This is a genomic window from Oceanobacillus polygoni (genome assembly GCF_008304605.1).
Taxonomy (GTDB): domain Bacteria; phylum Bacillota; class Bacilli; order Bacillales; family Amphibacillaceae; genus Oceanobacillus; species Oceanobacillus polygoni.
In genome coordinates this window covers 1-57671 of the sequence record NZ_PIJY01000001.1, presented here as the reverse complement: position 1 = coordinate 57671, position 57671 = coordinate 1, and the positions used below count along the sequence as shown (strand labels likewise).

59 protein-coding genes are annotated in these 57671 nt (G+C 38.1%); 35 read left to right on the top strand and 24 right to left on the bottom strand.

The features are described from left to right. The first annotated feature begins 129 nt into the window (after window positions 1-129). Entirely contained in the window at window positions 130-801 is a 672-nt protein-coding gene (locus tag F1560_RS00295; RefSeq protein ID WP_149472681.1) for a hypothetical protein, read from the top strand. Window positions 802-831: 30 nt separating this feature from the next. On the opposite strand, the gene F1560_RS00290 is transcribed toward F1560_RS00295, so the two are convergent. The 5 genes from F1560_RS00290 to kynU all read right to left on the bottom strand — a co-directional run bounded on the left by F1560_RS00290 (window position 832) and on the right by kynU (window position 6395). After that, window positions 832-2178 (bottom strand): CoA-disulfide reductase, encoded by a 1347-nt coding sequence (locus F1560_RS00290; RefSeq protein ID WP_149472680.1) that lies wholly within the window; start codon window positions 2176-2178, stop codon window positions 832-834. A gap of 42 nt (window positions 2179-2220) precedes the next feature. Continuing rightward, on the bottom strand, window positions 2221-3564 hold the full coding sequence (locus F1560_RS00285) for a sodium-dependent transporter (protein WP_149472679.1): 1344 nt from the start codon (window positions 3562-3564) through the stop codon (window positions 2221-2223). A gap of 82 nt (window positions 3565-3646) precedes the next feature. Then, complete coding sequence (gene kynA / locus F1560_RS00280; RefSeq protein WP_149472765.1) at window positions 3647-4492, bottom strand: tryptophan 2,3-dioxygenase; 846 nt, start codon at window positions 4490-4492, stop codon at window positions 3647-3649. Then, window positions 4492-5127, bottom strand: coding sequence for an arylformamidase (gene kynB / locus F1560_RS00275; RefSeq protein ID WP_149472678.1), 636 nt, complete (start codon window positions 5125-5127; stop codon window positions 4492-4494). The genes kynA and kynB overlap by 1 nt, the downstream gene beginning before the upstream one ends. Beyond that, entirely contained in the window at window positions 5124-6395 is a 1272-nt protein-coding gene (kynU, locus tag F1560_RS00270) for a kynureninase (protein WP_149472677.1), read from the bottom strand. The genes kynB and kynU overlap by 4 nt, the downstream gene beginning before the upstream one ends. 202 nt (window positions 6396-6597) lie before the next feature. Between kynU and F1560_RS00265 the strand changes: the two genes are divergently transcribed. The 4 genes from F1560_RS00265 to F1560_RS00250 all read left to right on the top strand — a co-directional run bounded on the left by F1560_RS00265 (window position 6598) and on the right by F1560_RS00250 (window position 10270). Next, on the top strand, window positions 6598-8097 hold the full coding sequence (locus F1560_RS00265; protein ID WP_149472676.1) for an aldehyde dehydrogenase family protein: 1500 nt from the start codon (window positions 6598-6600) through the stop codon (window positions 8095-8097). Window positions 8098-8175: 78 nt separating this feature from the next. Next, window positions 8176-9354 carry a saccharopine dehydrogenase family protein gene (locus tag F1560_RS00260; RefSeq protein ID WP_149472675.1) on the top strand — a complete coding sequence of 393 codons (1179 nt, stop codon included), beginning with the start codon at window positions 8176-8178 and terminating at the stop codon, window positions 9352-9354. Window positions 9355-9386: 32 nt separating this feature from the next. Continuing rightward, complete coding sequence (locus tag F1560_RS00255; RefSeq protein WP_149472674.1) at window positions 9387-9701, top strand: DUF3870 domain-containing protein; 315 nt, start codon at window positions 9387-9389, stop codon at window positions 9699-9701. Between the two features lie 248 nt (window positions 9702-9949). Next, the gene (locus tag F1560_RS00250) at window positions 9950-10270 is read left to right on the top strand and encodes a DUF4183 domain-containing protein (protein WP_149472673.1); all 321 of its coding nucleotides are present in this window, start codon (window positions 9950-9952) and stop codon (window positions 10268-10270) included. 48 nt (window positions 10271-10318) lie between these two features. Here F1560_RS00250 and F1560_RS00245 read toward each other — a convergent pair whose 3' ends face one another. From F1560_RS00245 to mreBH, 4 genes are all read right to left on the bottom strand, one after another. Then, a complete protein-coding gene (locus tag F1560_RS00245; RefSeq protein ID WP_149472672.1) occupies window positions 10319-10702 on the bottom strand; it encodes a DUF4183 domain-containing protein in 384 nt (127 codons plus the stop codon). Between the two features lie 172 nt (window positions 10703-10874). Further along, entirely contained in the window at window positions 10875-12080 is a 1206-nt protein-coding gene (locus F1560_RS00240) for an acyl-CoA dehydrogenase family protein (RefSeq protein ID WP_149472671.1), read from the bottom strand. Window positions 12081-12096: 16 nt separating this feature from the next. After that, window positions 12097-13254 carry a CaiB/BaiF CoA transferase family protein gene (locus F1560_RS00235; RefSeq protein ID WP_149472670.1) on the bottom strand — a complete coding sequence of 386 codons (1158 nt, stop codon included), beginning with the start codon at window positions 13252-13254 and terminating at the stop codon, window positions 12097-12099. 307 nt (window positions 13255-13561) lie between these two features. Then, the gene (mreBH, locus tag F1560_RS00230; RefSeq protein ID WP_149472669.1) at window positions 13562-14569 is read right to left on the bottom strand and encodes a rod-share determining protein MreBH; all 1008 of its coding nucleotides are present in this window, start codon (window positions 14567-14569) and stop codon (window positions 13562-13564) included. A gap of 724 nt (window positions 14570-15293) precedes the next feature. On the opposite strand from mreBH, the gene F1560_RS00225 reads away from it, so the two are divergent. Continuing rightward, complete coding sequence (locus F1560_RS00225) at window positions 15294-16106, top strand: CAP domain-containing protein (protein ID WP_149472668.1); 813 nt, start codon at window positions 15294-15296, stop codon at window positions 16104-16106. A gap of 248 nt (window positions 16107-16354) precedes the next feature. Next, complete coding sequence (locus tag F1560_RS00220) at window positions 16355-17350, top strand: glutaminase (RefSeq protein WP_149472667.1); 996 nt, start codon at window positions 16355-16357, stop codon at window positions 17348-17350. A gap of 379 nt (window positions 17351-17729) precedes the next feature. On the opposite strand, the gene F1560_RS00215 is transcribed toward F1560_RS00220, so the two are convergent. After that, a complete protein-coding gene (locus F1560_RS00215) occupies window positions 17730-19091 on the bottom strand; it encodes an alanine/glycine:cation symporter family protein (protein ID WP_149472666.1) in 1362 nt (453 codons plus the stop codon). 266 nt (window positions 19092-19357) lie between these two features. Here F1560_RS00215 and F1560_RS00210 point away from each other — a divergent pair, with 266 nt between their 5' ends. The 3 genes from F1560_RS00210 to F1560_RS00200 all read left to right on the top strand — a co-directional run bounded on the left by F1560_RS00210 (window position 19358) and on the right by F1560_RS00200 (window position 21045). Then, window positions 19358-19837, top strand: a complete 480-nt coding sequence (locus F1560_RS00210) for a low molecular weight protein-tyrosine-phosphatase (RefSeq protein ID WP_149472665.1) — start codon at window positions 19358-19360, stop codon at window positions 19835-19837. A 14-nt stretch (window positions 19838-19851) separates the two neighbouring features. Continuing rightward, window positions 19852-20139 (top strand): YtxH domain-containing protein, encoded by a 288-nt coding sequence (locus F1560_RS00205; protein WP_149472664.1) that lies wholly within the window; start codon window positions 19852-19854, stop codon window positions 20137-20139. A gap of 84 nt (window positions 20140-20223) precedes the next feature. Continuing rightward, window positions 20224-21045: a YihY/virulence factor BrkB family protein gene (locus F1560_RS00200; RefSeq protein WP_149472663.1), complete on the top strand. Its 822-nt coding sequence runs from the start codon at window positions 20224-20226 to the stop codon at window positions 21043-21045. Window positions 21046-21084: 39 nt separating this feature from the next. On the opposite strand, the gene F1560_RS00195 is transcribed toward F1560_RS00200, so the two are convergent. Then, entirely contained in the window at window positions 21085-23013 is a 1929-nt protein-coding gene (locus F1560_RS00195) for a heavy metal translocating P-type ATPase (protein WP_149472662.1), read from the bottom strand. Window positions 23014-23251: 238 nt separating this feature from the next. On the opposite strand from F1560_RS00195, the gene F1560_RS00190 reads away from it, so the two are divergent. The 13 genes from F1560_RS00190 (at window position 23252) to F1560_RS00130 (ending at window position 36358) form a co-directional block, all read left to right on the top strand. After that, window positions 23252-24097, top strand: a complete 846-nt coding sequence (locus F1560_RS00190) for a transporter substrate-binding domain-containing protein (protein WP_245347787.1) — start codon at window positions 23252-23254, stop codon at window positions 24095-24097. Window positions 24098-24118: 21 nt separating this feature from the next. Then, window positions 24119-24802, top strand: a complete 684-nt coding sequence (locus F1560_RS00185) for an amino acid ABC transporter permease (protein ID WP_149472661.1) — start codon at window positions 24119-24121, stop codon at window positions 24800-24802. Window positions 24803-24905: 103 nt separating this feature from the next. Beyond that, window positions 24906-25706 carry a YfkD famly protein gene (locus F1560_RS00180; RefSeq protein ID WP_149472660.1) on the top strand — a complete coding sequence of 267 codons (801 nt, stop codon included), beginning with the start codon at window positions 24906-24908 and terminating at the stop codon, window positions 25704-25706. Between the two features lie 143 nt (window positions 25707-25849). Further along, window positions 25850-27160, top strand: a complete 1311-nt coding sequence (locus tag F1560_RS00175; RefSeq protein WP_149472659.1) for a Na+/H+ antiporter family protein — start codon at window positions 25850-25852, stop codon at window positions 27158-27160. 97 nt (window positions 27161-27257) lie between these two features. Then, window positions 27258-28049: a delta-lactam-biosynthetic de-N-acetylase gene (pdaA, locus tag F1560_RS00170; RefSeq protein ID WP_149472658.1), complete on the top strand. Its 792-nt coding sequence runs from the start codon at window positions 27258-27260 to the stop codon at window positions 28047-28049. 116 nt (window positions 28050-28165) lie between these two features. Next, window positions 28166-29740 (top strand): acyl-CoA synthetase MbcS, encoded by a 1575-nt coding sequence (mbcS, locus tag F1560_RS00165; protein WP_149472763.1) that lies wholly within the window; start codon window positions 28166-28168, stop codon window positions 29738-29740. A 173-nt stretch (window positions 29741-29913) separates the two neighbouring features. Further along, window positions 29914-32052 (top strand): ATP-dependent Clp protease ATP-binding subunit, encoded by a 2139-nt coding sequence (locus F1560_RS00160; RefSeq protein ID WP_149472657.1) that lies wholly within the window; start codon window positions 29914-29916, stop codon window positions 32050-32052. A gap of 224 nt (window positions 32053-32276) precedes the next feature. Beyond that, complete coding sequence (locus tag F1560_RS00155; protein ID WP_149472656.1) at window positions 32277-33146, top strand: ComEC/Rec2 family competence protein; 870 nt, start codon at window positions 32277-32279, stop codon at window positions 33144-33146. 90 nt (window positions 33147-33236) lie between these two features. Then, complete coding sequence (locus F1560_RS00150) at window positions 33237-34082, top strand: SPFH domain-containing protein (protein WP_210095936.1); 846 nt, start codon at window positions 33237-33239, stop codon at window positions 34080-34082. Window positions 34083-34096: 14 nt separating this feature from the next. Then, window positions 34097-34276: a type II toxin-antitoxin system antitoxin gene (locus F1560_RS00145; protein WP_095313660.1), complete on the top strand. Its 180-nt coding sequence runs from the start codon at window positions 34097-34099 to the stop codon at window positions 34274-34276. A gap of 157 nt (window positions 34277-34433) precedes the next feature. Beyond that, window positions 34434-34811, top strand: coding sequence for a GntR family transcriptional regulator (locus F1560_RS00140; protein WP_149472654.1), 378 nt, complete (start codon window positions 34434-34436; stop codon window positions 34809-34811). Then, the gene (locus F1560_RS00135; RefSeq protein ID WP_149472653.1) at window positions 34801-35658 is read left to right on the top strand and encodes an ABC transporter ATP-binding protein; all 858 of its coding nucleotides are present in this window, start codon (window positions 34801-34803) and stop codon (window positions 35656-35658) included. The genes F1560_RS00140 and F1560_RS00135 overlap by 11 nt, the downstream gene beginning before the upstream one ends. 1 nt (window position 35659) lies before the next feature. Continuing rightward, a complete protein-coding gene (locus F1560_RS00130; protein WP_149472652.1) occupies window positions 35660-36358 on the top strand; it encodes a hypothetical protein in 699 nt (232 codons plus the stop codon). A 251-nt stretch (window positions 36359-36609) separates the two neighbouring features. Here the strand turns inward: F1560_RS00130 and F1560_RS00125 are convergent, their stop codons facing one another. The 8 genes from F1560_RS00125 to F1560_RS00090 form a co-directional block, all read right to left on the bottom strand. Continuing rightward, entirely contained in the window at window positions 36610-37386 is a 777-nt protein-coding gene (locus F1560_RS00125) for an ABC transporter permease (RefSeq protein WP_149472651.1), read from the bottom strand. Next, window positions 37386-38294 carry an ABC transporter ATP-binding protein gene (locus F1560_RS00120; protein WP_149472650.1) on the bottom strand — a complete coding sequence of 303 codons (909 nt, stop codon included), beginning with the start codon at window positions 38292-38294 and terminating at the stop codon, window positions 37386-37388. The genes F1560_RS00125 and F1560_RS00120 overlap by 1 nt, the downstream gene beginning before the upstream one ends. A 3-nt stretch (window positions 38295-38297) precedes the next feature. Beyond that, window positions 38298-38498: a PLD nuclease N-terminal domain-containing protein gene (locus F1560_RS00115; RefSeq protein ID WP_149472649.1), complete on the bottom strand. Its 201-nt coding sequence runs from the start codon at window positions 38496-38498 to the stop codon at window positions 38298-38300. Between the two features lie 25 nt (window positions 38499-38523). Beyond that, window positions 38524-39639: a DUF1648 domain-containing protein gene (locus F1560_RS00110; RefSeq protein WP_245347786.1), complete on the bottom strand. Its 1116-nt coding sequence runs from the start codon at window positions 39637-39639 to the stop codon at window positions 38524-38526. After that, window positions 39636-40034 (bottom strand): GntR family transcriptional regulator, encoded by a 399-nt coding sequence (locus tag F1560_RS00105; RefSeq protein WP_149472761.1) that lies wholly within the window; start codon window positions 40032-40034, stop codon window positions 39636-39638. The genes F1560_RS00110 and F1560_RS00105 overlap by 4 nt, the downstream gene beginning before the upstream one ends. 291 nt (window positions 40035-40325) lie before the next feature. Beyond that, complete coding sequence (locus F1560_RS00100) at window positions 40326-40454, bottom strand: YfhE family protein (protein WP_149472648.1); 129 nt, start codon at window positions 40452-40454, stop codon at window positions 40326-40328. 54 nt (window positions 40455-40508) lie between these two features. Then, window positions 40509-41066: a GNAT family N-acetyltransferase gene (locus tag F1560_RS00095; RefSeq protein WP_149472647.1), complete on the bottom strand. Its 558-nt coding sequence runs from the start codon at window positions 41064-41066 to the stop codon at window positions 40509-40511. 287 nt (window positions 41067-41353) lie between these two features. Further along, on the bottom strand, window positions 41354-42247 hold the full coding sequence (locus F1560_RS00090) for a TIGR01777 family oxidoreductase (RefSeq protein ID WP_149472646.1): 894 nt from the start codon (window positions 42245-42247) through the stop codon (window positions 41354-41356). A 153-nt stretch (window positions 42248-42400) separates the two neighbouring features. On the opposite strand from F1560_RS00090, the gene recX reads away from it, so the two are divergent. Together recX and F1560_RS00080 are read left to right on the top strand one after the other, a co-directional pair. Further along, window positions 42401-43213, top strand: coding sequence for a recombination regulator RecX (gene recX / locus F1560_RS00085; protein ID WP_149472645.1), 813 nt, complete (start codon window positions 42401-42403; stop codon window positions 43211-43213). A gap of 114 nt (window positions 43214-43327) precedes the next feature. Beyond that, window positions 43328-43663 carry a YfhH family protein gene (locus tag F1560_RS00080; RefSeq protein ID WP_149472644.1) on the top strand — a complete coding sequence of 112 codons (336 nt, stop codon included), beginning with the start codon at window positions 43328-43330 and terminating at the stop codon, window positions 43661-43663. A 28-nt stretch (window positions 43664-43691) separates the two neighbouring features. Here F1560_RS00080 and F1560_RS00075 read toward each other — a convergent pair whose 3' ends face one another. After that, a complete protein-coding gene (locus F1560_RS00075) occupies window positions 43692-44678 on the bottom strand; it encodes a metal-dependent hydrolase (RefSeq protein WP_149472643.1) in 987 nt (328 codons plus the stop codon). Between the two features lie 128 nt (window positions 44679-44806). On the opposite strand from F1560_RS00075, the gene mutY reads away from it, so the two are divergent. After that, window positions 44807-45874 (top strand): A/G-specific adenine glycosylase, encoded by a 1068-nt coding sequence (gene mutY, locus F1560_RS00070; protein ID WP_149472642.1) that lies wholly within the window; start codon window positions 44807-44809, stop codon window positions 45872-45874. A 15-nt stretch (window positions 45875-45889) separates the two neighbouring features. Here mutY and F1560_RS00065 read toward each other — a convergent pair whose 3' ends face one another. Beyond that, complete coding sequence (locus F1560_RS00065) at window positions 45890-46084, bottom strand: hypothetical protein (RefSeq protein ID WP_149472641.1); 195 nt, start codon at window positions 46082-46084, stop codon at window positions 45890-45892. A gap of 152 nt (window positions 46085-46236) precedes the next feature. Here F1560_RS00065 and F1560_RS00060 point away from each other — a divergent pair, with 152 nt between their 5' ends. The 3 genes from F1560_RS00060 (at window position 46237) to F1560_RS00050 (ending at window position 49075) form a co-directional block, all read left to right on the top strand. After that, window positions 46237-46413, top strand: a complete 177-nt coding sequence (locus F1560_RS00060; protein ID WP_149472640.1) for a gamma-type small acid-soluble spore protein — start codon at window positions 46237-46239, stop codon at window positions 46411-46413. 238 nt (window positions 46414-46651) lie between these two features. Further along, window positions 46652-47179, top strand: a complete 528-nt coding sequence (gene ntdP / locus F1560_RS00055; protein WP_149472639.1) for a nucleoside tri-diphosphate phosphatase — start codon at window positions 46652-46654, stop codon at window positions 47177-47179. A 135-nt stretch (window positions 47180-47314) separates the two neighbouring features. Then, window positions 47315-49075: an ABC transporter ATP-binding protein gene (locus F1560_RS00050; protein WP_149472638.1), complete on the top strand. Its 1761-nt coding sequence runs from the start codon at window positions 47315-47317 to the stop codon at window positions 49073-49075. 100 nt (window positions 49076-49175) lie between these two features. On the opposite strand, the gene F1560_RS00045 is transcribed toward F1560_RS00050, so the two are convergent. Then, window positions 49176-50471 (bottom strand): glutamate-1-semialdehyde 2,1-aminomutase, encoded by a 1296-nt coding sequence (locus tag F1560_RS00045; RefSeq protein ID WP_149472637.1) that lies wholly within the window; start codon window positions 50469-50471, stop codon window positions 49176-49178. 201 nt (window positions 50472-50672) lie between these two features. Here F1560_RS00045 and F1560_RS00040 point away from each other — a divergent pair, with 201 nt between their 5' ends. The 5 genes from F1560_RS00040 (at window position 50673) to perR (ending at window position 53826) form a co-directional block, all read left to right on the top strand. Next, complete coding sequence (locus F1560_RS00040; RefSeq protein WP_149472636.1) at window positions 50673-51107, top strand: ion channel; 435 nt, start codon at window positions 50673-50675, stop codon at window positions 51105-51107. Window positions 51108-51167: 60 nt separating this feature from the next. Beyond that, the gene (gene bcp / locus F1560_RS00035) at window positions 51168-51635 is read left to right on the top strand and encodes a thioredoxin-dependent thiol peroxidase (protein ID WP_149472635.1); all 468 of its coding nucleotides are present in this window, start codon (window positions 51168-51170) and stop codon (window positions 51633-51635) included. Between the two features lie 110 nt (window positions 51636-51745). Beyond that, the gene (locus tag F1560_RS00030) at window positions 51746-52693 is read left to right on the top strand and encodes a D-2-hydroxyacid dehydrogenase (RefSeq protein WP_149472634.1); all 948 of its coding nucleotides are present in this window, start codon (window positions 51746-51748) and stop codon (window positions 52691-52693) included. 2 nt (window positions 52694-52695) lie between these two features. Further along, window positions 52696-53253, top strand: coding sequence for a cob(I)yrinic acid a,c-diamide adenosyltransferase (locus tag F1560_RS00025; protein WP_149472633.1), 558 nt, complete (start codon window positions 52696-52698; stop codon window positions 53251-53253). Window positions 53254-53382: 129 nt separating this feature from the next. Continuing rightward, window positions 53383-53826 carry a peroxide-responsive transcriptional repressor PerR gene (gene perR, locus F1560_RS00020; protein WP_149472632.1) on the top strand — a complete coding sequence of 148 codons (444 nt, stop codon included), beginning with the start codon at window positions 53383-53385 and terminating at the stop codon, window positions 53824-53826. Between the two features lie 157 nt (window positions 53827-53983). Here perR and pabB read toward each other — a convergent pair whose 3' ends face one another. Continuing rightward, the gene (gene pabB, locus F1560_RS00015) at window positions 53984-55717 is read right to left on the bottom strand and encodes an aminodeoxychorismate synthase component I (protein ID WP_149472631.1); all 1734 of its coding nucleotides are present in this window, start codon (window positions 55715-55717) and stop codon (window positions 53984-53986) included. 144 nt (window positions 55718-55861) lie between these two features. Next, window positions 55862-56239: a YgzB family protein gene (locus tag F1560_RS00010; protein ID WP_149472630.1), complete on the bottom strand. Its 378-nt coding sequence runs from the start codon at window positions 56237-56239 to the stop codon at window positions 55862-55864. Between the two features lie 126 nt (window positions 56240-56365). Here F1560_RS00010 and F1560_RS00005 point away from each other — a divergent pair, with 126 nt between their 5' ends. After that, window positions 56366-57241 (top strand): nucleotidyltransferase-like protein, encoded by an 876-nt coding sequence (locus F1560_RS00005; RefSeq protein WP_149472629.1) that lies wholly within the window; start codon window positions 56366-56368, stop codon window positions 57239-57241. Window positions 57242-57671 lie beyond the last annotated feature (430 nt).

Genomic DNA, 57671 nt, shown 5'->3' with positions numbered 1-57671 from the left:
GGCTATGTTATCTATGCTAGTGAAAATAAGCTCGGTAAACGACTTCATGTGAAATACATAGAATGAAGATTCACTTTATGATAGAAACTAGTTATAATGGAAATAATGTTTTAATTAGGAGGGATCGGAATGAAGCTTTATCAAGTAAGAAAAGGCCAGTTTGTGTTTTATCAAAACGAGCTCCATAAAGTGTATTCAGTAAAGCCCATGTTTAAACAATCCGTACACTTGTATCGTTTAAAGGATATGAAACAGATTTTAACGAAGGCAAGTGAGATTGATTATTATAAACCAAAGCATAATGATACATTTATATTTTATGGAAAACGTTACACGATTGATCAATATGCGAAGCCAGAGCCAGGCGACTATATTCTAATCGTTAAACCTGCACCAGACTTTTTAGATCACTATTCCTTGAATGAGATTGAAAAAGTGGAAAGTATTGAGAACGGAAACGTGAATACAACACGTGATAATGGTGTAAAGCATCATGAATATGTTGTGATGGTTCCTGGCCGTCAGGATGCTAGTCAAGAAATCGCGTATTATGATAAAAACCTTGTACCTGAAGAGCAACAGCTAAAAGATGAGTCGATTAGCTATCTTGCTGAAAATGATGATACTTTGAAGCCTGCTGTCGGAGATATTTATATTGATACTCGCAATAATACGAAAGCAATGATTGTTGCAATGACAGAGGATGAGGTTATTTTCGGCCATGGCTTGCGCGTCCACGTTGCAGAGTTATTGGATGAAACGAGCTTTGAACTTATTTACCAATTTGAAGATAATATGTAAAAAGAGTAAATCCCGGTCGTTAGCCGGGATTTACTCTTTTAGCATATCAATTGCTTGATACCCAATAATATTGATTGGATCCTTTGAGCTGGAATAAGGCGGTGCATATCCGAGCTCGAGCTCTGGGAGATCATGCACAGTTAAATTTCCTTTGATAGCAGTAGCGAGTACAGCCATCCGCTTATCAACACCATCATATCCGACAACATTACCACCAAAAATCAGCCCTGTTTCTGGATGGAAAAACAGTTTTAACCAGAGTTTCTTGGAACATGGATAATAGTTAGCGTGAGAAGTAGATGCAAGGACTACATTCTTGAATTGTTTGCCTTCCTGCTGCAAGCTCTGTCGGTTATGTCCGGTTGCAGCCACTGTTAAATCAAATACCTTCAAAATGGAAGAACCTATATTGCCGCGATAAGGAATGTATTCTCCATCCAAGTGTGCAGCAATAATAGCTGCCTGTCGATGCGCAAGCCAAGCAAGCGCGATATGTCTTGGTGATCCAGTTAGCAAGTCTCTCGTTTCAACGACATCTCCTAATGCGTAAATATCAGGATCTGTTGTTTGCATGTATTCATTTACTGAAACAGCACCAGTGCTACCTAACTCAAGGGCTGCATGGATAGCTAAATCGGTATTGGGCTTTACTCCAATCGCTAAAATCGTCATATCTGCTTCCAATTGTTTCCCGCTGTTTAAAAATAATGTCTTGCCATCATTCTTAAATCCCTTCAAGCCATCATTTAAAATGAGCTCAATTCCTTTATCTTTCAAGTGATCTTCGACTATTGCCGCCATATCATCATCAACGATTTTACTTACTTGAGAAGAACGATCGATAATGGTGCAGTTTAATCCTAGTACATGCAAGTTTTCAATCATCTCTAACCCGATAAATCCAGCACCAACGACAGCAACTGACTTCGGTATATTTTGTTGGATGAATGCATGGACAGCATCCATATCCTCAATCGTTTTCACCGTAAAGGTTCGATCATTATGAATGCCCTCTATATCTGGAACAATTGCAGATGCACCAGGAGAGAGAATTAGTTTGTCATAGGTTTCCTCCTGCACTTGGCTTCCGTTCCGATATTTTATATTTTTATCAGAGCGTGATATTGAAATGACTTCCGTATTTGTATGAACAGAAACATCGTATTTTTTCGCGAATTTTTCAGGAGGGTACAGGAGATCCTCTCTGTTTTGAACCACATCACCAAGATAATAGGGGATACCGCAGTTTGCGTAAGAAATGTATCCCCCTTTATCAAAGATGATGATTTCGGAATCTTTATCGTTTCTGCGGATTTGGGCGGCGACCGTAGCCCCGCCACCAACACCGCCTACAATTACAATTTTACGTCGTGGCATGTCTGTCACTCCTCAAGTGAAATCTTTCCATTTCTTTTAGCACTATAAAATCCCTACAGATCTTAAGAAAACGATGATAATTGTGGTAGGAACTAACCAACGCATCAGCTGGAACCATACATGGAATAGTCCATTGGGTAATTGATTTCCATAAGAAAATTCTTGCTTTAATAAAGATTTATCCAATTTAAAGCCGATAAATAATGAAATAAATAGGCAGCCACCCGGAAGCATAATATTACTTACAAGGAAATCACTTGCATCGAATACAGTTAAACCGAATATAGTGAAGTCCGTAAGCAGGTTGGTAGATAATGCAGACGGAATGCCTGCCAAAAATACGAGTAAACCAGCAATTAATGCAACTTTTTTTCTTGAGCGCTGCTTATTTTCTGTAAAAGCTGCTGTAATAATTTCCAGCATACTAAAGGACGAGGTCAATACTGCGAATAAAAACAACAGTAAAAATAAGCTTAAAAACAATTCGCCGAACGGCATTTGTGCAAATACTTCAGGCAGTACGATAAACAGGAGTCCAGGTCCTTCTGTAGGCTTTAGGCCAAAGGCAAATACAACCGGAAAGATTGCTAACCCTGCAAGCAAGGAAACAAATATGTTCATGATGCTTACTGATGCTGCTGATGCTGGTAAACTGACATCCTTTTTCAAGTAAGAGCTGTATGTCACCATCACTGAGATTCCTACCGCTAAGGAAAAGAATGCTTGTCCGAGTGCATATAGGACATTTTCCGCATTTAATTTGGAGAAATCTGGCTGCAGGAAGAAGCGAATCCCTTCCATTGCCCCCTCAAATGTAACGGACCGGATGACAAGTATAATAAAGAAGATAAATAGTAATGGCATTAGTATTTTATTTGATTTCTCAATCCCATTTGTAATACCGAGAGATACAACAATAATGTTAATGAGAACAAATAATCCAAGACCGAGAATTGTAACAAGTGGGCTACCAGTAAGGCTTGCAAATAGCTCAGGATAATTCGCATTTTCTTTAATAATTTGTCCTGGTAGAGACATGAAACTGTATAGAAGGACCCAGCCTCCTACAACACTATAAAATGCCATTAGGATAAATGCACCAACCACTCCCCAGACCCCGATGAATGACCAAGGTGTTTTCGGTGCGAGTGATTTGTAAGCTGTGACTGCTTCCTTTTGGGAGCTTCTTCCGATGATAAATTCACCAATTAAAAGAGGAAGACCGAGAATGATGGTAAAGCCGATAAATAATAGGAAAAAGGCGCCCCCACCATTCATTCCTGTCATATAAGGGAATTTCCATATTGCTCCAAGGCCGACTGCCGCTCCTGCAGATGATAAGATGAAGCCGAGCTTTGTCGACCATTGTTCTTTGTTATTGTTCATGCTGTAATTCCTTTCATGTTTGAAAAAGTTATCTTATTAGTATAGCATAATCCTCACTATTTTGAAGAACGTTCTATCGTTGTTAAAGCTTTGTTCGAATTTCCCAAAGCTCAGGAAAGAAATAATGATCCAGCACCTTTTTTAGATAGCTGACACCAGATGATCCTCCAGTACCAGTTTTGTGACCAATGATGCGTTCAACTGTTTTCATATGTCTGAAACGCCATTGCTGGAACCAATCTTCGATATCGACGAGCTTTTCAGCTAATTGATAAAGATCCCAATAGCGATCGACGTTCTGATAGACCTGAAGCCATGCCTGTTCAACACTTGCATTTTTCTGATATGTTTCCGAAATATCTCGTTCTAAAACTGCTTTATCAATGGGGAGACCTGCTTTGTCTAACGCTTGAATAGCGACATCATATAGGCCAGGTGCATGATAGGCATCGGTTAGAATTTGATGGAGCTCCTTGTCTTTTTGATATATTTTCAAAATAAATGGTGTTTTATAGCCTAAGACAAACTCAACTAGCCGGTATTGGTAGGATTGAAATCCAGAAGCATTTCCTAGTTTATCCCGAAATTCCATATACTCTGCAGGTGTTAACGTTGAAAGTACATCCCAGGCTTGGATAATTTGGGATTGTATTTTGCTGACACGGGCAAGCATTTTATAGGACGCTTGCAGTTCGTTTGCTTGAATCTTTTCGATTGCTGCTTGCATTTCATGAATAATGAGCTTTAGCCATAGCTCGCTTACCTGGTGGATAATTATAAATAGCATTTCATCATGGTGGCTGGATAATCGTCTTTGACTCGATAATAAGGGCTCAAGCTGAAGGTAATCTCCATATGTCATTTTCTCCCTAAAATCCGTATGAATTCCTTTTTCTGATTGAAATGTTTTGTTGGAAGAATCCGTCATCATTCATTCCCCTCCAGTGGACGTAATACGGCGCGAACTGGACTGCCATCTGCGCCGTGAATAGCTAGCGGCAAAGCGATTAAATCATAAAATCCTGGATTGACATGGTCTAGCATAATATTTTCGAGAATATGGATACCGTGTTGATGGAGAGCGTGATGTGTGTGAAGTTCTTTGCTGTCCGGTGCATCAACAGAGGGGATATCAATGCCGAGTAATTGGATGCCTTTTTCACTTAAGAACTGGGCAATTTCTGGGTCAAGATATGGGAATTTGCTTGGGAATCGCTTTGGATTGTTCGGCAGTGATGTTCGCAACAGCAGTCTTGTTGTCTGATCAAATGGGTACTTTTTTAATACTGCTGTTGTAATTGTTTCTGTATGACTGACATCAATGACGGCAGCTTTTCCGATATAAAGATCAAGGTCAAGCTGATCAACGGTTTTACCATTGGAATCAAAATGAAAGGCAGCATCAATATGTGTCCCGATGTGCAGACTTGTTGTGATTTCTCCAATATTTGCAGAGCCAATCTGCTCCTTTGTGGCAGAAAGCGTATAATGGAATGGTGTATCTCCTGGCCAATGTGCCATATCATTCGTTAAGGGTTGTGAAATATCAATCCATTTACTCATGCGATTACACCTCGTTTATTTTCGTAGTTTTTATAGCTTTCTTTCTCCATAATGGTTTTCAGGATTTGAACCATTTGCCATACTTCTTCAAAAGTATTGTATAAGGCGACAGGAGCAATCCGTATTCCATTTGGGTTGCGGAAATCCGGAATCACTCCGTTTGCTTTCAATGCTTTGCAAATCCGTGCTGCTTCTGGATGCAGTAGTAATACATGCCCACCACGCTCATGATCTTGCTTCGGATTAGCGATGGAAAAGGAATATGCTGCTAATTCGCTTTCAATCAAGTTCATCAAGTACGCTGTTAGTCGTAATGATTTTTTGCGGATATTTTCAATACCAGCTTCCTCAAATATCTGTAGTGCCCCAAGTAGTGGTGCCATACTTAATACATGTGGCGTTCCGATTTGGTAGGCACCTGCATGATTAGCTGGAGTTAATTCGTGCTCCATATCAAATTGTGTTTCCTTGGAAGAGCTAAACCATCCGGCAAGTCCGGGTGTTTTGCCGAAATGCTTTTGATTCACATAGAGTCCTCCAACACTTCCAGGACCTCCATTTAAATGTTTATACGTACACCAGAAAGCAAAGTCAACACCCCATTCTGATAGACTGTGAGGGATGGAACCAATCGAATGGCAAAGATCAAAGCCAATAAAAATTCCTCGTTTATGAGCTTCTTTTGTTAATCTTTGCATATCTAGAATTTGGCCACTGCGATACAGGACACTAGGCAGGACAATTAATGCGATTTCCTCTGTCATGTGATTGATGATATCTTCTGTTTTCAGCGTATTCCCATCAGTACTCGGCACTTGAATAAGATGTGTTTGGGGATCATATCCTTTTCGTGCTAATTGGCTTTTTAATGCATAAATATCAGAAGGGAAATTCAATACATCCGCAAGAATCTTCTTTTTTGTACCTTTTGGGTGGTAGAAGCTTGCTGTTAGCTGATGGAGATTGGTTGTCGTTGAACCGCTAATGATTACTTCCTCTTGCTTTGCGCCAACAAGATTGGTGGACATTTTCCCAAGCTTCTCAGCTAGATAAAACCAAGGATGATCACCATCGGTCCAACCATCAATGGCATGATTTTTCCAATCATTCATCACTTCCATTACATATTGCTCTGCACGTTTGGATAACAATCCAAGGGAATTACCATCGAAATAAATTGTATCGTTTGGTCTGTAGAATTCGGTTCGGAAATTCTTCAAACGATCTTCGCTATCCAATTGCTGTGCGTGTTTAAGTGTATGAGTCATAGGAACAGCACCTCTTTCTCTTTGATCTGATGTACGTACAATCTAACATAATCCTTTAAGGAATATCCAATAAATTTAGTATTTTAATAACAATTGTACAATTAACTTGTACTCATTTATACTAAAGATAGAAAATAAATATATATAGAAATAGGGTAAAGGTACTCCATTTACTGCTTTAATTTATTTGGGAGGGATAATTATGACAACGCTATCATTGGAAGTTGAAAAACTTAATAACTTTATTAATGGAGAATGGGTGGACGTAAGTGAAGCCCAAGCAGTGATTAATCCAGCAACTGGTGAAGAGATTGTGCAAGTACCTTTATCAACGAAAGAGATGGTTGACGAAGCGGTAGCTGCAGCGAAGGCGGCACAAAAAGAATGGGCGCTTGTTCCTGCACCACAACGTGCAGAAGTGCTTTACCGTGTCGGCTATATCATGAAAGAGCGTAAAGAAAGACTATCCCAGCTACTTACGATGGAAAATGGCAAGGTAATTGAAGAGGCGCGTGGAGAGGTTCAAGAGGGCATCGATATGGCATTTTATATGGCTGGGGAAGGTCGACGTTTATTTGGTCAGACGACACCTGCTGAATTAAAGGATAAATTTGCGATGAGTCAGCGGGCGCCAGTCGGAGTTGTCGGCATTATTACCCCGTGGAATTTCCCGATTGCAATTGCAACGTGGAAATCGTTTCCTGCAATTGTTGCAGGAAATGCGGTTGTTTGGAAACCAGCTACGGAAACGCCAATCATGGCATATGAGCTTGCCAAAATTTTTGAAGAAGCAGGTTTGCCTAAAGGGATTATCAATGTTGTATTTGGTGCCGGATCTGTCGTCGGTGAAGCAATGGTACATCATGAAGCTATCCGTGTTATTTCATTTACGGGTTCCAATGATACGGGAAGAAACATTGCAAGCGAATGTGGAAAGCAGTTGAAGAAAGTCTCCTTAGAAATGGGTGGGAAGAATGCAGTTATCGTTATGGATGATGCTGATTTAGACCTTGCTGTGGAAGGAATTCTTTGGAGTGCCTTTGGAACGAGTGGGCAGCGTTGCACAGCGTGCAGTCGGGTCATTGTTCATGAAAAGGTCAAACGGACGTTGGAAGAGAGACTGCTTGCTGCTATGGATAAGCTAAGTATCGGGAATGGACTTGATGAATCGATCAAAGTCGGCCCGATTATTAATCAGTCGGGCATTGCTAAAATTAAGCAATATATTGAAATTGGTAAAGCAGAGGGAGCGGACCTGCTGGCGGGTGGTTATGAGCTGACAGAGGATGCTCATGAAAACGGTTATTATTTTGCGCCTACCTTGTTTACCAATGCAAAAGCAGATATGCGAATTGCGCAGGAAGAAATTTTCGGGCCAGTTGTCTCGATTATTCCTGTTGCGAGTTTTGAAGAAGCAATTGAAGTAAATAACGGTGTAACATATGGACTGTCTAGCTCGATATTTACGAATGATGTTAACCGTGTTTTTAAAGCACAGCGTGATTTGGATACGGGAATTGTCTATGTAAATGCTGGAACAACAGGTGCAGAAATTCATTTGCCGTTTGGAGGAACGAAAGGAACTGGAAATGGTCATCGAGATTCTGGGATTCAAGCATTGGATGTGTTTACAGAATGGAAAGCAATTTACGTGGACTATAGCGGGAAATTACAACGCGCACAAATTGATGTTGAATCATAAGTTATAAATGTGTGGGTTTTTAAAATTACGAAACAGATAGACCATGCTTTTACCAATCTAAGCAGGGAGTGAATCGGGATGAAGATAGGTGTATTAGGTTCAGGCTTGATGGGAAAAGAAGCAGTTCGGGATTTAGTTTTGAGTCCAGGCGTAACAAATGTTGGGCTTGCCGATATTGACATTGAACGGGCGAAGCAAGTATGTAATCAGTTGAATTCTAAGAAATTAAAGGCGTATCAAGTAAATGCAGGCAATCGAGAGGAGCTTGCAGCCTTTATTCGACAATTTGATGTGGTGATTAATGCGCTTTTTTATTCATTTAATGAAATTGTTGCTAAAACTGCAATTGAGGTAGGGGTTAGTGCCGTAGATTTAGGTGGACATATCGGACATATGACCGATAAAGTGCTGCAGATGGCGGATGACGCGAAGACAGCTCAAGTTACCCTCATTCCAGATCTTGGAGTGGCACCTGGGATGATTAATATTTTATCAGGCTATGGTGCAAGCAAGCTTGATCAAGTAAAGTCGATTAAATTATATGTTGGTGGCATTCCTGTAAAGCCAGATCCTCCAATTGAATATAATCATGTATTTTCAATGGAAGGGGTCTTCGATCATTATACAGATCCATCCTTAATTATTCGTAAGGGAGTCAAGCAAGAAATTCCATCACTAACAGAGATAGAACCGATTTATTTTGAACGATTTGGCCCGTTGGAAGCATTTCATACATCTGGTGGAACATCGACACTCTCTTTATCCTTTCCAGATATTGAAACACTTGAATATAAGACAATTCGTTATCCAGGCCATGCGGAGAAATTTAAGCTGCTTGTTGATTTAAATTTAACGAAACTCGATTATGAGGTAGAAGTCAATGGTCAGATGATTCGTCCACGTGATGTTTTTTTGAAGGTACTTGACCCAATCGTTGAATTAGGCGAGAAAGATGATGCTGTTTTATTAAGAGTGATTGTTTCTGGAGACAAGGATGGGGCAGAAGCTGCTTATGCTTACGAAATGACTACGTATAAGGATCGAAAAACAAATATAACAGCGATGGCTCGAGCTACCGCAAATACGATTTCGATTGTAGCGCAAATGATTGGTGATGGAACAATTACGAAAAAGGGTGTATACCCACCAGAACAGATTGTCCCTGGTCAGAAGTATATTGAAGCGCTAATGAAACGCGGCGTGAATATTATAGAAACAGAGACAATCGTGGAAAAGAAATCTGTAAAGGTAAAGTAAGAGTTACAGATGATGAAGGGGTTTGAAAAACAGTGAATACCGTTTTTATTGCAGGACACGCGAGACTTCCGGCAGGGATGGCAGCTAAAAGTATTTATGATACATTAACAATTACAGCAGAAATTGATAAAAAATATGGTGTGATTGTAGCCGCAAATTGTACATTAGCAACGAAACATGGAAGAGAATTTGTTCAACAATTGCTAAGAGGCTATAGTTTGCAGGATGGGATAGAAAAACCAATTGAAACGGTAAAACAGCACTACTTAGGGAAAGCGGGCAATGCCCTTGCCTCCGCCTTAAATGATTTGTATAAGCAATATATGAATTATATAGAGACAAAATAAGAATAGGTAAGAGGGGATGGTACTGATTGTGTGCCATCTTCTTTATGTTGCGCAAATTTAGTGAAACTCGATTTTTTCCGCTTTTACACAAGTTGTTTTCTGGATTGTAATTAGGTGTCTTTTTTTGAACGATTCACTTAGTTGAATCATAGAATGTAGGAGTAATATTTCTAGTTTATCAACAGAGGCAGGTGGCCGAAATAGAACATTATAAAAAGCATATTGTCTCCGCTCAACGTGTATATGATATGGTCAATACAAGTTCTGAGTTTCGTATTAAAATTCCGATAAAGTCTGCTAAAAAAATCAATAAAGTTGATACTTATCAGTATAATGCATTGTCTGATGGGAAAAGTCTTCTATATACGAATAAAGATGAATTAACACAATATGGTAATCGTGGGATATTAGATCCGAAGTCGGTTTCCTATGTAAATCTCTTTATTAATGGCGTATTACAGCCGCCAGTTACCTATGAGATTCAGGAAGGGATATTGCAATTAAAAACAAGTGATGTACCTCCAGAAGGAGCTCCAATCATTCTACAATTTATTACAATCCATCAATAGTAATCAAGTAATGAAGGGGTGGCTTAGACCACCCCATTTCAGGTGAAGTTATGTTGTAATATCTGTCGTAGAACTCGTATCGAAGTTGACTACTTCTAGTACGATTGGTGTTCCTGCTAATATGGAGTCTGGACCAGCAGGTACTTCAATACTAAGTGATCCAACCCCCGTTGCACCAGGCGTATAAGTTGAGATATCCTGCATTTGTAGTACCCCATTAATATATAGGTGATAGTAACTATTGTTCTCTGCTAACTCTGGGAGTTCAACGACTTCAGCACCTAGATCATCAAAGAAATCAGCGGCATCAATCGTTAAGGTGTCCCCTGGTTCAGTATCAGCTACTGCTACATAAAAAAACTTTTCAACCGTTGGCGTAACCTCTGTGTCCGTTGATGCAGAAACAAATAATTTCATAAGCTGTAATGCCATTCGTGTCTCTCCTTTCTATCTGAAATTTGTTTCATAATAGTATATGAATAAGAAATCGTTATGCATAGATATGTTCATCATTTCTATGTTGAATGATGTATTTGTACACATTTTAGAAGCATGTAAAAACCCCAGCATTTAAGATGCTAGGGGAAATAGATTATTATTCTTTTCAAACGCGCTCTGTCTCTCCCTCCCAAGCAGGAAGCATTTTATTCAACTGCTTATCTTCCCGATAGCCTAATACATACTCCGCCTGCATAATCGTGTGAATTTCACGCGTTCCTTCATAAATGACTGGAGCTTTCGAATTTCGTAAATAGCGTTCTACTGGATATTCATCGGAATAGCCGTAAGCACCGTGAATTTGCACGGCATCATCTGCTGCTTGATTAGCGAAGTCACAGGCTTGCCATTTAGCAAGAGAGGTTTCTCTTGTGTTGCGTTTTCCTTGGTTTTTAAGTTCACCTGCCCGATAGACGAGCAAACGGCTCATTTGATAGCCGGCCTCCATCTTCGCAATCATTTGTTGGACGAGTTGGTGTTTCCCAATTTCTTTGCCGAATGTTTCCCGTTCATGACAGTATTTCACGGAAGCCTCTAAACAAGCCATAATTTGTCCGACAGCACCAGCAGCAACTGTAAAACGACCGTTATCCAATGCTGACATGGCAATTTTAAATCCTTCTCCTTCTTCGCCCAACAGATTTTCTTTCGGTACCTTAATATTTTCGAAAAATATTTCGCCAGTATTGCCGGAGCGAATACCATGTTTGCCTTTTATCGCCTTTGAAGAGAAGCCCTCCCGTGAACGTTCCACGATGAAAGCAGAAATAGCTTTATGTTTTTGGGAGCGATCTCCAGTGTAAGCAAAAACAATGAAATGATCGGCAATATCACAAAGTGATATCCATGTTTTCTGACCGTTTAAAATATAGTTGTCACCATCTCGTACAGCTGTTGTTTGTAAAGCTGCAACATCCGAACCAGCTCCAGGCTCGGTCAGACCAAATGCACCAATTTTTTCACCTTTTGCCTGCGGAGTAAGGTATTTCTGCTTTTGTTGCTCTGTTCCCCATTGAAGTAATGTCATGCTATTTAAGCCTGTATGCACGGAGACAGCAGTACGAAAGGCAGTATCGCCTCGCTCTAGTTCCTCACAAACGATAGCTAATGCGTTGTAATCCATTCCGCTGCCACCATATGCTTCAGGGATGCAGACACCCATTAGCCCAAGATCTGCGAGTCTCGTCAATATGCTTAAGTCAAACTTTCCTTCTCGGTCCCACCCGTCAATGTATGGCATAATTTCCTTGTCTGTAAAGCTTCTTACCGTGTCACGCAGCATCTTTTGTTCTTCATTAAATTCAAAATTCATAAGCTCATCTCCTCGTTTAGTTGTTTTTCATTTCATTTAGGTCTGTGCGAAACGCTTCATTATGTTCACCTGCATCAGGAGGGTGAAGGGAATAAGTGACAGGTGTTCGAGATAGTTTTAATGGACTTCCAACCATTTTTATAGAACCTGCTGTAGGATGTTCGTAATCAACGAACATTTCGCGATCATGCAGTTGCTGATCATTACTCATTTCTTCCAAATTTTGAATTGGTCCGCATGGAATGTTATTTGTATGGCATTTTTCAAGCCAGTATGCGGTCGGCTTTGTTGAAAACACTTCCTGTAACCGTGGCACAAGTAAATCTCTATGCTTTACACGATCTGCATTTTTTTCAAAACGCTTATCGCTACTAAGATCGGGGACATTTAATAGACAACATAGATTTTTAAATTGATTGTCGTTACCAACTGCAATCACCATCTCCCCATCAGCTGTGCTGAAGGTTTGATATGGAACGATATTGGCATGATGATTGCCAAGAGCTGTCGGGATGTTCCCAGACATCAAGTAATTACTGCCGATATTGACTAAAGCGCTTACGGCTGAATCATACAAGGAAAGGTCTAGATTTTGACCTTTACCTGAATTGGTCCGTTCAATCAGTGCGGCTTGGATTCCGATGCAGGCATAGAGTCCAGTTAAGATATCGGTAATGGCAACTCCCATTTTCTGTGGACCAGATGCTTCCGTGCCAGTAATACTCATTAATCCACTCATCGCTTGGATAATGAAGTCATATCCTGGCATATGCTTATATGGTCCTGTTTCCCCGAAGCCAGTGATGGAGCAGTAGACAATGGCAGGATTCAGTTCTCGGACGGTGTCGTAATCGAGTCCGAATCGGTCCATCGTTCCAACTTTAAAGTTATTGACAATAACATCTGACTCTGTAATTAATTGTTTGATCTGGGCAATTCCTTCTTCTGTTTTTAAATTGACGGTAATGCTTTTCTTGTTTCGATTCGCACAAAGGTAATAGGCGCTTACTCCGTTTTGGAAAGGCGGTCCCCACCCTCGAGTCTCATCACTTCCACCAGGTGCCTCGACTTTTATTATTTCTGCACCAAGATCGCCGAGAATCATCGTACAGTAGGGTCCTGCAAGCACTCGTGATAGGTCTAGAATTTTAATGTTGTTTAATGCACCAGACATGTAATTCCTCCTTTCTAAAGTAAAAAAGCCAGCTCAAACAAATGCAGGGTTGCTGCAATTTTGTTCGAACTGGCTTTTATTTGTTGGAACATACCTGGTTAATGGGATGTGAACAAATTAGGCAGTTATGGAAATTCACTTTATTGTACCGTGTACGATTACGTGGCATACGTATTTCACAGTATTATAATTCAGTATACTTTATTCTGAATAATTTGTAAATGTATTTTTGATGACTGTTTAAAAATAATATTGGGGCAAAAAAGCTAGCTTCAAAGATAATCTCTCTGAAGCTAGCTTTTACTTATTATTTCGCTGCTTTTTGTAGTTTGGTAATCATTTTTATAGCGCGTCCAGTACCGATCGCTACCGATTCAAGTGGATTTGGTGCCATATGGACTGGGACACTAATTTCATTAGCAAGCCATTCCTGCATTCCATTTAAAAGGGCGCCTCCACCTGTTAAAACAATTCCATGGTCAACAATATCTCCACTTAACTCTGGAGGGCAGTCCTCTAATGTAGCGCGAATTGCCTCTAGGATTTGTTCAAGTGATTCTTTAATCGCATTATAAATTTCTGTCGACGTTATTTCGATGGTTTTAGGTAAACCAGTTACCATATCACGACCGCGAATATCCATCGTCACTTCTTTATGATTCGGGTGAGCATAACCGATTTCCATTTTTATATTTTCAGCAGTGCGTTCCCCAATTAGAATATTATACGTTTTGCGGATATGTTGAATGATTTCATCATCCATTTTGTCTCCAGCAGTGCGTACTGAATTACAAGAGACAACTCCTCCGAAGGAAATAATACCTACCTCAGAAGTTCCTCCACCAATATCAACGACTACATTAGCAATTGGTTCATCGACTGGTAAATCTGCACCAATCGCAGCTGCAACTGGTTCTTCAATTAAATGTACATGCTTTGCACCGTAGCTTGTTACCGCATTATGGATTGCACGTCTTTCTACTGTCGTACTGCCTGAAGGGGTACAAACAACAACAGTTGGCTTACGCATAGACATCCCAAGCGTTTTACTTACTTTTTTCAATAGCTCCCTCAGCATTTGGGCCGTAACATCATAGTCCGCGATAACGCCATCTCTTAAAGGGCGAATAGGTACAATATTTTTGGGTGTTTTACCGACCATTTCTTTTGCTTCCGCACCAACTGCTACAACTTTTTTTGTTTCAATATCAATCGCTACAACAGATGGCTCATTTAAAACGATTCCTTTTGTTTTTGAATAGACAAGTATATTTGCTGTTCCAAGATCAATTCCAATTTCCGCGTTTGAAAACATAATAGGTTCCTCCAATGATGGCAATTTATTTTATCGTAGATTAAGGGGCAGTAATCCCGTTTATTATAAGGTCAAAATATAGTAGGGGTTCTGCCCCTAAAAGCTGATTAGTTCTCTCAGAAGTGTTCTGAGAGAAATGTCACATTTGTTTCGTACTAGAGAAGTTTAAAAAGCTATGTAGGAATAACAGTATAAACTTCCTACGTCATTGTAAAGTACTCTTTAAAAGTGTATATAAATAGGAAATTACTTTTTTAGGTTATATACCCGAATGTAGTTTAAATATTGCTCCCATATTTATATTAGGAAAAAATGCACTTGAGCATATGCCATTTGATGCATCTTCAAGTAGATAAAAATTTTTCTTTCCTATCTACTATTCTACTATAATAAAGAACGTTACTCTTAAAATTAAAACATTTAGTGGGGGAAATGCAAGTGACAGTTTGTTTACAAATCATTGCAATCTGTAATATAAACCCTTGATCTAAAAGGTGTCAACCGTAATTTCGTACTAATTTTTTCCTTTATGTTGAACTTTTACCTATTTAGCCGAATTTAGGGTTTAGGGCTTTACTATGAAATACAAGGTTTCGAGTTTACTAGGTAAAATTATCGATACCTATTTTTCTAGTTTGGAAAACCCTTCCTCAAATATTACAAAAATCCCGTGCTATGATGATTTTGCAAGAAACAACAAAACCAAAAGGAGAGTGTAACAAAGATGTTTAAGAAAGTAGGAATCGCTACTGCATTATCAACTGCGCTATTACTTGGCGGAGCATTTACATCTACTGCTGATGCGTCAGCAAATCAAGATCAAGCAACTAACCCTTCATATAAAGTCTATTATTCAGTAAATGGACAAACTGGAACTGTATCAGAGGGAGATATCCAAGGCCTTATTAATAAGGTATTGAATGGCGAGCTTGATTGGAAAAATATAGACTGGAAATCTGTTCCAGCAAAAGAACAAAATCAAGAGCAAGCTGAAACTCCAGCAAAACAAGAAGCACCAGAGCAAGCTGAAACTCCAGCAAAACAAGAAGCACCAGAGCAAGCTGAAGCTCCAGCTAAAGAACAAGAAGCTGCAACACCTGTACAGCAACCAGCTCAAAAAGAAGAGCAATCAAATCAAAATCAAGAAACTTCACAGGAATTAAGTCAGTTTGAACAAGAAGTAGTAGAGTTAACAAACCAAGAAAGAGCAAAAAATGGTTTAGCTGCATTAGAAATTGACACAGAATTAAGTAAAGTAGCTCGCGAAAAATCCCGCGATATGGCAACAAGCAACTACTTTGATCACAACAGCCCGAACCATGGTTCACCGTTTGACATGATGAAGAGCTACGGTATCTCATACCGTACAGCTGGAGAGAACATTGCTAAAGGTCAACAAACTCCAGAAGAAGTTGTGAATGCGTGGATGAATAGTGAAGGTCACCGTGCAAACATCTTAAATGGTGAGTATACTCATATCGGAGTAGGATATGTAGAACAAGGTAACCATTGGACACAACAATTCATCGGTAAATAATATATTGTTAGAGACTAGCTTTTAGCTGGTCTCTTTTTTTTATGCTTAAAAGCTGATGTTCACAATTTTTCACGCATAAAAACAATAGGACTCATGCCCCGCATTCAATCGTGTAACTAATTCTTCCTGCCGTATAGTAGCAACTACATGAAAAGCTGTTATTATAAAAGCTATATAGTAGCACATTTTAGGGTATACATAGATACAAACTTGTTTCGATGCACATACTGTTAATGAGGTGGGTAATGATGGTACAAGGATCTGTTAACTTAAACACAGAATTGACGAAAGAATGGCTTCAGGATTATGTTGACAGTTGGATTAACTTCTATAAAAAGCAAACGGTGGATGGTGAGGTTGCCACGTATATACCGATTTTGGCAGAGGCTGATCAACACGCACTAGGTATATCGATTATTGGGAAAAATGGTGTAACGATAAAGTCAGGTGATACAGAAGAAAAATTTACAATCCAAAGTATTTCTAAGGTATTGACCTTTATTGCTGCCTGTATGGATAGGGGGCTTTCCTATGTATTAAATAGAGTGGATGTGGAACCTACTGGAGAAGCGTTTAATTCTATTATGCATCTCGAAATGAAGCAGCCGAAGAAGCCATTTAATCCACTAGTTAATTCCGGAGCAATCACTGTATCTTCTTTATTAAGTGGAAAAACATCCGATCAGAAGCTAGAGTCACTTTTTATTTTAATGGAAAAAATGATTGGTTATCGGCCGGAAGTAAATGTAGATGCATATGAATCAGAACGTGATACATCGATGAGGAATCGATCAATCGGTTACTATTTATTAGAGGGCGGCTATTTGGAATCTGACCTTGGAATTACGTTGGAGACATATTTTAAACAATGTTCGATAGAGATAACAATAGATGATTTAGCTAAAATTGGGTTAGTACTCTCCAATGATGGACTTGATCCAAATACAGAAGAAGAGATTATACCACGATCTGTTGCGCGTCTAGTAAAAGCATTGATGCTCACGTGTGGAATGTATGATGCTTCAGGGAAATTCGCTGCATATGTTGGTATTCCTGCCAAGAGTGGTGTATCCGGTGGAATTGTAGCAGTCGTCCCACCAAGAGTAAGAGACGAGGAACTTCCATTCTTAGATGGGTGTGGAATCGGCGTTTTTGGACCTGCTCTTGATCTGCAGGGGAATAGTATTGGTGGTATTAAATTGTTGAGACATATCGCGAATCAGTGGGATTTAAGCTTGTTTTAAGAAAGGTGCAAGTACCCAGTCAGAGATGCGGAGATGTACAGTTTTAACGCTTCGTGGACATGTGAGAACCGGGGATATTCGAATGAACGAATATCCCCGGTTCACGTCCAGCTCCAGCGCCCAGCAACTAGCGAGACTCCCTCACCTCTCGACACGATAAAGAAGACTTGCCGACTGGCTGTGCCAGAGGCTTAGTCGCACTCATACCCTTGCGGTGAAATCGGGCATTGACTCTAGGTAAAAGGATGGCTGATTAAAATCAGGCTACTCCTAACATCGTAAAGGGGCATGTTTCCTTTATCTCCTCCATAAGAATGTCCCCCCCACAGTACGGGGCGCAGTCCGTACGTCTCTAACCGGGCGCTTCCGCTTTTGTGCTTTAAGCAGATTTCGATTTCGCAGCTCTTTCTTGCTCTCTTTCTTCTTTAGCTACTTTCAAGAATCGCTTCGTTTCATAAGCTACGACGCCAGATAGTCCGAGGAGTCCGATTAAGTTAGGTATCGCCATTAATGCATTAAAAATGTCGGAAAATAGCCACACGATATCAATAACTGTAGTTGCGCCAAAGAAAACAGCAACAACCCACACGACGCGATAGATTGTAACCGCTTTTGGACTCTTGAATAAATAGTTAAGGCACTTTTCTCCGTAATAGGACCAGGCAATAACCGTAGAATAAGCAAATAGGATTGTCGTGATACTTACAATTAAGACTCCAGGCGTTCCTAAGAATACACCAAAGGACTCACCAGTTAAGGCACCACCTGCTACACCAGTTTGATGCAGATCTGCCATAACAATCGTAATTCCAGTGATACTACAAACAATGATTGTATCGATAAATACCTGGGTCATTGAAACGAGACCTTGTCTTCCTGGGTAGTCTGTTTTTGCGGCAGCAGCTGCAATTGGAGCAGAGCCAAGACCTGCTTCGTTTGAGAAAATCCCACGTGCAACTCCGTATCGGATAACCGTACCTAGGATACCACCACCGACAGCGCTCGCAGTAAATGCATCTGTTAGGATGAGATTAATAGCAGCTGGAACAATATCAAAGTTAAGCGTCATGATAATTAAGCCACCGATAATATAAAATACAGCCATGATTGGTACAAAGAAAGCAGTTACACGTCCAATACTTTTAATTCCACCGAGAATAACCAATGCAGTAACAATAGCAAGAATAATTCCAGTAACCCATGTCGGGATGTTAAATGAATTCTCGGCAGCAGCGGACACGGCGTTTGTTTGTACCATGTTACCAATTCCGAATGCTGCAATTGATCCAAAAATCGCAAATGCAACAGCTAGCCATTTTAATTTTAAGCCTCTTTCAAGGTAGTACATCGGTCCCCCGGACATTTGTCCATCCTCACCTTTGACCCTGTACTTTACAGCGAGCACGGCTTCCGCGTATTTTGTTGCCATACCAAAAATTGCCATGACCCACATCCAAAATACGGCTCCTGGTCCCCCTGCAATAACAGCTGTAGCTACCCCTACAATGTTACCGGTTCCGATTGTTGCCGCCATTTGAGTGGTTAAGGCTTGGTAATGGGAAATATCTCCATCTGACAACTTATCTTGCTTTTTGCGACTAAATGCGTTTAATAACGCTGTTGGTAACAGAATTTGTACGAAGCCAAGTCTTAAAGTTAAGTAGATCCCTGTTCCAACAATAAGAATTAATAATGGCGGTCCCCAAACAAATGCACTTACTTGTTCTAAAAACCCTATCATTCAATCATCCCCCTTTATTATTTATACTTACTAATATTTCGAAAATTGGATGAGTTGTCAAGAGGAAATAAAAGTTATTTTAGGTTATAAAACCTTTCTGAACTACTTAAATGCTACAAAATCAATCGACAAAAGCCTTAGCTAATAACGATTTCTCAAAAGGTTTCGACATAATAAAACAAAAAACCATCCATTCCTATTTATAATTTTTTGCTTATGAACCATTAAATTGCTTATAATAGAAAATGGAGAAGGGAGTTATCATCATGGACATTCGTGTACTATTTGTTTGTTTAGGTAATATTTGCAGGTCGCCAATGGCAGAAGCTATTTTTCGTGATTTAGTGGAAAAGGAAGGACTTTCTGATAGAATTAAAGTGGATTCAGGAGGTACTGGTGATTGGCATGTTGGAAATATACCACATGAAGGAACAAGAAAATTATTAGACCGTGAAGCCATTTCGTATGAGGGCATGTTCGCACGACAAGTGAAGGAACAGGATTGGGATGACTTTGATTACATTATTGCAATGGATGATCAGAACATAGCCAATCTGAACAACATCCGAAAGGTGCTTGATAATTCAGTGACAGTCGCGAAATTAATGGATTTTGTCGAAAATCCAGAAGATGTGAATGTTCCAGATCCATATTATACGGGGAATTTTGAGTACACCTACCAGTTAGTTTTAAACGGGTGTGTTCATTTACTAAAATCTATCAGGCATACATATCATATTGCTTAAAGGAGAGAATGGAAATGGGTAAACGTAGAATCATTTTAAGTATGACAATTGGAGCTGTGGCAGGTGGAGTTGTCGCATTATTAGACAGAGATACGAGAAGCTATGCGAGAGGAAGATTTGACGCAGCAAAATCATGCTCATCTCACTTTATTAGCAACCCTTCTGAAGCAATTCATAGCTTGCGTAATACGTTTGACGAATTAAATCAAACGATTGCAAGTGGTGCAGAGAATGCAATCAATGCTCTAGAGCAAGTAGAATCAACATTAGAAAAGGTTACGAATAAAAAAGAGGTAAACTAAATATAGTAATGTAGAGGATGTCCTGAAAGTTTCTTTAAAACGGAACGGATCATTACTATATTGAATTTATGGGAGCGAGTGAACGTGAAAAAAATACTAATTCTTGGGAAGCAGTTCTATCAGCGCGTCGAAAAGGTTGATGTGTTTGGTCTTGCTGCACAGTTAGCATATTTTTTTCTGTTGTCACTGTTCCCATTTTTATTATTTCTATTAAATTTAATTGGATATTTACCGCTTGATGCTCAAGTGATTTTAGATACGATTGCAACCTATGCGCCTCCGCAAGTAATGGAATTGATCAATAATAATATTGGTCAAATGCTAAACCAACAAAATGGCGGGCTGCTCTCTATCGGGATTATTGGTACACTCTGGGCTGCCTCGAATGGAGTTAATGCCATTACAAAAGCATTTAATCGAGCGTATGAAATTGAGAATAATCGCTCGTTCTTTTTTGGACGACTTATTGCGATATTACTTACCATTGCCATCGTAATCGTCATTATCATCGCATTAATTTTACCAGTGTTTGGAAGGATGATTGGTTTGTATTTGTTTTCCATATTTGGTTTGTCAGAAGACTTTTTGCAAACCTGGGAAACGTTCCGCTGGGGAATTTCCTCTGCGATCTTCTTTATTGTACTCCTCTTTCTCTATAAACTAGCTCCACATAAACGAATTTACTTTAAAAATGTTATTGTAGGTACTGCATTTGCCACGATAAGCTGGCAGTTTGTGTCATGGGTGTTTTCCTTCTACGTCAATACGATTGGTGATTATTCCGCTACTTATGGAAGTCTTGGGGTCGTCATCATTCTCATGTTCTGGTTTTATTTATTTGGCATCATTATTATCCTTGGCGGTGTATTAAATGCGTTTATAGAAAAAGTATATAGACGTACATGATCTATGGTGGGAAAAAATAGCTGTCTCCTATGAGATCAGCTATTTAAGCAGTCGCAAACTATTTAAAATAACGAGGATAGTGCTTCCTTCATGACCAATAACACCGAGTGGTAAATCAATCATTTGGAAGTAATTTGTAAGAACAAGCAATAAAATGATGCTTAATGAAAAGATGATATTCTGCTTGATAATACGGTTCATTCGTTTGGATACATGAATTGCATTTGTAATTTTTGTTAAGTCATTTTTCATCAATACCATATCTGCTGTATCGAGAGCGATGTCTGTTCCTTCTCCCATAGCGATACTTACATTCGCATTGGCTAAAGCAGGGGCGTCATTAATGCCATCTCCGACCATTGCCATCGTTTTGTATTTCTTCCTGAACGATTTGACGTATTCAACCTTATCCTGTGGAAGGCAATTGGCCTTGTATTGATTTATGCCAACTTCCTCGGCTACTGTTTTAGCCGTCAATTCATTGTCACCAGTAAGCATAATTGTTTCAATGCCATTCGTCTTTAATTTATGAATAGCTTCTTTTGCTGATTCTCTGATTGTGTCTTTTAGGATAAACATACCGATAATTTGCTCATTTATTTGAATGAAGGTAGATGTTTTTCCAGTGACAGACTGTTTGTCTGCGTATTGATGTTGAAAGGCCTCTGCTAGCTCTTTTCCTACGAAATCTCCCTTACCGATTTTCCACACATTATTACCTACTGTTGCAATGATTCCTTTTCCGCTAATGTTCTTTAAATGTGTAATCTCAGTAGGTGTTAAGCTTCCAGTCTTATCTAAACAATAAGCAGTTATTGCTTTGGCAATTGGGTGTGTCGATTCTTTTTCAATAGCCCCAATAATGGACATGATTTCTTTTTCATCAACAGTTTTATCCATATATACATTTGTTACGGCTGGCTTCCCTTTTGTAAGTGTCCCGGTTTTATCCAATGCAATAGCTTGGATGTTGCTTAAATTCTCAAGATGTACACCACCTTTAAATAGAATCCCTTTCCTTGCAGCATTCGATATAGCGGATAAGGTTGCAGGTGAGATGGAAGCAACGAGTGCACAAGGAGAAGCTACAACTAGTAACACCATTGCCCGGTAAATACTATCAGAAAGTGTCCAGTTAAATAAAAGGTATGGGAGAAACATCATGACAGCTACAATTGCTAATACTACATATACGTAGGTGCTCTCGAACTTTTCAATAAACAGCTGTGAGGTTGATTTCTCTTCTTGTGCAGATTGGACAAGTTCGATAATTTTTTGGAACAATGTTTCATTTGGTTTTGTTGTAATTTTTATTGTTAATGTACCATCTAGGGCTACAGTTCCTGCGTACACATCATATTGGTTATGTTTGTACATTGGCATGGACTCTCCGGTAATCGTACTTTCATCGATAGTAGATGCGCCCTTAACAATAACCCCATCGGCTGGAATGCGCTCGCCGGCTCTTACAAGAATGAAATCACCAATTTTTAGCTGGGAAACAGGTATAGTCGTTTCTTGATTTCCCTGCAGTAGTAAAGCCTGTTCTGGTTGTAATTCCATTAAGGATGAGATTGCTTGATTACTTTTGTTCATCGAATAGGTTTCCAGTGCGCCAGATAATGCGAAAATGAAAATTAAGATAGCAGCTTCTGTCCAATAACCGATTGCTACAGCTCCGATAGCGGCTAGAATCATTAATATTTCTACATTTAATTTCTTTGTTTGAATCGTATCTGTAATGCCCTCTTTCGCTTTCGCATATCCACCAATGGTGAATGCTAGCCCGTGCAGTGTGATCCAAATGACGGAGGATAATTGGTCTTTAAAAATCCATGCTATAAGTAGTAGTATTCCGCTGAACAATGCAGCAATTAATTCGTGATGCTCATAAATGGGAAATGTTTTTATTTTGGAAATTGGAGTTTTCCTTGTTGTACGTTTCAGTTCTAAAGTATCTGTAGTCATGACAGTTTCCTCCTTTTAATAACTGTTACTTATTTATAATTATTATAATTAGATATTTATTATTATATCAAGAATAAAACGAGAGTCAACATAAACTTTAGTTAAATTTTTTAGCAACAGGGTAATTGTTACAATTTTTTAATATAATCTTTTAAAACAGAATACATTTCGTTGTCTTAGCAACTTAATTCTGTTACAATTACTTTTGAAAATTATATATAACAAAGGGGTGCTTTGGTTGAATAAGTTTAGATTGTTTTTAATGCTTTTAGCTGTTATTACTGTGTTAAGTGCATGTGGCAATTCTGGAGATACAGCCACTGAAGATGAAAGATGGGAAGAAGTTCAAGATGCAGGGGAACTCGTTGTTGGTACTTCTGGTACACTAATTGCTGCGTCTTATTATGATGAGAATGATGAATTAACAGGATATGATGTGGAAGTAATGCGTGAGATCGCAAATCGTTTAGATCTTGACGTTAGCTTTGAAATTATGGGAATTGATAGTATGCTTCCAGCAATTCAAAGTGGAAGAATTGATGTAGCAGCGAATGATATTGAGCCTACAGATTCTAGAAAAGAACAATTTAACTTCAGTGAGCCTTATAAATACTCTTATTCGACCATGGCAGTTCGTGAATCGGATAACTCTGGAATCGAGTCATTAGAAGATTTAGAAGGTAAAAAAGCTGGTGGTGGAGCAACAACAATTTACAGTCAAATTGCGGAACACTTTGGTGCAGAAGTTGTGACTTATGGAAACGCTCCAAATGAAGCATATTTAAGCGATGTCAGTAATGCACGTACAGATGTAGTTATAAATGATTATTATTTAACAAAGTTTGGCGTAGCAGCGTTTCCTGATTTTGATTTGCATTTGCATCCAACATTAAAATTCCATCCAACTGAACAGGCGGTTGTTATACCAAAAGATGCTGACAAGTTAACCGAAGAGATTAACCGTGTATTAAATGAAATGCGTGAAGATGGAACATTATCAGAGCTCGCAATCCAGTTTTATGAGGAAGATGCCTCTGAAAAACCAGAAGGCGATATTGAGGAAATAGAAGGTCTTAAACTGTAAGGCTTTAAGGGGAATTGAAAAATGAACTTCAATGGATTTGATTTCGGAGGATTATTTGATATTGAATTAGCCATTAAAAGTTTACCCTTTGTTCTAGAGGGGTTACCAATGACGTTGATTGTTTCAATAGCTGGAATGGGGATAGGTCTCGTATTAGGTCTATTTCTAGCTTTGGCTAGGAGCTCAAAACGTGGTCTATTACACCTTCCAGCACGTATTTATATTTCCTTTATGCGTGGTACACCAATGCTTGTATTTCTTTTTATCCTTTATTTTGGACTGCCTGTAGTTGGAATTCAATTCACAGCGACAGCGGCAGCTATTATTGGTTTTGGGCTCAACAGTGCGGCATATATAGCTGAAGTAGACAGGGCTTCTCTCAACAGTATCGATACTGGACAATGGGAATCGGCAAAGGCATTAAATATGCCGTATTGGACAACGCTTCGAAAAATAATCTTGCCCCAGGCAACGCGAATTGCTATACCTCCGCTAACAAATGTGTTTATGGATGTTGTAAAAGCTACATCATTAGCAGCTGTTATTACCGTACCAGAGCTTTTTCAGAAGACACAGATTGTAGCTGGTAGGGAATTTGATGCGATGACGATGTATGTGCTTGTGGCACTTATTTATTGGCCAATCTGTATATTAATTGGCGTTTTACAAGAACGATTAGAAAAAAGATATAGTCGATTTGTTTAGGAAGGATGCTCATTCGGGTGTCCTTTTTTTAATTCTTCGACATAGGTATGTATAATTTCCTCTGAACCGAAAAAAATAGGGAAAAAGAAAGGAATGGGAAACCATGAAAATACACAAAATGACTCGCAATCTCATAATTGCTCTTGCTTTCTTATTAAGTCTTTTTTTCCCATCGGTCGGTATAGCTGAAAAAAAGTCAGAGGATGCTAATGAAATTCCTAGCCATGTTCTAGATATCGCGAAAGAAAATACGTTTCCGAATTCAACAGAAGATCAGGAAGTGATTGAACCAAGTGAACTAACACAGGAATTGATTGATGAACTTTCCATCTCTATTGAAAATCCGGACCTAATTAAAATGCTAAACGAAACATCATTAAAGCCATCTCCAGTTGCTATTGGTTACCGCGGAATGGTATATCTTGGGCGCTGGCCTTTAAATTACCAGTCAGATGAGTCGAATATCAATTGGGAATACCAACCAATCAATATGAATGAATTAAATAATGTTGGTGGGGAAACACCACAAAACATGAACTATATTCAACAAGAGGAAAAGGAAATTAAAGGTGCTTTAACCAATAAAATAACAAATCCTGATGATGTAAAAAAAATGATGCTGCTTAAATCAAAGGAAAAAACAAATCTTCCGCTTTCTTATCAGACAATAATCGGGAAAAATACGAAGAAGGATAATTCCTATGCGATACCAGCTAAAAAGCATGGAACCTTACAAGCATTTGCCCCAGCAGTGAACGAAAAAGGCCAGGTTACCTTTGGAGAAGTTTATCTCCAGCTAAAAGGATCGAAAAAATCCTTAGAAGTTAAAAATGTAACGAAGCAAGGGATTGGTGCTTGGATTCCAATTCAAGATCATGTATCCTTCTCCTATCAATTAAAATAGACACGAACCCTGTGAAATTTTTTTGCAGGGTATTTTATTTTCGTAAAAGGGTTGAAATTATCATTTTAATGCTTTATCATATTAAAGTATTAAAGTTTCATTGAATGATACAACATAGATAAGAACTTAGGGGGAAGCTTGAGATGGAATGGATTGTAATTGTTTCCGTGCTTGTAATGACAATTTTATGTTTACTGCGCGTGAACGTAATTATAGCCATTATTGCTGCATCAATTGTAGCAGGTTTAATGGCAGGTTTGAGTTTAGTTGACTCAATTGAAATGATGGTAAGTGGAATGGGAGCAGCATCAAATACAGCATTGAGTTATATTCTTCTGGGTGCGTTCGCTGTTGCAATTAGTTATACCGGCATTACAACTATTTTAGTGAATTTTTTAATTCGCAAATTGACAGGCAAGAAAACAATATTGGTACTTGCATTAGCCGGAGTTGCTTGCTTATCACAAAACGCAGTGCCCGTGCATATCGCTTTTATTCCAATTCTAATACCGCCTTTATTAAAATTATTTGATGAAATGCGTTTAGACCGTCGTGCTGTGGCATCAGCCTTAACCTTTGGTTTAAAAGCTCCATACATTATGATACCGGCAGGATTTGGACTTCTCTTTCAAGGCATTATAGAAGAGGGCATGATACAAAATGGCACCTTTATTACTGAAAATGAAGTATCACTGGCGATGCTTATCCCAGGAAGTGGAATGATTGTTGGGTTATTTATTGCTATTTTTATTACCTATCGAAAGGACAGAGATGCAATACCTGGAGCTGGTGGAGCAGAATCTTCAATTACAATTGCAACAGTGGAGAACGTCCCGTTTAATAAACAACACTTGTTTACATTAATTGCTATTTTGGGCGCATTAGCTGTACAGCTGGTTACCAAAAATCTTATCGCAGGTGCATTAACTGGACTTATACTAATGTTTTTATTCTTGGTTATCCCATTTAAAAAGGGTGACAAGGTAATGACAGAAGGAATTGGCATGATGGGAACGATCGCATTTGTTATGCTTGTCGCCTCAGGCTATGGATCGATTCTAAATAAAACAGGAGCGGTAGAAGCACTTGTTGAGTTGAGTTCTGGCTATTTAAACAACAACCAAGTACTCATTGCTTTTATTTTATTATTAGTTGGCCTATTAATCACAATGGGAATTGGTTCTTCATTTGGAACGATTCCAATTATTGCAGCTTTATATGTTCCAATTTGTATTGCTGCCGGATTTTCACCGATGGCGACTGCGGCATTGATTGGAACAGCAGGAGCGCTTGGGGATGCAGGTTCTCCAGCATCTGATAGTACACTTGGACCTACAGCTGGACTCAATGCAGATGGAAAGCATCACCATATCTGGGATACGTGTGTACCAACCTTCCTCCATTATAATATTCCGTTATTTATATTTGGATGGGCAGCAGCACTTATTTTGTAAAATGAAACTTCATTCAGTGGGGCTTTTCTCACGAAATGATACATGCATAATTTAATAACATATAGGAAAAGGTAAGAAAAAAACTAGGTGGGTTGTTATGCGGAAATTTACGTTAACATCGATCATCGCTTTTCTTACCTTTTTCATTTGCTTCATGGAGCCAGGAACTACCGGCGCTTTTGGCTGGGGATATAAAAAAAACGCTGATCATCAAATTCCAGAAATCGGTCATTACAAGGAACTGCTTGACCAATACGGCGCCTATTATGTAGATGATTCTGGGGCGAAAAATATTTACCTTACATTTGATAATGGGTATGAGCAGGGTTATACAGCAGATATATTGGAAGTGTTAAAAAAGGAAGAGGTTCCAGCAACATTTTTCATAACTGGTCATTATGTGGAAAGTGAACCAGAGCTTGTGAAGCGGATGGTTGAAGAGGGACATATTATTGGAAACCATTCTTATCATCATCCTGATTTCACAATCATGAACAAGGAAGCAATTCAAAAGGAATTAGAAACCTTAGAGGCATCAGTAGCAGAATTAACGGATCAAAAGGAAATTAAATTTCTTCGTCCACCACGTGGTGTTTTTAATGAAGATACATTGCGATGGACAAATGAACTCGGGTTAATTCATGTGTTCTGGTCACTTGCCTTTGCTGATTGGAAAGTGGCGGATCAAAAAGGCTGGGAATATGCATATGAGCAGATTATGGAGCAAATGCATCCAGGGGCAATTATACTGCTCCATGCAGTGTCCTCTGATAATGCTCAAGCACTGGAGCAAGTTATACAGGAATTGAAAAAACAAGGGTATACGTTTAAAAGCCTGGATGATTTACTATTAAATGATATGCTGCCAAATGGAATGTTTGGACTTTAACTTAGTATCTAAATAAAGATCGAATCGCTATCTGATTCGGTCTTTATTTATTATTAATATAAATATTCTTAATTATTTGTTACAATTAAAATAATCATTGTGGGAGGGGATACATGTTGAACCGGACAGACCTGATAGCGCCAGCAGATTATAATATTGTAATGGAAATGGAAAAGTATGCAATGGATACAGATCGTACTGCACTCATATGGGAGGACGAAGCTGGTCATACCAAAGAAGTGAGCTATGAGCAGTTGCTAAGGAATGTAAATAGAATTGGTAACGCTTTCCTTGGTGAGGGACTAAAGCGAGGAGATAAGGTACTTATTATGATACCTCGACTAATAGAGGCTTATGAAGTATATTTGGCAGCAATCAAAGTAGGAGTTGTTGTTATTCCAAGCTCTGAAATGCTGAAAACAAAAGACCTGCAATACCGTGTAAGCCATGGGGAAGTACGTGGGATTATTAGTTATTATCCTTTTGTAGATCAATATAAAGATATTGAGGAGTACGATGATTTAATCAAATTTGTGGTTGGTGAGCCTAAAGAGGATTTCTATTTTTTAGATGAACTGCGAGAGCAACAATCCGATGTACTAGAGATTGCTTCAACAACAAAGGATGACATTGCCTTTATTTCCTATACCTCTGGTACAACAGGAAGTCCAAAGGGGGTTGTTCATACACATGGTTGGGGCTATGCGCATTTAAGGACGGCTCCAGAGCATTGGCTTTCTATTAAAGATGGAGATAAAGTATGGGCAACAGCTGGACCAGGGTGGCAGAAATGGGTGTGGACTCCGTTTTTATCTGTACTTGGAACAGGAGCAACCGGCTATATCTATCATGGTAAATTTGATGCCAAAAAATACTTACGTTTATTAGAGAAGCAGGCAATTAACGTTTTGTGCTGCACCCCAACGGAATATCGAATGATGGCAAAGGTAGATACAATCAGTGAATATGACCTTTCTACTTTAACCAGTGCTGTTTCCGCTGGAGAACCATTAAATGTCGAGGTTATCGACGTATTCCGTAAGCATTTTAATATCACCGTTCGCGACGGTTATGGTCAGACAGAAAACACGTTATTACTAGGAGTAATGAAAGGGATGGAAGTGAAACCGGGATCCATGGGCAAACCAACTCCAGGTAATGATGTTGAAATTATTGACGATGAAGGTAAACAAGTCTCGACAAATGAAGTTGGAGATATTGCTGTGAAAGTAGATAGCCCCGCCCTATTTAGAGAGTATTATAAAGATATAGAACGAACAAAACACTCGCGCCGTGGAGATTATTACATCACTGGAGACAGAGCACGAAAAGATGCAGATGGCTATTTTTGGTTTGAAGGAAGAAGCGATGATATTATTATTAGTTCTGGTTACACGATTGGACCATTTGAAGTGGAAGATGCTTTAGTCAAACATCCATTCGTTCAAGAATGTGCAGTCGTTGCAAGTCCGGATGAGATCCGCGGAAGTATTGTCAAAGCATTTGTCGTATTAAAGAATAATTTAGAGAAAGACGAAGCTGCATTGATCAAAGAATTACAAGAACATGTTAAAGCATTAACAGCACCATATAAATATCCAAGGAAAATTGAGTTTCTGGACGAGCTTCCGAAAACAACATCCGGAAAAATCAGACGTGTTGAGCTACGTCAAAGAGAAACGGAAAAGTAAAGCATATCAACGATCTCGGCTAAAATGATAGTCGGGATTTTTTCTTGTTCTATGAAAAAATTAATCAAAACACTTGAAAGTCAAAGAAGGTCAGAGTATAATGAAATCAAGGTCAAAGATAGTCAAAGTCAAACCTGCGAACGATATGGAATATTTCCAAGGAGGAATGGAAAATGAAATGTCAACAATGTGGTACGAATGAAGCAAATATAAATGCGCAAATGCAAATAAATAATCAACGTGTAGAAATGCACTTATGTGGTACATGTTTCCAAGAGCTTCAAGGGAAGATGATGAATTCAAATGACTTTTTCTCAAACTCTCCGTTTGGGGATTTCAATGAAGCATTCTCAAATAACTTCTTCCAAGGTAATGGAGCAAGCAAAACGGGAACACAAACAAAACAAAAAGCAAAAAAAGGGAATGGCTTAATTGACCAATTAGCAAAAAACCTAAATGATGCAGCACGTGCTGGCAGCATTGATTCTGTAATCGGCCGTGATAAAGAAATTAAACGAGTTATTGAAACATTAAATAGAAGAACGAAAAATAATCCTGTCCTTATTGGTGAGCCGGGTGTTGGTAAAACAGCAATCGCAGAAGGACTAGCAGTTAAAATTGTAGAAGGTAACGTACCTGCAAAGCTGCTCAATAAGGAAATTTACTTGCTTGACGTTGCTTCACTTGTAGCGAACACAGGAATTCGCGGACAATTTGAAGAACGCATGAAAAAACTGATTGAAGAATTGCAAGCACGTGACAATGTTATCCTGTTTATCGATGAGATTCATTTAATCGTTGGTGCTGGAACTGCAGAAAGTTCTCAAATGGATGCAGGAAATATCCTGAAACCGGCACTAGCTCGCGGCGATCTTCAATTAATTGGTGCAACTACATTGAAGGAATACCGTCAGATTGAAAAGGATGCAGCTCTTGAACGTCGCCTGCAACCAATCATTGTTAATGAGCCATCGCAAGAAGATGCTATTCAAATTATAAACGGAATTAAAGATCGTTATGAAGCATTCCATGAAGTTCGCTATTCAGATGAGGTTGTTCGTGCCTTTGTAACACTATCAAGCCGTTATATTCAAGATCGCTTCTTACCAGATAAAGCAATCGACTTGATGGATGAGGTTGGATCACGTCTAAACCTTGCAAATGCCCAAAAAGATTCTGAGTCTCTACAGAAACGTTTGGATGAGGTAGTCAAAGAGAAACAAGAAGCGGCAGATAAAGAAGATTATGAACGTGCTGCTAATCTAAGATATCAGGAAATTCAGTTACAAAAACAAGTTGAAAAAGCAGTGGACGGTGAAAAAGTATTAGATGTCGATATCTCAGATATTCAATTAATTGTGGAAGAGAAAACAGGCATCCCAGTAACGAAAATGCAGGCAGACGAGCAAGCAAAAATGAAAAATATTGCTGAAAACCTGCGTAAGAAAGTAATTGGTCAAGATGAAGCAGTGAATAAAGTCGCTAAAGCAATCCGCCGTAGCCGTGCAGGACTAAAATCGAAAGATCGTCCAATTGGTTCCTTCTTATTTGTCGGACCGACTGGTGTAGGGAAAACCGAACTCACAAAAGTATTAGCAGAAGAATTATTCGGTACGCGTGATTCGATGATTCGTATTGATATGAGTGAGTACATGGAAAAACACGCCGTGTCAAAAATTATTGGTTCACCTCCAGGCTATGTTGGTCACGAAGAAGCAGGCCAATTAACCGAACGTGTACGTCGTAATCCATATTCTATCCTGCTTTTGGATGAAATTGAAAAAGCACATCCAGACGTACAGAATATGTTCCTGCAAATTATGGAGGACGGTCATTTAACGGATTCGCACGGAAGAAAAGTCAGCTTCAAAGAAACTGTGATTATTATGACAAGTAACGCAGGAACTGGAGTAAAATCAGTCAATGTTGGCTTTAATAGCGATCGTCATGAATCGGTATCAACATTGGAAAACCTAAGTAACTATTTTAAACCGGAATTCCTGAACCGTTTCGATGCGATTGTTAACTTTAATGAGTTAGCAGAAAAAGACCTATTACAAATTGTTGATTTAATGCTAAAAGAGCTTGAAGAAACGATTGAAGAAAATAATATTCACATTACAATTACTGACGAAGCGAAGCAAGAGCTTGTTAAGCAAGGCTATGATCCAAGATTCGGTGCAAGACCATTACGTCGCGTCATCCAGGATAAAATTGAAGATCAATTAACAGATCTCATTTTAGAAGAAGAAACAATCGAACATGTTCATGTCGATGCTGTTGATCAAGAGATTGTTGTTCGCAAAGCTTAAAAAACATGAGTTTATCAGTTAGGGGTTCAATGCTCTTCTCCGGTAAACGTACAATTGAAATAAATCTACGAAATGGGCAATATTGCAGTTACGATGCAATGTTGCCCATTTTTAATTATATATAATTCACCATTAAATTATCATGATATTGCCAACGGAAAAACGTAATAACATAACAACATTCGTAAAAGCTATAGACAAATAGCGAAAAAAGGAATGTTCTTATGAAAAGATGGATGTCATTTATCATAGTTATTCATTTATGTTTATTTACTTATCCAATCTATAGTCACAGTGAAACTGCCCCGGATATGCAGGTTCATTTTATTGATGTTGGACAAGGGGATAGTATTCTGATTGAAACCCCATTAGATAAAACCATTCTAATTGATGGCGGTCCACCTGGGTCTGGAAAGAAGATCGTTTCGTACTTAAAAAACCATGGGATTGATGAATTAGATCTATTAGTTGCAACACATCCAGATATGGATCATATTGGCGGTCTGCCAGAAGTAATGGAAGCTGTATCCGTAAATGAAATCCTCGATACGGGAAAATTACATCCAACGAGAACGTTCGCCAATTATATCTCAGAAATAAGAAAACAGAACATACCCGTTCAAATTGCAGAAAAAAATGACTCGATTGAAATTGATCCACTCATTAATATTGAAGTATGGAATGCATATGAAAAATTTAAAAACAATAATAAATCATCGATTGTATTAAAGGTTTCGTATAAAGAAATGGATTTTTTATTAATGAGTGATGTAGAAAAGCAACAGGAGAAAAAAATAATGGAGGATTACGATGTTGAATCCGAAATAATAAAAGTTGGGCATCATGGATCGAAAACGAGCTCTTCATTGGAGTTTTTACAGGAGGTAAATCCAGAGGTAGCGATTCTTACCTATAGTAAAGATAATAATTATGGCCATCCAGTAGATCGGGTGATTGACAATTTGTATCATGTGAATGCTCTCATTTACTCGACTGCAGCACTCGGTGATTTGGTCATTCAAACAGATGGGGAAGATTATTTTGTCCTGCCGAAAAAAGATCCGATTGGAAAAATAATTGATACGGCTAGCTAATTATTCTGACATTTTAATTTACAATTTAATACAAAAATGATATCATATTAATATAATAATAAAATCATGTGGGGAAGGTGTGTTAATATGATTCAAGAGAAAAAGGCTTGGATGATGAATGGCTTCATAGGAATTCTTTTCGTTGCATTGCTTTTAGCAGGTACGGTATTTAGTTTTATTCAGCAGCAATTTCTGTTAGGCGGTATTTGTTTGATTTTAGCTGTTACATTAGGCAGTGGAATCACGCTCGTGCAGCCTAATCAATCGATTGTAGTTATTTTTCTCGGTAAGTATATGGGGACAATCCGTCGCGAAGGAATTGTAGTTACCATCCCATTTTCAGTGAGAAGAACCATTTCACTGCGTGTACGAAACTTTAACAGCAATCGCTTGAAAGTAAATGACGTCAACGGAAATCCAATTGAGATAGCCGCAGTTATTGTATTTAAAGTTGTTGATGCTGCAAAAGCTGTTTTCGACGTCGATAAATATGAACAGTTTGTTGAGATTCAAAGTGAGACAGCTATTCGTGCAGTAGCGACAAAGTACCCTTATGATACATTTGAAAATGTCGAGCTTACACTTCGCGGGAATGCAGAGGAAGTATCGAATGAATTAACTGAAGAGCTACAAGATCGCTTGAAAGTAGCAGGGGTTGAGGTGATAGAAGCACGATTAACACACCTTGCCTATTCAACAGAAATTGCGCAGGCGATGCTTCAGCGTCAACAAGCTAGTGCGATTATTTCTGCGCGTAAGCAAATCGTTGATGGTGCCGTTGGGATGGTACAGGATGCGATTGAACGAATTGAAAAAGAGGGAATTGTTGACTTAGACGACGAACGCAGAGTCGCAATGATTAATAACTTACTCGTTGCGATTGTGTCAGATCACGGGACACAGCCAGTGATCAATACTGGTTCGCTATATCAGTAAAAGAGGGGGTTTTTATGGCTAAAAAAAAGAATTTCCCATTGCGGATAGACCCCAAATTATATGATATTCTGCAGTCATGGGCAAAGGATGAATTCAGAAGCGTCAATAGTCATGTAGAATTTTTGCTTAGGGAATCCGTTAAAAAAGCAGGGCGACTCCCAAAGAGTGAAGATAAGAAGATTGGTGAGGATTAAGACCAAGTTCGATATAGAAAAACTTTATACGACTGACTAAATAGCTTAGCTTATGCTAGGCTATTTTTTCTTTTTTTCTAAAAACTATTGACAAATAAGTTCATTAGTTATAGGGTTAGTTACATAAGTAATTAACCAAATAAGGAAGGAACTGAACATGAAAAATTCATTAGACGATAGTAAACCAATATTCCTTCAAATTAAAGAACAACTAGAGGATTCCATCATAAATGAAACGATTAAAGCAGAAGAGCGTGTTCCGTCGACAAATGAGTTTGCAACTTATTACAAGATTAATCCAGCTACTGCAGCAAAAGGAATTAATGAGCTTGTCGCAGAGGGCATTCTATTTAAACGGAGGGGTGTTGGAATGTTTGTTACCGACGACGCGAAGCAAATCCTAATCGAAAAGCGCAAGAAGTCATTTTATGAACATTATATGCTGCCATTAAAAAGTGAGGCAGAGAAGCTACGTATTAGTGCCAAGGAGCTTATTGAAATGGTGGAAAGGGAGGATGTTTCAAATGAAGATTGAAGTGAAGAATCTATCTAAGAAATATAAAGATACGATTGCATTGAATAATGTTACTTTCACGCTGGATGAGCCGAAAATTTATGGATTATTAGGAAGAAATGGTGCTGGTAAAACGACATTCATGGATATTTTATCTGGACAGATTTTACCAAGCAGTGGTGAGATTCTAATTGATGGGGAAGATCCATTCGATAACCAACGACTAACGGAATCGATTTGCTTGATTAAAGAAGGAAACAATTTCAAAAAAGATTTAAAGGTCAAGAATGTCCTCAAGATTTATTCTTATTTCTATCCAAATTGGGATCAAGAACTGGCAGAGGATTTGATTAAGGAATATAACTTGAGCTTAAATGCAAAAGTAAAGACGCTCTCCAAAGGAATGGAATCAGCTCTAGGGATTACAGTTGGCCTAGCAAGTAAAGCACCAATCACAGTATTTGACGAGCCGTATATTGGTCTCGATGCGCCGTCCAGAAAAAGGTTTTATGAAATTATGCTGGAAGAATACCAGGAGGAAAAAAGAACCATAATTTTCTCCACGCATTTAATTGATGAGGTGAGCTTACTGTTTGAAGAAGTTCTTATATTAAGAGAGGGGTCGTTAGTATTACAAGAAGAGTCGGAGACACTTCGGGATAACGCAATTTCAGTTTCAGGAAGCATTGAGAAAGTTGAAGGATTCCTAGCAGGTAAAGAAGTAATTGAGCGAAAGCAACTTGCAGGGGTGATGACGGCATACGTATATGGGACGACAGCGGATGCAAAAGTGCATGGATTAGAAGTAGAAGGTATTCCAATTCAAGAGTTAATGATTTATTTAACGGAAAGAAAGAAGGGTGCTTAAAATGGGCAGGCAGATAAATGGATTACTTTATTTCTTTATAACGGATATACGCTATTCACTGATGATTTTCTGGACAATTTTACTCGGTATACTCGGTGTGTCATTGGCAATTTCTTATTTTATGCTCGGAGTTGAGAATGGGCAGTTATATTTCATGTTTCAATTCATCTATGTATATTGTGGGATTTTAGGGTTTATTACGGTAAAAGAAAGCATTCCTTTTTCATTGAAGATGGGCGCAACGAGAAAGAATTTATTTATAAGTCTTGGCCTGTTTTTTGTCGCTATCGCTTTAATGAAAGCAGTAATTGCAAATACGTTACACACGGTTATTTTATATGCAACAGATATAATTAATCTACATTCCTTTGGTTTTATGCACGTGACACAGCTCCTGGAAGACACATGGGTAAATAGAGTAGTTATTGACGCGTCAGTAATGTTTCTTTTCCTGACTGTCATGTTTTTAACCGGGTTGTTATTTTATAGATATGGCCTGTTAGGTGGGGGAATTGTTGTTGGCACTGGAGTGATTATTCTATTAGTTGGGGTTGCCCAAGGTTGGCTAATTGATTTCTTTATCAATTTGTATTCAGATTTAAAGCTAACCTTATTCCTGCAAATCTTCGGCATAGGCATTGTAATGTATCTCATTTCCTTCCTGCTGTTAAAGAGAGTAACAACTGTAAGTGCAAAATAAATAAAGAAAGGACTGGCACGCCAGTCCTTTCTGCTATGAATAAAGCACCATTTCATCCATTTAAAGCACTATATTCCAGAATAAAGCACCATTTCATCCATTTAAAGCACTATATTCCAGAATAAAGCACCATTCCATCCATTTAAAGCACTATATTCCAGAATAAAGCACCATTCCATCCATTTAAAGCACCAAAGCCCAGAATAAAGCACCATACCACTCAATTAAAGCACCATCCACCGCTCGAGCAATTAACTAGCCAATTCCTTCGCCTTAAACGTAAATATCGACGCAAACACCAAGATGAGGGAGAGAACAATCGTAATCACAGAAGTTGCAACAAGATCAGATGAAACCTCGCCAGCAATTACCATCTCATAAATATAGCTTGATAAGTTATTCGGACTCCACTCAAGAATGTGACCGAATATTTGTGTCATAATACTCATTGCCATAATCGTTAAAATAGATAGAAATGCGACAAGGCCAGGAGTTTTCACTAATGTATTGAAAAAAATAATAATAGAAATGACAAATGTAAGCCACAGTCCATAGAAAATAAAAATCAAAAGAAAGCTTTTAAAAGAAAGGTCACCGTATAGAATATTCGTATAATACCAGCTTGCAAGCAAGCCAACGAACAGGGCAGCCCAGACAAGAGCAAGCAATGCAGCCCATTTAGCAGTAATATAATTTCGATAGGAGACAGGCTTCACGAGTATCAATTCAGAAACCCCGCTTTTTCGCTCACTCGCAATCGTCCCCATTGCCATCAGTACAATCACTAGCACGCCTAAACTGCTTAATTGACTTAAGCTCATCATGACAACTTCAGCAGGTGCGAATTCAGGAAGATTAATAATTGCTCCATCTGGTAAACCACCAACGGCTTCTATAATCTGTGGCAAGTAATAATTAGAAATTGGATCTAAAATGGCAAGTAAAATGATAACTAATGGTACCCAGATCCATTTTTTGTTTCGCCAGTTTTCCACCATTTCCTTGTTAAAAAGTGTCATCCATTGCATTAGCTATTCACCACTTTCATAAACATATCTTCAAGTGAAGCGCGGTTAAGTGTAAAGTTTACCAGTTCCCAGTTTTCTTTTGCGGCAGTTGCAAGAAGCTCCTGCCGTGCGATCGCAATATCTGTTGCATTTACTTGAAGGACGTTTCGTTCCAGGTAACTGCCAGAAATACTTGGTAGAGCATTTACTTTGGCTTGATAACTAGGCAAATCACTCTCAAATTCTAACGCAATCGTTGATGTCTGGTATTTTTGGCGTAATGCTGTCATCGACCCGGATTCCACAATATTTCCTTGATGTAGTAGTAATAATGCATCACTTACTTCATCAGCATCACTTAGAATATGAGTAGAGAAGAGGATAGACATTTCATCCTTTAACTCTTCCATTAATGTTAGAACCTCACGACGACCAATTGGGTCGAGTGATGAAACGGGCTCATCTAGCATTAATAGCTTCGGCTTATGAATAATTGCCTGAGCAATCCCAAGGCGCTGCTTCATCCCACCAGAATATTTTCCAATTCGCATGTTCCTTGCATCGGCAATACCTACTTTTTCAAGCAGTACCTGTGCACGATCTTTCGCTTGTTTTTTTGAAAGAAGAGCGAGCTGTCCGCTATAAACTAAAAACTCCATCCCTGTCATCCATGAATGGAATACAGGATATTGGGGCAGATAGCCGATATATTTTCGAACATCATCGTTAAGTGATGTGTCGGAAATGTGAATGGTCCCTTCTGAAGGCTTTAGAAGTCCAGCGAGTGTGCGTAAAATTGTTGTTTTACCAGCGCCATTTGGTCCGATGAGTGCAATACACTTTCCATGCTCAAATTCAAAGCTTACGTTGTTAACTGCGGTCTTTCCATCGTACGTTTTTGTTAGATTGTTAACGGTTAGCAAGGACATTCATTAGCGCCTCCTTCCGAAAATAAAGTAAATAATTGGCCCAATTGTGTTTATAACTACGATAATAAAAAACCAAAGCCATCTCGAACCACGAAAATCATCTGCTTTTGCCCAGTCAAGAATAGCAACAATCATTAAAATACCTTGAATGACGATAAAAGGAGCAACGATGCTCCAATTAATAGATTCAATAATTGCCTGCATCTACTTCACCTCTCTTGTAATTAATTTATGTTCCTAATAAAAATGGAATGATAAATGCCAGCCCGATAATGCCTAAGAGAATAAACCAAGCAAGCGGTCGTGCAAAATTAATCGTCCATCCGACACCAAATCGTTTTTCAAGAAAAAGTGAAGGGTCTTCCCGATTGAAATAAAGGATACCAAGTTTCCAATACGTATCATCATCTCGGTTCATTATTGTTGCGTCAGCTGAAGAATTCGAATCACTTTTAATGCGACTGCCACCTTGCCCGGTTGTAATTGAAAGAATGATAGCACCTACTATTAAAGCGACACTAAAAGCAAGTGGAACAATCACTAACAACTGCTGATTTATTGGATAGAAATAAGACAGCTGAATAAGCGAAAATAGAAGGGTTAAGGCAATCCCAGTAATAATAATATAAGCAGACCATCTTCTTCTGAAAATCACGTTCTTCCGCATTGACTCCTCAGGTGTGTCCGCATTAATTTGTTGTTTTGCTTTCGCAATCATTGTATTGATAAAGACAAAAAGCAGTGTTAAATATAATTGCATGATTGGTAAGATAAGAACAGAACGATATGATTTTTCTGCCCAGTTGGTAACTTCTCCCGCGAAATTATATTGCAGTGGGATTCTATCTGGAATTTGTTGATACGATTGTAATGTTAGGACAATTAACCCGATTGTTACTATAAAAGAAATAAGAAACCATAAATTTGAATGATTTAGCTTTTGGGAGCGGAATTGGATGCTAACAAAAACCTGCTGTGATTTCTCTTGACCCCATTGCTTCTTTTCCTTTAACGATTTCATTTCACCGTGAAACTTTAAATAAATCAAAAATGAACTTATCAGATACCCAAAAATAAGGATGCTGAATAAAATGCTAAACATGTTCTCATCCAAGGTGATTAAAATACCAATGGATAAAAATATTGCTGTCACAATTAATCCAGTTGCCCCGGTAATACGCATATAACGTTTTCTCATTTGCTTTAATGCAAGGCTTTGATAAATCTCCTCTGGAATGGTGACGCCAAAACTTTCTGTTCGACGCGTCCAGAAAGGGATAAACATGGTGGAAATAAATACTGGAATTAAGATTAGGAGAAATATAATAATCATGAATCCACTCAATTCTTTTCACCTTCCTCTTCATTGAATAATTGAAATAGCTCTTTACTAAATTGACTAAATTCTGCTTCGCTCATTCCTCGACAAATGGAATCAGCTACAAGAGGTCGAAGCTTAGCTTTTAACTCTTGTTTATATACTTCATCAGCCTGTGGAACGCCGTCCGGATGAACAACGACACCTTTTTGTCGATGAATCAAAATAAATCCATCTTGTTTCAATTGCTGGTATGCCTTATTAACTGTATGCAGGTTGATGCCAATATCTGCTGCTAATGATCGAACAGAAGGTAACGCATCTCCAGGTAGAAGCTGTTTTTTAGCTATACCTTCAATAATTTGCTGCTGCAGCTGAATGTAAATAGGATCGCTAGACTCTAAATTTAAATTTATAAACACATTCATTTAGCACTCCTTTCAATAATGGTTCTATCTGTTATATAAGTAGTATAACAGATAGAACCATTAGAGTGCAATAAAAAAAGAGACTGAATCAATATTCAAGTCTCTGTAACAGTTTCTTATCGTCTAAAAGGTGGATAATTGTTGTTTGGGTACGAAGCTAAAGGTGATGGAAGTCTTGCTAGTCGCTGGACGCCTCGTGGACGAGGCTGTTCCGATATCTAAATTATCCACAGCGTTCAAATTTTATAGTTTCCTAAGCTAGAACAAAAGAAAAAACCAAAGCAATTAGCTTCGGTTTCCTCTTTGTGACAACTGTTTGTAGATACGGTCTGCATGCTTGAATTCCTTTTGATAAAGAACTTCCTGTGTTTTGGATAGGAACTTTTCACTTTGTCCTGGTCTTAATCTTGGCATTTGCATCCCTCACTTTAATACTAGGTTACCCAATATGAACCCAAATATGCTTTCTTAAGAAACTTCTTCATCTGTAACTTCGGTTTCCATAGCTCTGAATTGTTGATAAGACGCATAATGATCTTTCGTAATGACGAATAAATCATATATATCTTCTTCAGGATTGATTCGATTGTAAACTTCAGGATAAATTTGATTACCTAAAGCAACATAAGGCAATTTTAAAACAGCTTTCATCGATCGTATATTTGTTTTTCTCACCTTCATAAAGATTCCTTCGATATGGTAGGTGAAAAAGAGTAAATCAAAAAATTGCTCTTTTGCTTGTTTATTATAACCTTTGCCAAAGTAGGGCTGACCGATCCACGTTGCTAAAAAGCCGTGATTGTCTTCGATATCAAATAGATTGATTGTGCCGATTGGCTGTAAATATTCATCAACAATGGTTCGAGAAATCAGCTCGCCATTTTCTTCGGCTTCGATTGTCATCTTCGTAAGGAAATAAAATTCATCACTTGTTTCTGCTTTATGTCTAACATAGGGAAATACATCTGGATGTGACATCAGTTCAAAAAGTACTGGCACCTCATGCAAATCACGTATTTTCAACATAAAAAATACCCTCCTCATTCCAGGCGGGTATACTTGCTGACTTTCCAAAAAGGAAATCCAGTAAGTAGCCCACCCTCGAATTTTTATTTTAGATTTCAACAAAAATTCGGGGTGGGAATCGAACCCACTAGAACCAGTCAAAACTGGTGGCGCACCATTTGCCTTCCCTATTTAATTCAGTGTTGTAATACGATTCTATTCATCTCTTTCGTATTTTGATAAATTTATTTTACAACCTTTTTCTTAAAAAGCAAATACTTTTTTTGTTAAATATTTGTTCAGAAAAATTAACTATAATTAGTCAGCTCTTCTAAGGCTTTTACTAATTCTGGGTACTTAAACTCAAACCCTTGATCCAATGCTTTTTGTGGCAACACATATTGCCCTTTCGTGATTAATTGCCCCATCTCTCCAATCGCAGCATGTATTAGCGGGGAAGGGGTTGTGAACCAGTATGGCCGTTTTAAAACACTTGCTAACGTTCGCATGAAATCTTTGTTTCGCAATGGGTATGGTGCGGTTACATTGACCGCTCCTTCCATCTGTCTATTGAAGAGGCAATAATCGATTAATCGAACAACATCTTCTATGTGGATCCATGACATCCATTGCTCACCATTACCAATCCTTCCTCCAGCAAATAATTTCACTGGAAGACTCATGAATGGCAACGATCCTTCTTTGCCAAGAATAAGGCCAAATCTTGTATAAATCGTACGGATTCCAAGAGCTTCTGCTTGCTTAGCGACTTGCTCCCATTCAACAACTACTTCAGCTAAGAAATCTTTCCCGGGAGATGTAGTGGCTTCTGTAAATATAAGATCTTCAGAAGTGCCATAATAGCCGACTGCAGAACCACTAATGAATACATTCGGTTTTATCTTCATCTGTTTCATTACTTGTATTAATGCGTCTGTCGTTTCTAATCTACTGCTCTTCATTTTTTCTTTCTTCTTTTGAGACCAGTAACCAAGCAGAGACTCTCCTGCTAGGTTGATAACTCCTTCAATAGGTGGCAGTTCTTCTATCGGATAATCATAATGTATGTAAGTTGTGGCTTTGGTGTTCATGTAATCGAGAGGGGATCTTGTAAGTATGTACGTATGATGTCCTTTCACTTGCAATGATTGACAAAGATGCTTGCCGACAAACCCGGTACCACCACTGATTAAAAAGTTCATGACCATGCTCCTAACCAAATTTAAGTTATATGTATAGTATATACGCTAAACGTAAAACTTAGCGTTTCGTTTGAAAAAAATGCTTGATATAAATTTTATGATTTACCCTTATTGCATGCTGTTCTGTTATGATAAAAGAAAGAGGTGGAGTACGTGCGAAAAATAACTAGGATAACAACTCAAAAGAAAAATAAAAGCCGGTTCAATATTTTTTTAGATGCAAAACAAGGTGAAGAATATGGATTTAGTGTAGATGAAGCGATATTAATCGAATATCGACTTCGTAAAGGTATGGAACTGGATGACGAAATGATTGCTACACTTGTTGAAAACGATACGGTTCATAAATCATATACCCAAGTTATTCACTTTTTAAGCTATCGAATGCGTACTAAAAAGGAGATTATTGATTACTTAGTGAAAAAAGAAGTAGATCCAGAACATATCGAACAAATTATGAAGAGATTAGTTGAAGAGAAGTTAATTGATGATCAGCAATTCGCGCATTTCTTTGTTCAATCCCGAATCAATACGACAACAAAAGGCCCTGTTCTTATCAAAAAAGAATTGATGGAAAAAGGAGTTTTAGCACAGCAGGCAGAGCTTGCATTAGAAAATTATTCACTGGATACCCAACTTGAGAAAATAGTAAAGCATATTCAAAAGAAGTTAAATACTGGAAAAAAAGAGGCGTTTCGAAAAAAAGTTCAACAATTGCAAGCTAACCTTATTCAAAAAGGTTTTACACAGGATGCGATTACAAAGGCACTAGCAAGTATGGAAAATGAAACGGATCAATCGAAGGAATGGGATGCACTTATTTTTCAAGGCGAAAAGCTCTTGCGCAAATATCAAACGAAGCACGAGGGATTTGCCTTAAGGCAAAAGATGACCGAAGCATTATATCGGAAAGGTTTTTCCTTTGAGTTAATCAACCAATTTTTGGATGAACAAAGACAGAATTAGCGGTAATCATAGGCAGGAATTTAGTATACCGGGTCAATCCGTATATGTTTAGCTACCTGCTTGTTTCCATTCGTCCACACAATTGGTAAGATAGAATGGGAAGGGGAGAGAAAGATGAATTATCGGTATAGCGATTATTCGATCGAACAACTACATAGGGAAATTGGTATGTTAAAAGAAAAGGCACAGAAGGCAGAGCAATTAGGAAATATTTCAGAGGTGCAGATCAATGAACGGAAAATGCAGGTGGCCCTTGCATATACCATGAATCCAGAAGACTTTGATGCGAATGAAGTATATCAATTAAAAATGGAACCAGGATTTACATTTAAAGTCAGTTATGTGAATGGCGTATTTGCATGGGGGCATCGAATCAATTTACTTGAGGAAATGTACGAGCAGATAGAAGCACTGCCTATTTCATTGTTAGGTAAAAAGGTAACGAAATAAAAAAACGGCAGGTACGTGCCTGCTGTTTTTACGTAGTCGGGTCACCGACATATAGTTTACTTTGTAGCTTGTGTTCGGAGAAAATCCATCCTGTATAGGAACTGATGATTTCCATATTTTCATCAATTTTCACGACCGCAACAAAGGGGTAATATGTTTTGGAGCGGTAACGTAAATCGATGAAGCGTACTTCTGTAAAAGAATCGAAGTAATTAATTTCCCACCGATAAACAGGGGAAAAGTTTAGAAAAGCTTCGATATTCTTATCTGTTTTCGCTACTTCGATAATTGGAGTGTCAGGTAAGGGAACCTTCCAGAACTCATCCACAATTTCGATATGTCGATTTTCAACAGTACCTACATAAAACTTATCTTTCGTCGTGATTGCTACACGCCAATAATTTTGCTTCATCGTTGGAGATGTGGCAATTTCTACCGTATCTGGATAGTATTCATGGATTTTCTTTACAATCTCTCTTTTGTCCATATACCGTTTAATGTAATATAATACAATCACTGTATAAATGGTAATCCATGTATACCCAGGATTAGCTCCAAGTGACCATGCACAAATACCAGCAACATTTAAGAAGAAAATATAAGGGTCAAAGGTATTAATAAACCCTTTCGCAATCCATTTATTTGAAAAAGGCCTGAAAGCCTGTGTCCCATATGCATTGAATAGATCAACAAATACATGGATAATCACAGCCAAAAATGTCCATAGCCATAGATGCAAATAGCTAACCTGTGGTACGAACATATAGATAACGCTGGACACTAATAGTCCCCAAAGAATGATTGCGGGTAATGAATGTGATGCACCGCGATGATGACGTATATAAGTTGCATTATTTTTTAGTTTAAAAACTGTATCAAAATCAGGGGCATGTGAACCGACCACAGTCCCGACTAATACTGCATGAAATAGTGTAGGATCGCTTTGCACAACAGGGTCTAATGTAGCTAAACCGCCCAGTGCAATCCCCATAACTATATGTGTGCCAGTATCCATATAATAAGGTCCTCCTTAGGATAGCCTTTAAAAGATTGTTCAAAAAGTCCGGTAAAAATGACACATCTTTGAACTCACGCTTTAAAATAATTCTACTCAAGATATTGTAACATAAAGGAAGTGCAATAATGATTAATAATGTATTACAACATTTCAACATAGATCAATTTCAAAGTGATTTACTACATTGGTATAGCGAAAGTAAACGAGACCTTCCTTGGCGCAGAGAACGTGACCCATACAAAATTTGGGTTTCTGAAATCATGCTACAACAAACGAAGGTCGATACCGTTATTCCATATTTTAATCGTTTTATGGAGAAATATCCAACGATTTATGAACTTGCTGCAGCTGACCAGCAGGAAGTATTGAAAGCATGGGAAGGCTTAGGATACTATTCCCGTGCGAGGAACCTTCAAAACGCTGTTCGTGAGGTTGTTGCCGAATATGGAGGAAAAGTTCCTGCGACTCCAAAAGAACTCGGAGCATTAAAAGGTGTTGGTCCTTATACGACAGGTGCAATCCTTTCCATTGCCTATAATCAGCCTGAGCCAGCCGTTGATGGAAATGTCATACGTGTATTTTCACGTTTATTGAAAATTGAAGCGGATATTGCCGTGCCCCGGACAAAAAAGCTGTTCGAGGATTGTGTTCGTCAAGTGATTTCAACAGAAGATCCTTCCTCCTTTAATCAGGCAATCATGGATCTGGGTGCCACAATCTGTACACCGAAATCTCCAACTTGCTTGTTTTGTCCGGTACAAGAGCATTGTCGTGCTTTTTCTGAAGGTATTCAAGAGGAATTACCGATAAAAACGAAAGCCAAAAAACAAAAACCAATGGCTTATGTTGCGTTATTAATAAAAAATGAGAACGAAGAATATGTGATTGAAAAGCGCGCAGAAAATGGATTATTAGCAAATCTTTGGCAGTTTCCAATGGTGCCGATTGAAGAGATAGGAATGGAACATCTTGAAAATTGGGTCTACAGTGAATATGGGGTACGCATTCAGCTCGGTGAACGAAAAGGTAAATTGAAGCATGTTTTCTCCCATATTATTTGGCAATTGGAGATATTTGAAGCAAACACGATCCAGACAGAACTAGACGATGAGCGTATACGATTTGTTGATAAAGAAGCTATTACAAATTATCCTTTCCCTGTTTCGCATCAAAAAATGATGAAATATTTATAAAGTGTAAAGACTCCCTTATGTATATTGGGAGTCTTGTTTTTCTGCCCTGGTATAAATTTCCTTATTAATTTCATGCAAGATTGTTAAGCCTTCTGAATTAATATAGGGCAATATTTGCGAAAGTGCATGTTGGAAATATTGTAATTCTTCATCCTGCCACCTTGTTTTGCTTATCATAGATAATTCTGTAAAGTCTCTAGGTGTTTGCATTGCCATACCCTCCAATAAAGAAGTGAAATGCATTCATAAATTACGCCAAATCTAGATTATTATCCGTTGGTACTTTTTTCATAAAAAATTTACAAATTTAATGGATAACAATTTGTTATATGGTTAAATTAATCAGTGCGGAGGTGATACTGATGGCTAAGAAACCTAACAAAACTGCTGCTGGAACAAATATTCAGCAAGTAAAACAGCAAAATCAACAGGCTGCTCAAGGTCAAAGTCAAGGTCAATTCGGTACTGAATTTGCTTCTGAGACAGATGCTCAGCAAGTAAAGCAACAAAATCAACAGTCACAAGCAAAAAAGAAGTAAATACGACGCATGACAGTGAAGAAGAGCTTCCTCATAAATAATGAGGAAGCTCTTCTTCTTTAATTTCATTCATGTTCTTGCTATACTTTTGTTCAGTACTCGCAAACTTAAGCCATCTTCACCATCTTAAAAAAGCTTTAGCTTTTTATATGGGATTCATAATCCTTTATATTTGGTTTGGTAAGCATTATAATGAATGATAACTGATTTGGCGGAAAAGCGGGGAAAGGAAGATAGGATGGTTACTCCGAGAGCGGGTTCAAAAATGCAGATACAGAGTTATAAACATAATGGACAGCTTCATCGGATTTGGGAGAACAGTATGGTATTAAAAGCTACAGAAACTGTTGTAATTGGAGCGAATGATCGAACACAAGTAACGGAAAGTGACGGTCGCACTTGGATCACAAGAGAGCCAGCAATTTGTTATTTTCATGCGAAGTATTGGTTTAATATCATCGGTATGCTTAGAAACGATGGTATTCACTATTATTGCAATATCAGTTCTCCATTTGTTTATGATGATGAGGCGTTGAAATATATCGATTATGATTTGGATGTGAAAGTTTATCCAGATATGACATACGATCTTTTAGACGAAGATGAGTATGAGGAACATAGAAAAAAGATGAATTACCCCGTTGTACTGGATCGAATTCTTCATAATAATATGGATTATTTACTACGATGGGTACGCCAACGGAAAGGTCCCTTTGCACCAGATTTTATTGATGGTTGGTATGAACGATACTTAACCTATCGGTGAGTTAGGATAAATATAATTGAAAATAAAGGGACTTGTCCTTGTTACAAATAAGGTAACAAGGATTTTCTATTGATAAAAAGGAAGTGTTATTAGGGTGAATACCGAGTTTTCGAAAAAGAGATTAGGAATGATACTATGAGCAGTGTAAAGCAGTACATGAAGTTTGTTGCCCCGTATAAGTGGAAAATCCTTTGGACGATACTCATTGGAATTATTAAATTTGGTATACCATTACTAATGCCATTAATTTTAAAGTATGTGATTGATGATATCATTATTGCAGAAAACATGAGTGACGCTGACAAAATAAGTAAATTGCTATGGGTAATGGGGATTTCTTTTGGTGTATTTCTACTTTTGCGGCCGCCAATTGAATATATTCGTCAATACCTTGCACAATGGGTCGGTAACAAAGTTTTATATGACATTCGAGATAGGCTTTTCGATCATATTCAAAAGCTGAGCTTGAAATTTTATTCTCAGACAAAAACCGGCGAAATTATTTCCCGGGTAATAAATGATGTCGAACAAACAAAGAATTTTGTAATTACAGGTTTAATGAATGTGTGGTTAGATTTAATAACGATACTTATTGCGATCGTTATAATGCTAACAATGGATGTCGGTTTAACCATTGTTTCTATTATTTTGTTTCCGTTCTTTGGCTTTGCGATTAAATACTTTTATGGAAGACTCAGGAAGTTAACAAGGGATAGATCCCAAGCGTTAGCCGAAGTTCAAGGGCATTTACATGAACGTGTTCAAGGTGTACCTGTTACGAGAAGTTTTGCTTTAGAAGATTATGAACAAACTCAATTTGTAGAACGTAATGGAAATTTTCTTGATAAGGCGCTTGATCATACGAAGTGGAATGCCAAAACATTCGCAGTAACCAATACGATTACCGACCTTGCTCCACTTCTAGTCATTGCCTTTGCAGGCTATCAAGTCATTATAGGGAATGTAACAATGGGGACAATGGTTGCTTTTGTTGGCTATTTGGAGCGCGTATATAGTCCACTTCGAAGATTAATCAATTCATCAACGACATTGGTTCAAGCAGTCGCTTCGATAGACCGTGTTTTTGAATTTATGAATGAAAAGTATGATATTGTCGATAAAGAAAACGCAATTGATCCTGGGAGAGTTAATGGCTCAGTCGATTTTGAAAATGTTTCCTTCCATTATGATGAGGCGGAACAAAAAGTGCTGCAAAACATTAATCTACAGGTGAAAAAAGGGGAAACGATTGCTTTTGTTGGGATGAGTGGTGGCGGAAAGTCTACCTTAATTAGTTTGATTCCAAGATTCTACGATGTTACCAATGGTTCGATAAAAGTCGACGGGACGGACATCCGCGACATGAAAGCGAGAGCACTCCGGAACAATATTGGTATGGTCTTACAAGACAATATTCTTTTCAGTGAATCCATTGCCATGAATATTCGAATGGGGAATCCAGACGCAACGGATGAAGAAGTAATTGCTGCCGCTAAGGCTGCGAATGCACATGATTTTATTGCGAATCTACCATATGGATATGATACCTTAGTAGGAGAACGTGGCGTGAAATTATCTGGTGGACAAAAGCAACGAGTTGCAATTGCGCGTGTGTTTTTGAAAAATCCACCGATTTTAATTTTTGATGAAGCAACATCTGCATTGGACTTGGAGAGTGAACACTTAATCCAAGAAACAATGGAAAAATTGGCAGCAGCTCGCACAACCTTTATTGTTGCGCATCGACTTGCAACAATCACACATGCAGATCGGATTGTTGTCATTGAAAATGGTGAGATCACAGAAGTAGGATCCCATCATGAGCTAATGGAAAAGCAAGGGGATTACTATCAGTTGTATCAAATCCAAAACTTGGACGAGGGGAAAGAAGCTTAGCCAAAGTTGATTTTACCGAGCAAGTTTAGGATGAAATCTGTTTATATGATGTAAAGTCCATAAACGATATTAGAAAAGGAGCCTCGAGAGGCTCCTTTTCCTATTTATCTGCCATTACACGAAAGGCATGACCAACAGCATCAATTGTTTGCGCAATATCGGATTCTTTATGCTCTGTAGTTAGGAACCATGCTTCGTATTTTGAAGGAGCTAGGTTAATTCCCTGATTCAGCATTAATTTAAAGAATGTCGCAAATGCATCACCATCTGTCGCTTCAGCTTGTTCATAGTTCGTTATTTTTTCTTCACCAAAATAAACGCTAAGTGCTCCGCGTAAACGATTGACTGTAATTGATATACCGTATTTTTCAGCTTGTTCTAAAATTCCATTTTCTAACAGTTCTCCAAGTTGATTTAGCTTTTCGTAAACTCCATCTTGTTTTAAAACTTCTAAACAGGCAATGCCAGAAGCCATCGATGCAGGATTACCTGCCATTGTTCCAGCTTGATATGCAGGTCCAAGTGGTGCGACTTGTTCCATAATGTCTTTCCGACCACCGTAAGCTCCAATTGGAAGTCCTCCACCAATTATTTTACCCATTGCTGTCATGTCTGGTTCTACTCCATATAGCTGCTGTGCACTTCCATACGTGAAGCGAAAAGCGGTAATCACTTCATCATAAATAACAAGTGCTCCTGCTTCATGTGTTAAATCATTAACTGCTTGCAGAAAACCTTCATGTGGCTCGACAATACCAAAGTTGCCTACAATTGGTTCAACTAATACAGCAGCAATTTCGTCACCCCATTTGTTTAGTGCTTCTTTATAAGCCTCTAAATCATTAAATGGAACGGTAATCACATCTGCTGCAGTTGATTTAGGTACACCTGCTGAATCAGGAGTTCCAAGTGTAGATGGTCCTGAACCAGCTTGTACTAATACCGCATCAAAGTGTCCGTGATAACAGCCAGCAAATTTAATAATTTTTGTTCTTCCTGTATAAGCACGAGCTACACGGATTGTCGTCATCACTGCTTCCGTTCCTGAATTGTTGAAGCGAACCTTTTCGAGTGAAGGAATTGCTTCCTTTAGCATTTTCGCAAATTGGTTTTCTAATTTTGTCGGTGTACCGTACAGAACCCCCGTAGTTGCAGCGTGTGCAATAGCTTTCGCAATATGTGGATGTGCATGTCCGGTTATAATTGGACCATAGGCTGCTAAATAATCTATGTACTTATTTCCGTCAACATCCCAAAAATAAGGTCCTTGTCCACGTTCCATATATACTGGTGAGCCTCCACCTACTGCTTTATATGCACGAGAAGGTGAGTTGACTCCCCCAACAATATGCTCCAAAGCTTCTCGGTGAAGCTCTTCTGATTTTGTAAAATTCATCTATGAAATCCTCCCTTGATCTCTCCGTATTGACATTAACTAATATAACAAATATAAAATAGAATACATAATGATTGCTAAGTTCCTTGTCTTCAAATTTAATATCTTTTCGAAAGGAAGAAGGTTTTCTATTTTCTAAGACAAGCTTTTTTAGGATGGAGCATACATATATCATATAACAACTATAAATGAGGGGTTTGAATGATTATACCTTGGCTAATTATGATTGCTATATGCTTAATCCTAATGAAAAGCTTCCTCGACTTTTTTCGTGGTAAAAGCTTTGCCGTAGCTTTCGAAATGAAGGAAAGTCGTTTCTCTACAGAAATATTTATGGCGTTGCTCGTTCTTTATATCATTATTATGTTAGGGTATGGAATGATTTACTTTATTTTATCCATTGAAGGGATTGTGCTCGTTGAAAATGGAGAATTGAGACAGGTGAGCATTCTAGGTTCGATTATCCATTCCGTTTATTTTAGTGGTGTTACATTACTTTCGGTTGGATATGGAGATATTACACCTGTTGGGGTTGGTAGATTTATTGCATTAACACAAGCGTTGATCGGCTATATTCTGCCCGCTTCATTTGTCGTAAAGATTTTTCAAACTCGAGATCGAAGCAGGGATACATGAATCTGTTATCTTGATATGATATAGTGGCAATAGAATGTTTTGAGTTGGAGGGAACTTTACATGACAGTAGAAATTGGAAAACAAGTAGAAGATTTTACGTTGCCAAGTCAATCCGGTGAGCAGGTAAGTCTATCTGATTTTAAAGGGAAGCATGTGGTATTATATTTTTATCCAAAGGATATGACACCTGGATGTACAACGGAGGCTTGTGATTTTCGTGATCAGCATGAGAGCTTTGCTGAATTAGATGCGGTAATTATTGGTGTCAGTCCAGATCCGGTTGAAAGCCATCAGAAGTTTATTAATAAACATGACTTGCCGTTTTTATTGTTAGCTGATGAAGATCATAAGTTAGCAGAGATGTTTGATGTGTGGAAATTGAAAAAGAACTTCGGGAAGGAATATTACGGAATCGAACGTTCTACGTTTATCATTGATAAAGAAGGAAAGTTACAAAAGGAATTTCGAAAAGTAAGAGTAAAGGGTCATGTAGAAGAAGCGTTAGAATTTATAAGAGAAAATTCATAATCAAACGCATGAATGAAACAGTCCTATATGGGCTGTTTTGCTTTAGTGTTTTCAGTTTTGCTAAAAACCATTACTATAGAAGAAAGGGTTTTAGGGGGAGGGCTATAGTAATGATCTTATTTTCAGCAAAAATTTCAAGCAAGCATCATGAGAAGTTAAAACATGACTATTCCGATCAACAGTTTTTATTTTCAGATAGTGATGAGATGACGAAGAAACATCTGGATGAGGCTGAAGTTCTTGTCACATATGGTAGTGATGTGAATGAAGAAGTTATTCAACATGCATCTAAGCTTAAATGGATTATGGTCCTGTCGGCTGGTGTGGATGAATTGCCTTTTGAGCTAATGAAGGAAAAAGAAATTATTTTAACAAATGCAAGAGGTATTCATAAGATACAAATGGCTGAATATGCTATATCAATGTTATTACAGGTTTATCGTCAAGAGAAAATACTGATCCAAAATGAGCAAGCCCACCATTGGGACAAGTCGGTAAAAGTTAAAGAAATAACTGGAAGTACAATTGTTATTGCTGGAACTGGCGCAATTGGCCAAGAGGTTGCTCGGCTCGCGAAAGCCTTTCAAATGAAAACGATTGGTGTATCTAGAAGTGGAGCAAATGTAGCGTATTTTGATGAAAATGTTACGAATGATAAGCTTGAGCATGTATTGCCTGAAGCAGATTTTCTTGTTTCGGTTCTACCAAGAACAAAAGAGACAAAAGGCTTTTTTACGTATGACCATTTCAACGTGATGCCGGATCATGGCGTGTTTTTAAATATGGGACGAGGCGATGCGGTTAGCAGTGAAGTAATGCTTCAGGCTGTGCAGGAAAATGAAATTGCTCATGCGATATTGGATGTAACAGAACAAGAGCCGCTACCGAAAGACCATCCATTTTGGTCAGAAGATAAAATTACAATCACCCCTCATATATCAGGTCTTTCACCACATTATGCAACGCGAGCACTAGAGATTTTCAGAAGAAATCTTGATAATTATCTAACTGGTGGGGATGATTATACGAATAAAATTGATTTGTCTAGGGGGTATTAATGATGCGAATTTATACGCGTTCCGGTGATAAAGGGCAAACATCATTAGTTTATGGCAAGCGTGTACCGAAGAATCATTTACGTGTAGAAGCATACGGCACATGTGATGAAGCGAATTCTGTCATTGGTTTGGCACTAAGCTTTCTCAATCAGGAAGAATGGGATGAGAAAGAAGCATTCCTCGAGCAGATGCACCGTGTACAGACAATCCTATTTCATGTAGGTGCTGAGCTTTCTACGCCGGCTGATAAGGAAGTAACGTGGAAGTTAAAGCCGGAGCATATTCAGGAGATGGAGGCTCAGATTGACAGGTGGGACCAACAATTGGATCCGCTGAAAAACTTTATACTTCCATCTGGCCACAGTACTTCAAGTGCTCTGCATACTGCAAGAACGGTAGTTAGACGTGCAGAACGTACAGTGGTTGGACTTGGTGACGAATTGAACAACGACCTTGTATTATCTTATTTAAATCGATTATCTGATTTTCTATTTGTTGCGGCTAGATATGTAAATAAGAAGCTAGGTGGCGATGAGTTGCCGTTAAAAGTAGATATTTAATTCAGCTTGTATAATATACTTATATTGACAGAACACTAGGTAAGCAGTTACACTAATTATAAAGATTACAATCTAATAATGTTGTTAATTCGAATATATTATTAATTTTTGAAAGTGAGGTGTTTGGCGGTGTCTGAAAAGCGATTACGGGAAGCGATTGATACATTAAAAGAATCAGGCGTCCGTATCACACCACAGCGGCACGCAGTTCTAGAGTACTTGCTTAACACGATGGTTCATCCGACAGCAGATGATATCTATAAGGCGTTGGAAGGGAAATTCCCAAACATGAGTGTGGCAACTGTCTATAATAACCTACGTGTACTTAGAGAAGTAGGATTAGTTCGTGAATTAACCTACGGAGATGCATCAAGCAGATTCGACTGCAATACTTCTGATCATTATCATATTATTTGCGAAGCGTGCGGAAAGATTGTTGATTTTCATTATCCTTCATTAGATGAAGTAGAATCCCTAGCTGAACAGGTAACTGGATTTGAAGTAAGTCATCATCGTCTCGAAGTATACGGCAAGTGCCCTGGTTGTCAGGAAATGCTAACACAAAAGCACTAATTGATAAAGTGATACTTCATTCATTGGGGAATTTTTTCCAAAATGAATTTTAGTTGAACAGAATCAGGAATTTATGTGCTGTTTATACCACAAAGGTCGTTAATACGTGACAAAAGCCAACTGTAAGGATCGACTTGCAGTTGGCTTTTGTTATGATTCATTTTAATAGTTGAACAGGTATCCATTTTCTTACACTATTAATGAGCCATATTTTAGATATATTGAAGATTTCCTCAACCAAAAGTTTTCTTTCCGAAATAACTCCCTCTTCAAGTAATACTTCTCTATACGTGCCGGGGAGTAAACCTGAACTTAATGGTGGTGTATATAATTTACCATCTATTTCTACTACGATATTACCTGTTGTGAATTCGGTAATTTCATGGTCTTGATTCCATAATAGAACATCAAAAACGTTTGGGTGTTGCTGCTTGGTTTTTTCATATATACTTCTATTTGTTGTTTTGTGATGCAGAAAGCGATTGTCCTTATCTACCGCGGCATTAGCCAGCTTAACGGGAATAGAATTCGTAAGTTCAGCTATTTCTGTTCCTTCTATTACAATTCCTCCATTGCGATTGGAAAGAAGGCGGACCTTCCACATTCCAAGAGGATGGGTATTTGCAAAATCCTGAAGTTTCTCTTTTGCAGATGCTATGTCAACAGGATAGTTAAAATAGGAGGCACTCTTCTCTAAACGTTTTAAGTGATTTTCTAAAATAAAATAGGTTCCATCTTCAAGACCAATTGTTTCTAATAATTGAAATGGCATCGGCAAGACATCTAATACTTTTGCTTTTGTTAGTGCTTCCTTGTATTCATCTTGATCATTTGAATCCCATGTAATCCCGCCGCCAATTCCGTACATTGCATCACTACTTTGATTATTAATCATGACCGTTCGGATGGGTACATTAAAAATAGCCTCCTTATCAGGAGTTATGTAACCGATCGTTCCACAATACACTTCCCGTGGAGTAGGTTCAAGCTGGTTAATTATATCCATTGTACTTATTTTAGGTGCTCCTGTAATGGAACCACAAGGAAATAATGCGGTGAATACATCAGCAATTGTTTTCTCATTTGAAATCTCTGCAGTTACAGTGGAAGTCATTTGAAAGACTGTTGGGTATTCCTCAATTGAATATAACTTGGGTACCTTCACACTATTTGGCTTTGCTATCATTCCTAAATCATTCCGCAGCAAATCGACAATCATCACATTTTCAGCGCGGTTTTTTTTCGAATGATACAGCCAATTTGAATTCGATTGATCTTCTTCTGGAGTAGTTCCCCTTTCAATCGTACCTTTCATCGGCTTGGTTGTAAGTTTACCTTCTTTTAAGTGAAAGAACAGTTCGGGTGAAACAGAAACAATTGTAAAATCCCCAATGTCTAAATAAGCACTGTAGTTTGCTGCTTGGGCTTTGACTAATTGATTATAGTATGCAATAGAATCGCCGGAAAACTGGGACAGCATTCGAATCGTATAGTTAACTTGATACGTAATACCTTGTCTAATGTAACTTTTAATTTGCCCGATACAATTGTTATAATCGAATAAAGACGTTTGCGCTTTCCATTCAGAAGTGTGAAATACCTGAACGGATTGAAGTTGCTTCTTCTCTGGCTTCTCGTAAATACCGAACCAGAGAAGCGGCATGACTGGATTGGAATGAACTTGAAAAGCTTTTTCAAATGCAGGAGCAGCTTCATAGGAAAGATATCCTGCTGCATAGTAGCCTTTGTTTGTTTCTGCTTCAACTTCTTTTAATAAAGGAATCACTTCATCTATGTTTGAAGTAGAAATGATCTTGATTGGATTTTTAAAAAGCAAGGGAGTGTTTTTTTCAGTCTCACTTATAAAATCAAAGTGCAATAAGGATGCCATTGAATATCTTTCCCTTCGTTAATAGTTAAATTGTTGGTTTATTATGTAATTGGTAAATTTGATTGTGTTTGATGTATGGAAACATACTTTGTCACCGTGTAAAAAAATCCGTCGATTTCGACGGATTTTGTGAAGTGCAGTAAATTAACGCTTCTTTTGTGATTTTGCATAGCTACGTTTATTATATTTTTCATCGAATGCTTCACCTTCTAGGTTCTTATCCATTGTCAATGGCTGTTTACAATGCATGCAAGCATCAACACGACCTAACATCTTGGTTGGCTTGTCACAATTTGGGCAAACAACAGGAACTGCCTTAAGGGATAGTGTTCCTATCCATACATAGACAACACAACTGAAAACAACCATCAGTAACCCTAATATAAAAAATATAACCATTAACCATTCGATATTTTTAGTGAGAATACCTGCGTACATTAACAGGATGCCTGCAAAAACTAGAATCAATGCGAACGTGCGAATCTTATTTATTTTACTTGAGTATACCAATTGTTGTGCCATGTTTTTCCCCCTTAATTTACAACTGTAGTATAGCATAAAATTAAAAAAAATTATTATGAAAAAGGTTTTTCAGTTAAATGTAACGAATAATTATTAATAGTAATCGAAAATGGAGGAAACCGTAGAATGGAAAATTTCCTAAGACCTATTTATCAAGAACATGCAAGTAATCTCAATACGTTAGGGATACTTTTAATAGAGAAAACCCAACATGACAGTCCTATTACGGATGAGTTCGACGTTATACTACTAATTATCGTAGATGAATATGAACAAACCTGGTATGTGAAGCATTATGAAATAGAGGGGAAAACCGCAGCACTACATATTGTTCGAATGGATGTTTTGATGGAATGGATCGATACAAGTGGCTATCGACGAGCAGTTGAATGGATTATTCTTGGTAAGCCAGTATTTGATAGAAATGAGTCCATTGCTCGATTAAAGGAGCAGCTACGTGATTTCCCTAAAGAGAAGCGTAACTTAAGGAAGATGATCGACTTCGGTAAATTAGTTAAAAGTTACAGTGAAGCTAAATCTCTTTACGAAACAGGAGAATTTAATGATGCACATAGTAAAATTCTTTATTCGCTTCATTATTTAGCAAGACTAGCGGTATTAGAAAAAGGTTACTATCCGGAGGTAACTGTTTGGAGTCAAGTAAAGAAAATTGACTTCGAGGTTTATAAATTATATGAAGTTTTCATTGAAAGTAATGAGGAGGTAAATAAACGAATTGAACTAATGATTATAGGAATGGACTTTGTTATTCATAATCGAGCAATACTATCTGCTAAGCATTTATTAGATATTATGAAAACAAAGGACAGTGCTTGGTCTTATGCTGATATCAAACGTCATGCTATGGTTCAACCATATAGACTTGACTTAAGTGCGATTCTTTCTTACCTTGTTGAAAAAAATATAATAAACGTAGTTCTTGAGGAAACAAAAGGACACGCTGTATACCAAAGAAAATATATTGTGAATGAGATAAAGTAACACGCAAGGCGTAAAGTGCATATGTATATATGTGGGCGGAAAATAGCGTAGAACCTAATACTCCGCCCTTATTATTAAGCATATGTAAAGCAACTGATAAATTCTTGTAAAATAATCGTTGACTTTAATAAACAACCGTGATAAAGTTAAATCCGTCGCAAAAATCCACTAAAGATTAACGACAAAAAATATAAAATTAACTATTGACACAACGACGGCAGTTATGTTATATTAGAAAAGTCGTCGCTTAACAAAGCGACAAACAAATTTGCTCTTTGAAAACTGAACAAAACAACCAGTATGTCAAGAAAAAGGAAACTAAGTTTTCTTTTTAAAACAAGTAGAAGCCAGCTTCTACAACAGCTAAGTATTACAAACACTTTTATGGAGAGTTTGATCTTGGCTCAGGACGAACGCTGGCGGCGTGCCT

Excerpts from the sequence above, each read along its gene's own strand:
- F1560_RS00295 (WP_149472681.1), top strand. The coding sequence starts at position 130 with ATGAAGCTTTATCAAGTAAGAAAAGGCCAGTTTGTGTTTTATCAAAAC.
- F1560_RS00290 (WP_149472680.1), bottom strand. The coding sequence starts at position 2,178 with ATGCCACGACGTAAAATTGTAATTGTAGGCGGTGTTGGTGGCGGGGCT.
- F1560_RS00285 (WP_149472679.1), bottom strand. The coding sequence starts at position 3,564 with ATGAACAATAACAAAGAACAATGGTCGACAAAGCTCGGCTTCATCTTA.
- kynA (WP_149472765.1), bottom strand. The coding sequence starts at position 4,492 with ATGACGGATTCTTCCAACAAAACATTTCAATCAGAAAAAGGAATTCAT.
- kynB (WP_149472678.1), bottom strand. The coding sequence starts at position 5,127 with ATGAGTAAATGGATTGATATTTCACAACCCTTAACGAATGATATGGCA.
- kynU (WP_149472677.1), bottom strand. The coding sequence starts at position 6,395 with ATGACTCATACACTTAAACACGCACAGCAATTGGATAGCGAAGATCGT.
- F1560_RS00265 (WP_149472676.1), top strand. The coding sequence starts at position 6,598 with ATGACAACGCTATCATTGGAAGTTGAAAAACTTAATAACTTTATTAAT.
- F1560_RS00260 (WP_149472675.1), top strand. The coding sequence starts at position 8,176 with ATGAAGATAGGTGTATTAGGTTCAGGCTTGATGGGAAAAGAAGCAGTT.
- F1560_RS00250 (WP_149472673.1), top strand. The coding sequence starts at position 9,950 with ATGGTCAATACAAGTTCTGAGTTTCGTATTAAAATTCCGATAAAGTCT.
- F1560_RS00245 (WP_149472672.1), bottom strand. The coding sequence starts at position 10,702 with ATGGCATTACAGCTTATGAAATTATTTGTTTCTGCATCAACGGACACA.
- F1560_RS00240 (WP_149472671.1), bottom strand. The coding sequence starts at position 12,080 with ATGAATTTTGAATTTAATGAAGAACAAAAGATGCTGCGTGACACGGTA.
- F1560_RS00235 (WP_149472670.1), bottom strand. The coding sequence starts at position 13,254 with ATGTCTGGTGCATTAAACAACATTAAAATTCTAGACCTATCACGAGTG.
- mreBH (WP_149472669.1), bottom strand. The coding sequence starts at position 14,569 with ATGTTTTCAAACGCGGAAATTGGAATTGATCTTGGAACAGCAAATATA.
- F1560_RS00225 (WP_149472668.1), top strand. The coding sequence starts at position 15,294 with ATGTTTAAGAAAGTAGGAATCGCTACTGCATTATCAACTGCGCTATTA.
- F1560_RS00220 (WP_149472667.1), top strand. The coding sequence starts at position 16,355 with ATGGTACAAGGATCTGTTAACTTAAACACAGAATTGACGAAAGAATGG.
- F1560_RS00215 (WP_149472666.1), bottom strand. The coding sequence starts at position 19,091 with ATGATAGGGTTTTTAGAACAAGTAAGTGCATTTGTTTGGGGACCGCCA.
- F1560_RS00210 (WP_149472665.1), top strand. The coding sequence starts at position 19,358 with ATGGACATTCGTGTACTATTTGTTTGTTTAGGTAATATTTGCAGGTCG.
- F1560_RS00205 (WP_149472664.1), top strand. The coding sequence starts at position 19,852 with ATGGGTAAACGTAGAATCATTTTAAGTATGACAATTGGAGCTGTGGCA.
- F1560_RS00195 (WP_149472662.1), bottom strand. The coding sequence starts at position 23,013 with ATGACTACAGATACTTTAGAACTGAAACGTACAACAAGGAAAACTCCA.
- F1560_RS00185 (WP_149472661.1), top strand. The coding sequence starts at position 24,119 with ATGAACTTCAATGGATTTGATTTCGGAGGATTATTTGATATTGAATTA.
- F1560_RS00180 (WP_149472660.1), top strand. The coding sequence starts at position 24,906 with ATGAAAATACACAAAATGACTCGCAATCTCATAATTGCTCTTGCTTTC.
- F1560_RS00175 (WP_149472659.1), top strand. The coding sequence starts at position 25,850 with ATGGAATGGATTGTAATTGTTTCCGTGCTTGTAATGACAATTTTATGT.
- pdaA (WP_149472658.1), top strand. The coding sequence starts at position 27,258 with ATGCGGAAATTTACGTTAACATCGATCATCGCTTTTCTTACCTTTTTC.
- F1560_RS00160 (WP_149472657.1), top strand. The coding sequence starts at position 29,914 with ATGAAATGTCAACAATGTGGTACGAATGAAGCAAATATAAATGCGCAA.
- F1560_RS00155 (WP_149472656.1), top strand. The coding sequence starts at position 32,277 with ATGAAAAGATGGATGTCATTTATCATAGTTATTCATTTATGTTTATTT.
- F1560_RS00145 (WP_095313660.1), top strand. The coding sequence starts at position 34,097 with ATGGCTAAAAAAAAGAATTTCCCATTGCGGATAGACCCCAAATTATAT.
- F1560_RS00140 (WP_149472654.1), top strand. The coding sequence starts at position 34,434 with ATGAAAAATTCATTAGACGATAGTAAACCAATATTCCTTCAAATTAAA.
- F1560_RS00135 (WP_149472653.1), top strand. The coding sequence starts at position 34,801 with ATGAAGATTGAAGTGAAGAATCTATCTAAGAAATATAAAGATACGATT.
- F1560_RS00130 (WP_149472652.1), top strand. The coding sequence starts at position 35,660 with ATGGGCAGGCAGATAAATGGATTACTTTATTTCTTTATAACGGATATA.
- F1560_RS00125 (WP_149472651.1), bottom strand. The coding sequence starts at position 37,386 with ATGCAATGGATGACACTTTTTAACAAGGAAATGGTGGAAAACTGGCGA.
- F1560_RS00120 (WP_149472650.1), bottom strand. The coding sequence starts at position 38,294 with ATGTCCTTGCTAACCGTTAACAATCTAACAAAAACGTACGATGGAAAG.
- F1560_RS00115 (WP_149472649.1), bottom strand. The coding sequence starts at position 38,498 with ATGCAGGCAATTATTGAATCTATTAATTGGAGCATCGTTGCTCCTTTT.
- F1560_RS00100 (WP_149472648.1), bottom strand. The coding sequence starts at position 40,454 with ATGCCAAGATTAAGACCAGGACAAAGTGAAAAGTTCCTATCCAAAACA.
- F1560_RS00095 (WP_149472647.1), bottom strand. The coding sequence starts at position 41,066 with ATGTTGAAAATACGTGATTTGCATGAGGTGCCAGTACTTTTTGAACTG.
- F1560_RS00090 (WP_149472646.1), bottom strand. The coding sequence starts at position 42,247 with ATGAACTTTTTAATCAGTGGTGGTACCGGGTTTGTCGGCAAGCATCTT.
- F1560_RS00080 (WP_149472644.1), top strand. The coding sequence starts at position 43,328 with ATGAATTATCGGTATAGCGATTATTCGATCGAACAACTACATAGGGAA.
- F1560_RS00075 (WP_149472643.1), bottom strand. The coding sequence starts at position 44,678 with ATGGATACTGGCACACATATAGTTATGGGGATTGCACTGGGCGGTTTA.
- mutY (WP_149472642.1), top strand. The coding sequence starts at position 44,807 with ATGATTAATAATGTATTACAACATTTCAACATAGATCAATTTCAAAGT.
- F1560_RS00065 (WP_149472641.1), bottom strand. The coding sequence starts at position 46,084 with ATGCAAACACCTAGAGACTTTACAGAATTATCTATGATAAGCAAAACA.
- F1560_RS00060 (WP_149472640.1), top strand. The coding sequence starts at position 46,237 with ATGGCTAAGAAACCTAACAAAACTGCTGCTGGAACAAATATTCAGCAA.
- ntdP (WP_149472639.1), top strand. The coding sequence starts at position 46,652 with ATGGTTACTCCGAGAGCGGGTTCAAAAATGCAGATACAGAGTTATAAA.
- F1560_RS00050 (WP_149472638.1), top strand. The coding sequence starts at position 47,315 with ATGAGCAGTGTAAAGCAGTACATGAAGTTTGTTGCCCCGTATAAGTGG.
- F1560_RS00045 (WP_149472637.1), bottom strand. The coding sequence starts at position 50,471 with ATGAATTTTACAAAATCAGAAGAGCTTCACCGAGAAGCTTTGGAGCAT.
- F1560_RS00040 (WP_149472636.1), top strand. The coding sequence starts at position 50,673 with ATGATTATACCTTGGCTAATTATGATTGCTATATGCTTAATCCTAATG.
- bcp (WP_149472635.1), top strand. The coding sequence starts at position 51,168 with ATGACAGTAGAAATTGGAAAACAAGTAGAAGATTTTACGTTGCCAAGT.
- F1560_RS00030 (WP_149472634.1), top strand. The coding sequence starts at position 51,746 with ATGATCTTATTTTCAGCAAAAATTTCAAGCAAGCATCATGAGAAGTTA.
- F1560_RS00025 (WP_149472633.1), top strand. The coding sequence starts at position 52,696 with ATGCGAATTTATACGCGTTCCGGTGATAAAGGGCAAACATCATTAGTT.
- pabB (WP_149472631.1), bottom strand. The coding sequence starts at position 55,717 with ATGGCATCCTTATTGCACTTTGATTTTATAAGTGAGACTGAAAAAAAC.
- F1560_RS00010 (WP_149472630.1), bottom strand. The coding sequence starts at position 56,239 with ATGGCACAACAATTGGTATACTCAAGTAAAATAAATAAGATTCGCACG.
- F1560_RS00005 (WP_149472629.1), top strand. The coding sequence starts at position 56,366 with ATGGAAAATTTCCTAAGACCTATTTATCAAGAACATGCAAGTAATCTC.